This window comes from Chryseobacterium sp. SN22 (assembly GCF_008329705.1).
Lineage (GTDB): Bacteria > Bacteroidota > Bacteroidia > Flavobacteriales > Weeksellaceae > Chryseobacterium.
Window position 1 is genome coordinate 113016 of sequence record NZ_VTSX01000009.1, and the last position, 46887, is coordinate 159902.

40 protein-coding genes and 1 riboswitch (1 of these 41 cut by a window edge) are annotated in these 46887 nt (G+C 40.4%); of the genes, 27 read left to right on the top strand and 13 right to left on the bottom strand.

Annotated features, from left to right (window positions below):
* Positions 1 to 395, bottom strand: the 5' portion of a protein-coding gene (locus tag FY557_RS07905; protein WP_149246721.1) for a hypothetical protein. 40 nt of this gene lie to the left of the window's left edge; only the first 395 of its 435 coding nucleotides appear in the window; its start codon is at positions 393 to 395; its stop codon lies off the left edge, out of view.
* A 656-nt stretch (positions 396 to 1051) separates the two neighbouring features.
* Between FY557_RS07905 and eno the strand changes: the two genes are divergently transcribed.
* The 3 genes from eno to FY557_RS07920 all read left to right on the top strand — a co-directional run bounded on the left by eno (position 1052) and on the right by FY557_RS07920 (position 4280).
* Entirely contained in the window at positions 1052 to 2344 is a 1293-nt protein-coding gene (gene eno / locus FY557_RS07910; RefSeq protein WP_149246722.1) for a phosphopyruvate hydratase, read from the top strand.
* Between the two features lie 86 nt (positions 2345 to 2430).
* Positions 2431 to 3717, top strand: coding sequence for a citrate synthase (locus tag FY557_RS07915; RefSeq protein WP_149246723.1), 1287 nt, complete (start codon positions 2431 to 2433; stop codon positions 3715 to 3717).
* 77 nt (positions 3718 to 3794) lie between these two features.
* On the top strand, positions 3795 to 4280 hold the full coding sequence (locus FY557_RS07920) for a hypothetical protein (protein ID WP_149246724.1): 486 nt from the start codon (positions 3795 to 3797) through the stop codon (positions 4278 to 4280).
* A gap of 18 nt (positions 4281 to 4298) precedes the next feature.
* Here FY557_RS07920 and FY557_RS20090 read toward each other — a convergent pair whose 3' ends face one another.
* Positions 4299 to 4460 carry a hypothetical protein gene (locus FY557_RS20090; protein ID WP_185151681.1) on the bottom strand — a complete coding sequence of 54 codons (162 nt, stop codon included), beginning with the start codon at positions 4458 to 4460 and terminating at the stop codon, positions 4299 to 4301.
* Positions 4461 to 4750: 290 nt separating this feature from the next.
* Here FY557_RS20090 and FY557_RS07925 point away from each other — a divergent pair, with 290 nt between their 5' ends.
* From FY557_RS07925 to FY557_RS07940, 5 genes are all read left to right on the top strand, one after another.
* Positions 4751 to 5665: a dimethylarginine dimethylaminohydrolase family protein gene (locus tag FY557_RS07925; RefSeq protein ID WP_149246725.1), complete on the top strand. Its 915-nt coding sequence runs from the start codon at positions 4751 to 4753 to the stop codon at positions 5663 to 5665.
* A 201-nt stretch (positions 5666 to 5866) separates the two neighbouring features.
* A complete protein-coding gene (locus FY557_RS20470) occupies positions 5867 to 5953 on the top strand; it encodes a four helix bundle protein (RefSeq protein ID WP_262713533.1) in 87 nt (28 codons plus the stop codon).
* Positions 5925 to 6161 carry a four helix bundle protein gene (locus tag FY557_RS07930; protein WP_262713532.1) on the top strand — a complete coding sequence of 79 codons (237 nt, stop codon included), beginning with the start codon at positions 5925 to 5927 and terminating at the stop codon, positions 6159 to 6161. Before FY557_RS20470 ends, FY557_RS07930 begins: the two co-directional genes overlap by 29 nt.
* Positions 6162 to 6507: 346 nt before the next feature.
* A complete protein-coding gene (gene ctlX, locus FY557_RS07935; RefSeq protein ID WP_149246726.1) occupies positions 6508 to 7431 on the top strand; it encodes a citrulline utilization hydrolase CtlX in 924 nt (307 codons plus the stop codon).
* A 755-nt stretch (positions 7432 to 8186) separates the two neighbouring features.
* Positions 8187 to 9944, top strand: coding sequence for a discoidin domain-containing protein (locus FY557_RS07940; protein ID WP_185151682.1), 1758 nt, complete (start codon positions 8187 to 8189; stop codon positions 9942 to 9944).
* A 190-nt stretch (positions 9945 to 10134) separates the two neighbouring features.
* On the opposite strand, the gene FY557_RS07945 is transcribed toward FY557_RS07940, so the two are convergent.
* From FY557_RS07945 to FY557_RS07975, 7 genes are all read right to left on the bottom strand, one after another.
* On the bottom strand, positions 10135 to 10986 hold the full coding sequence (locus FY557_RS07945) for an alpha/beta hydrolase (protein ID WP_149246727.1): 852 nt from the start codon (positions 10984 to 10986) through the stop codon (positions 10135 to 10137).
* 99 nt (positions 10987 to 11085) lie between these two features.
* Positions 11086 to 13371: a TonB-dependent receptor domain-containing protein gene (locus FY557_RS07950; protein ID WP_149246728.1), complete on the bottom strand. Its 2286-nt coding sequence runs from the start codon at positions 13369 to 13371 to the stop codon at positions 11086 to 11088.
* A gap of 564 nt (positions 13372 to 13935) precedes the next feature.
* Positions 13936 to 14274, bottom strand: a complete 339-nt coding sequence (locus FY557_RS07955) for a DUF3817 domain-containing protein (RefSeq protein ID WP_149246729.1) — start codon at positions 14272 to 14274, stop codon at positions 13936 to 13938.
* Positions 14275 to 14371: 97 nt separating this feature from the next.
* Positions 14372 to 14956 carry a nicotinate (nicotinamide) nucleotide adenylyltransferase gene (nadD, locus tag FY557_RS07960; protein WP_149246730.1) on the bottom strand — a complete coding sequence of 195 codons (585 nt, stop codon included), beginning with the start codon at positions 14954 to 14956 and terminating at the stop codon, positions 14372 to 14374.
* A gap of 35 nt (positions 14957 to 14991) precedes the next feature.
* Positions 14992 to 16704, bottom strand: coding sequence for a single-stranded-DNA-specific exonuclease RecJ (recJ, locus tag FY557_RS07965; protein WP_149246731.1), 1713 nt, complete (start codon positions 16702 to 16704; stop codon positions 14992 to 14994).
* 66 nt (positions 16705 to 16770) lie between these two features.
* A complete protein-coding gene (locus tag FY557_RS07970; RefSeq protein WP_149246732.1) occupies positions 16771 to 18144 on the bottom strand; it encodes an alpha-amylase family glycosyl hydrolase in 1374 nt (457 codons plus the stop codon).
* Between the two features lie 79 nt (positions 18145 to 18223).
* A complete protein-coding gene (locus tag FY557_RS07975) occupies positions 18224 to 19846 on the bottom strand; it encodes an ABC-F family ATP-binding cassette domain-containing protein (protein ID WP_149246733.1) in 1623 nt (540 codons plus the stop codon).
* Positions 19847 to 20039: 193 nt separating this feature from the next.
* Between FY557_RS07975 and smpB the strand changes: the two genes are divergently transcribed.
* From smpB to FY557_RS08000, 5 genes are all read left to right on the top strand, one after another.
* Positions 20040 to 20498 (top strand): SsrA-binding protein SmpB, encoded by a 459-nt coding sequence (gene smpB / locus FY557_RS07980; protein WP_149246734.1) that lies wholly within the window; start codon positions 20040 to 20042, stop codon positions 20496 to 20498.
* Between the two features lie 77 nt (positions 20499 to 20575).
* A complete protein-coding gene (locus FY557_RS07985) occupies positions 20576 to 22063 on the top strand; it encodes an OmpA family protein (protein ID WP_149246735.1) in 1488 nt (495 codons plus the stop codon).
* 94 nt (positions 22064 to 22157) lie between these two features.
* Positions 22158 to 22898 (top strand): YebC/PmpR family DNA-binding transcriptional regulator, encoded by a 741-nt coding sequence (locus FY557_RS07990; protein ID WP_149246736.1) that lies wholly within the window; start codon positions 22158 to 22160, stop codon positions 22896 to 22898.
* 57 nt (positions 22899 to 22955) lie between these two features.
* Positions 22956 to 23780, top strand: coding sequence for a UDP-2,3-diacylglucosamine diphosphatase (locus FY557_RS07995; RefSeq protein ID WP_149246737.1), 825 nt, complete (start codon positions 22956 to 22958; stop codon positions 23778 to 23780).
* A complete protein-coding gene (locus FY557_RS08000; protein WP_149246738.1) occupies positions 23777 to 24748 on the top strand; it encodes a glycosyltransferase family protein in 972 nt (323 codons plus the stop codon). Before FY557_RS07995 ends, FY557_RS08000 begins: the two co-directional genes overlap by 4 nt.
* Here the strand turns inward: FY557_RS08000 and FY557_RS08005 are convergent.
* Positions 24737 to 25027: a GNAT family N-acetyltransferase gene (locus FY557_RS08005; RefSeq protein WP_149246739.1), complete on the bottom strand. Its 291-nt coding sequence runs from the start codon at positions 25025 to 25027 to the stop codon at positions 24737 to 24739. The two genes, FY557_RS08000 and FY557_RS08005, sit on opposite strands and share 12 nt — an antisense overlap.
* Before the next feature lie 160 nt (positions 25028 to 25187).
* Positions 25188 to 25937 (bottom strand): RDD family protein, encoded by a 750-nt coding sequence (locus tag FY557_RS08010; RefSeq protein WP_149246740.1) that lies wholly within the window; start codon positions 25935 to 25937, stop codon positions 25188 to 25190.
* 27 nt (positions 25938 to 25964) lie between these two features.
* Between FY557_RS08010 and FY557_RS08015 the strand changes: the two genes are divergently transcribed.
* From FY557_RS08015 to FY557_RS08045, 7 genes are all read left to right on the top strand, one after another.
* The gene (locus tag FY557_RS08015; protein WP_149246741.1) at positions 25965 to 26948 is read left to right on the top strand and encodes a stage II sporulation protein M; all 984 of its coding nucleotides are present in this window, start codon (positions 25965 to 25967) and stop codon (positions 26946 to 26948) included.
* Positions 26935 to 27894, top strand: a complete 960-nt coding sequence (locus tag FY557_RS08020; RefSeq protein WP_228451728.1) for a DUF4013 domain-containing protein — start codon at positions 26935 to 26937, stop codon at positions 27892 to 27894. The genes FY557_RS08015 and FY557_RS08020 overlap by 14 nt, the downstream gene beginning before the upstream one ends.
* Entirely contained in the window at positions 27887 to 28687 is an 801-nt protein-coding gene (locus tag FY557_RS08025) for a DUF4129 domain-containing protein (RefSeq protein WP_149246743.1), read from the top strand. Before FY557_RS08020 ends, FY557_RS08025 begins: the two co-directional genes overlap by 8 nt.
* 12 nt (positions 28688 to 28699) lie before the next feature.
* Entirely contained in the window at positions 28700 to 29863 is a 1164-nt protein-coding gene (locus FY557_RS08030) for a hypothetical protein (RefSeq protein ID WP_149246744.1), read from the top strand.
* 137 nt (positions 29864 to 30000) lie between these two features.
* On the top strand, positions 30001 to 31032 hold the full coding sequence (locus FY557_RS08035; RefSeq protein WP_185151683.1) for an AAA family ATPase: 1032 nt from the start codon (positions 30001 to 30003) through the stop codon (positions 31030 to 31032).
* Between the two features lie 42 nt (positions 31033 to 31074).
* Positions 31075 to 32397, top strand: a complete 1323-nt coding sequence (locus tag FY557_RS08040; RefSeq protein ID WP_149246745.1) for a DUF58 domain-containing protein — start codon at positions 31075 to 31077, stop codon at positions 32395 to 32397.
* 30 nt (positions 32398 to 32427) lie between these two features.
* Positions 32428 to 32853: an OsmC family protein gene (locus tag FY557_RS08045; RefSeq protein WP_149246746.1), complete on the top strand. Its 426-nt coding sequence runs from the start codon at positions 32428 to 32430 to the stop codon at positions 32851 to 32853.
* 67 nt (positions 32854 to 32920) lie between these two features.
* On the opposite strand, the gene FY557_RS08050 is transcribed toward FY557_RS08045, so the two are convergent.
* Together FY557_RS08050 and FY557_RS08055 are read right to left on the bottom strand one after the other, a co-directional pair.
* The gene (locus tag FY557_RS08050; protein WP_149246747.1) at positions 32921 to 34612 is read right to left on the bottom strand and encodes a T9SS type A sorting domain-containing protein; all 1692 of its coding nucleotides are present in this window, start codon (positions 34610 to 34612) and stop codon (positions 32921 to 32923) included.
* 228 nt (positions 34613 to 34840) lie between these two features.
* Complete coding sequence (locus tag FY557_RS08055; RefSeq protein ID WP_149246748.1) at positions 34841 to 37453, bottom strand: MGH1-like glycoside hydrolase domain-containing protein; 2613 nt, start codon at positions 37451 to 37453, stop codon at positions 34841 to 34843.
* A 187-nt stretch (positions 37454 to 37640) separates the two neighbouring features.
* Positions 37641 to 37749: riboswitch (SAM riboswitch) on the top strand.
* 58 nt (positions 37750 to 37807) lie between these two features.
* Here FY557_RS08055 and FY557_RS20595 point away from each other — a divergent pair.
* The 7 genes from FY557_RS20595 to FY557_RS20315 form a co-directional block, all read left to right on the top strand.
* Positions 37808 to 38746, top strand: coding sequence for an alpha/beta fold hydrolase (locus tag FY557_RS20595; RefSeq protein WP_149246749.1), 939 nt, complete (start codon positions 37808 to 37810; stop codon positions 38744 to 38746).
* A 1-nt stretch (position 38747) separates the two neighbouring features.
* Positions 38748 to 40289: an ACT domain-containing protein gene (locus FY557_RS08065; protein WP_149246750.1), complete on the top strand. Its 1542-nt coding sequence runs from the start codon at positions 38748 to 38750 to the stop codon at positions 40287 to 40289.
* Between the two features lie 117 nt (positions 40290 to 40406).
* Positions 40407 to 41567 carry an O-succinylhomoserine sulfhydrylase gene (locus FY557_RS08070; protein WP_149246751.1) on the top strand — a complete coding sequence of 387 codons (1161 nt, stop codon included), beginning with the start codon at positions 40407 to 40409 and terminating at the stop codon, positions 41565 to 41567.
* Between the two features lie 70 nt (positions 41568 to 41637).
* Positions 41638 to 42648: a homocysteine S-methyltransferase family protein gene (locus FY557_RS08075; RefSeq protein WP_149246752.1), complete on the top strand. Its 1011-nt coding sequence runs from the start codon at positions 41638 to 41640 to the stop codon at positions 42646 to 42648.
* Between the two features lie 83 nt (positions 42649 to 42731).
* Positions 42732 to 43823 (top strand): fatty acid desaturase family protein, encoded by a 1092-nt coding sequence (locus tag FY557_RS08080; RefSeq protein ID WP_149246753.1) that lies wholly within the window; start codon positions 42732 to 42734, stop codon positions 43821 to 43823.
* Between the two features lie 7 nt (positions 43824 to 43830).
* Complete coding sequence (gene metH, locus FY557_RS08085; RefSeq protein WP_149246754.1) at positions 43831 to 46491, top strand: methionine synthase; 2661 nt, start codon at positions 43831 to 43833, stop codon at positions 46489 to 46491.
* A gap of 2 nt (positions 46492 to 46493) precedes the next feature.
* Positions 46494 to 46887, top strand: a 394-nt coding sequence (locus tag FY557_RS20315) for a hypothetical protein (protein WP_228451729.1), incomplete at its 3' end; no start/stop codon positions are given.

A 46887-nucleotide genomic window follows, 5' to 3' on the forward strand; every position in this document is an offset into this window, starting at 1 on the left:
TGGATAAGATGAATACTGTCTTGTGTTACTCTTGCCGTCATATCATCTTTCATATACGTTGTTTCATTACCGCTGGTTCCGGTTTTCTTCAGAATAAACGTTTTATTGTTGTTTCTTATCGAAAGCGTACTTTCTTTCGGCGTAGTTTCAAAGACTACTTTTACCAGAGTTCCGTCGGTTGCTTTATAGATGTTGCTGGTTTTCTCCGTCTTTTCGCCATTGACGTCCGTCATGGAAGATAATGTGCTTACCGAATCTATTTTACCGTTGTTATCCACCACTGAAGTTTCGGAATTTTCCGATTTGATGACTTCTTTATTGCCTCCTTCACTTTTTTTACAACTTACCATAGAGAGAAAAGCCCCAGAAACTGCGACTAAAATTACCTTTTTCATGACGTTATTTTTTATATAAGGGTTGTTAAATATTTTTTGGTGTAAAAGTATTTTTGCTAAATTTAATGAAAAACAAAAACTAAACCAACCCTTATGAACTCACACCTTCTAAACCTACATAAAGTAGGGAGTTGTCCCGCTCTTTTATGATTCTGGAATTTAAAGTATACATCAGGGAAGCTGCAACTATCGAGTAGGCATGCTACTGTGAGCAGAATCAAAATTCTTTTGAATTAGTAGAACTTTATTACTTTGGGCTATTTTTATTTCAAAATGTTTACAATCTACCTTTTTCTTCAGTAAGCTAAAAGATCTTGTGGCAATATTAGCCATGATGCTATTTATATGCCTGCCATACCTCCGGACAGTCTTCGGACAAATGGACAACCCCCTTAAACTGTCAGATGTCTTATGATGCGATAAAAAGAAGGTTTGTAGTAAGTATCAGAAGTAGCACAATTGTAAAGAAGGTGCTCTCGGAAGTTCAGCCGGATACGGTTAGAGATCGATAGTATAGTTTTCTTTCGCGTCTGTAGCGAGGAAAGTTTCTATTTATTAACTAAAATTTAACTCACAACAACCCTATAAAATACCCTTCATCTGTTCCCAGCCGTTAAAAATTGATTAAATTTGTCTGAACTATAAAAAAACAAACAATGAGTTACATTTCTTACATAGAAGCGAGACAAATTTTGGATTCAAGAGGGAATCCTACAGTAGAAGTAGATGTATTCACGGAAAGCGGTGCGATGGGTCGTGCGGCGGTACCTTCCGGAGCCTCTACAGGAGAACATGAAGCGGTGGAATTGCGTGACGGCGGTTCGGAATGGATGGGAAAAGGAGTTTCCAAGGCTGTAGAAAATGTAAGAGAGGTCATTGCCCCTGAACTGGTAGGCCTTCCGGTTTTCGATCAGAACCTGATCGACCAGATCATGATCGATCTTGACGGATCCAACAACAAAGGAAATCTTGGAGCCAACGCGATCCTTGGAGTTTCTTTGGCAGCCGCTAAAGCTGCCGCCGCTGATCTTAAAATGCCTTTATACAAATATGTGGGTGGCGTAAATGCCAACACTCTTCCTGTTCCGATGATGAACGTAATCAACGGGGGATCCCACTCTGATGCACCGATTGCTTTCCAGGAATTTATGGTTATGCCGGTAAAAGCAGATTCTTTCTCGCATGCTTTGAGAAAAGGAACGGAGATTTTCCACAACTTAAAAGCGATTCTTCATTCAAGAGGTTTATCAACCGCAGTAGGGGACGAAGGTGGTTTTGCACCGACTTTCTCAGGAACTGAAGATGCTTTGGATACCTTGCTTCAGGCCATCGAAAAAGCAGGATACAAGCCTGGTGATGATGTCATGATCGCATTGGACTGCGCGGCTTCAGAATTCTACAAAGACGGTGTTTATGACTACAGAAAATTCCAGACGCCGGACGCTGCCCAGTTTACCAGCAGTGAGCAGGTTTCTTACCTGGCTGAACTGGCAAATAAATATCCGATCATCTCTATCGAAGACGGGATGCAGGAGAATGACTGGGAAGGTTGGAAAATGTTAACCGATAAAATCGGAGACAGAGTACAGCTCGTTGGTGACGATTTATTTGTAACCAATGTTGAAAGATTATCAAGAGGAGTAAATGAAGGAATTGCCAATTCAATTCTGGTTAAAGTAAACCAAATCGGTTCTCTTTCTGAAACGATGGCTGCTGTACAGATGGCCCAGCACAACAAATTTACTTCCGTAATGTCTCACAGATCCGGTGAAACGGAAGATTCTACGATCGCTGATCTAGCAGTAGCCATGAACTGCGGACAGATCAAAACAGGGTCTGCTTCAAGATCAGACCGTATGGCCAAATACAACCAATTGTTGAGAATCGAGGAAGCTCTTGGTGAAACAGCGCTTTTCCCCGGCCTGGACGCTTTTAAAATTAAAAGATAATTAATCGAATTTATAAATTACGGCAAGCGAAATTTTTAGTTTGCCGTATTTTATAATAAATAGTATATTTAGAAAAAAAATAAATAATGTCAGACAACAAAGTAATATTGAATTACAACGGTAATTCGTATGAATATCCAATTGTGGATAGTACTATCGGAGACAGAGGAATCGATATTTCAAAATTAAGAGACCAGACCGGTCTAATTACGCTTGATTTAGGGTATAAGAATACCGGGGCTACACTTAGTGATATCACTTACTTAGACGGGGATAAAGGAGAATTGTTCTACAGAGGATATCCGATCGAGCAGATTGCAGACAAATCCAACTTTACCGAAGTAATGTACCTTTTACTACACGGTGACTTACCAACTCAGGATCAGTACACTTCTTTCGAATCAAACATTAAAAAATATAACTTCGTAGCAGAGGAGATGAAAAAAATCATTGATGCTTTTCCTCGTTCTGCGCACCCTATGGGCGTTCTGTCTTCTTTAACTTCTGCTTTAACGGCCTTTAATCCTAAGGCGGTTAACGTAAACTCTAAGGAAGAAATGGACCTTGCGGCAGAACTGATGATTGCCAAGTTCTCTCACCTTTGCGCATGGACGTACAGAAAAACCCAGGGATTGCCGCTTAACCACGGTGATAACAGCCTGAATTACGTAGAGAACTTCTACAAAATGACTTTCAGAATGCCGAACCAGGAATTCGAAATCGATCCTGTAGTCGTTCAGGCATTGGATAAATTATTGATCCTTCATGCAGATCACGAGCAGAACTGTTCTACTTCTACCGTAAGAATGGTAGGATCTGCACATACGGGTCTTTTCGCTTCTGTTTCAGCAGGGGTTTCCGCACTTTGGGGTCCGCTTCACGGTGGTGCCAACCAGGCGGTAATCGAAATGCTTGAACTGATCGAAAAAGACGGAGGGGATGTAAACAAATGGGTAGCCAAAGCTAAAGATAAGAACGATAACTTCCGTTTGATGGGCTTCGGACACAGAGTGTACAAAAACTTCGACCCGAGAGCTAAGATCATTAAAAAGGCAGCGGATGATATACTGAACGCGTTGGGTATTCAGGACAAAGCTTTGGATATCGCGATGCAGCTGGAGAGAGTAGCTTTGGAAGACGAGTACTTCGTAGAAAGAAAGCTATACCCGAACGTAGATTTCTATTCAGGAATTATCTACCGTGCATTGGGAATTCCTACGGAAATGTTCACCGTAATGTTTGCGTTGGGAAGACTTCCGGGATGGATCTCTCAGTGGAAAGAAATGAGAATGAAGGGAGACCCGATCGGAAGACCGAGACAGGTATACCAGGGCGCTCAGAAAAGAGACTACATCGATATGGTAAACAGATAATCAATATCTTAATATATGAAATCCCGGACTTATGTTCCGGGATTTTTTTATGTTGCCGAATTTTCTTAATTTAAAGTATGGAAAACCTGCAGCCCTATCCGGCAAAAAATACAATCCGCATTATCGTTGCCCTGTATATTCTTTACGGGCTTATCCTTATGATTGAAACCTTTGATTTCCTTGAAATGCTTCATACCAAACCTAAAGATCATCATCCAACGTATGACCTGGTAAATGTTATTTTTTACCAGATGGAAATGATCATCTGTTTTGTATGTGCATTCAGTTTTATCATTCTTATCTCTACGAAACAATCGGTTACCACATGGCTTTTTACAACAATCCTGCTTTTGCTTTTCAGAGCATCTAGCGTCTATTACCTTTATTTTTATGAAACCGAAGAACGATGGGTACCGTTTATCTATAAAGAAGCCAATGATTTCAGTACCTTATTCAGGAGAACTTTTGTTCCTGCACAGCTGATCCTTAATAGCATTGCAATAATTGCCCTGTCCAAAAATTATTTCCAAAACCGTAAAGTAACAAAAAATAACCTGCCGTAAATAGCAGGTTTAATTTGATTAAGGACATTGGCAGCGGTCGCAGGTCCAAATTGTACAGGCTCCTGTTTCAAAGTCCCACTCGCAACAGCGCCTTGCTGCAGAAGCCCCTCCGATAATTGCTTTTTGCTGATCTCTTCTGAGTTTTTGTGCATTTTTCAGCACAGGATTCTTTGTTTTCATACTGAATGGTTTTAATGATTGATGTTTAGTGATTTACCATATTTGGTATATCACTAAGGTATGAATTTTAATTTAACCATAATCAAAAAAAATCAAAAAAAGAACGGTTAAAAAATATCTGCTAAAACCTATTCATTCAGAGATAAAACGTACAGAAATTTAACCTGACAACAATAACAACCTGGCATCACGGGCAATGGTAGAATTATCTGTCTGTATGCCCTGAAAAAAGGCCTGAAAGTTTCCCAGATTCAGCCCTTTACTTATATTTGTAGCATTGCATAATCTTTATGAAACTAAATATAAAAAACGAGACAGGCAGGCTGAAGTCGGTGGTTTTAGGGCAACCCAATTCAATGGGTCCGGTGCCTGTGCTGTTGGACAGCTATGACGCAAAATCGTATCACTCAATTGAAAATAATCTATATCCGAAAGAGTCGGAAATCATCAGTGAAATGAACGCTTTTGAAGCGGTTTTGAAAAAGTATGATGTAGAAGTATTCCGGCCGGACATTATCGAAGATTACAACCAGGTTTTTGCCAGGGATGTGGCCTTTGTAATTGATGATAAAATGATCATCTCCAACGTCATTGCAGACCGTGCGGATGAGCAGGAAGCCTATAAAACCGTTTTTGAAAAAGTAGCTTGGAGGAAGATCATCAACCTTCCGGAGACTGCCCATATTGAAGGAGGAGATGTGATTGTATGGGACGATTTCCTGTTTATCGGAACCTGTTTCAGCGAAGACTACCGGAACTATAAAACAGCCAGGACCAACGAATACGCGATTGAAATCCTGAAAGAATATTTTCCAAAGAAAAGAATCATCGACCTGGAACTGAAGAAAAATGATAAGGTACCCTTTGAAGGCATTCTGCATCTGGACTGCACTTTCAACCCGATCAGTAAAGACAAATGTATCATCTACAAAGACGGATTTGTTGATGAAAGCGATTACCGCCTGATCATTGATATTTTCGGGGAAGAAAACTGTTTCCATGTAACGGCAGAGGAAATGTTTGAAATGAACCCGAATATTTTCTCAATCTCCCCGGAAATCGTTGTCTCAGATAAGACCTTCACCCGAATGAACAACCACTTGAGAAACGAATGGGGCATCACCGTAGAAGAAATTCCGTACCGCGAAATCTCAAAGATGGGAGGATTGCTGAGGTGTTCTACGATGCCGTTGGTGAGAGAGTAATCAGGTGATAGAGTGAGAGGGTAATAGGGTAAGAGTATTTCTGTTGTTACAGGATTAGTGAGAAGTTATTGATATTTTTTATTTTAGTTAAAAATACACAGATGTCAACAATTAAATTCACCAGGATCTGAAGGTTTATCAGAAATCTTTTGAGGCTGCCATAGAAATTTACAGGATTTTAAAAAAAAATTCCAAAGAAAAATTTACTCACTTACAGATCAGATCAGAAGATCTTCGATATCCGTTTCTGCCAACATTAGTGAAGCCTGGGGTAAAAGAAAAGTATGAGAAGTCTTTTATCACCAAACTCATAGATTCAGAAGGCGAAGCCCGAGAAACTCAGACATGGCTCCATTTTGCACCACCTTGTCAATATATTAACGAAGAACAATTTAAAATATCAAATAATTATTACTATCAAATAATTGGAATGCTGGTCAATATGATGAGTCAATCAAAAAACTGGTGTCCTTTAATAATAAAAACAATAAAATAAATTTCAATCAACAATAGAGGTTTTAGAGTAGAAGTGTTTTAGTATTGAAGAGTTTGAGAGTGTTGTGGAGTTAGAAAGTTAATTTAGAGTATTATTGATATTTTTCTGATTTCAGTTAAAATACAAATATGACGATAATTAAATTTTATCAGATTCTCATCGTATACAAACCCATAAAAAGTAAATTTGCACTAAAGCACTAAAGCACTAAAGCACTAAAGCACTAAAGCACTAAAGCACTAAAGCACTAAAGCACTAAAGCACTAAAGCACTAAAGCACTAAAGCACTAAAGCACTAAAGCACTAAAGCACTAAAACACTAAACCCATAACCCTCCTACCCGCATATGCAGACAACAGATACCGTACTCATGATAGAACCAATTGCATTTGGCTTTAATGAGGAAACCGCAAAAAACAATTATTTCCAGACCGAACAGAAGGGCTTCGACATCCAATTCAGGGCTTTGTCAGAATTTAAAATGTTCGTTGAAAAGCTGAGGAGTAAAGGCATCAATGTCATTACCATAAAAGATACTTTGGATCCGCATACACCGGATTCTATTTTCCCGAACAACTGGGTAAGCTTCCACCGGGACGGAAAAGTCGTACTGTACCCGATGTTCGCCTCCAACAGGAGGGTTGAAAGAAGAGAAGACATTATTGAAACGATAAAAAAACAAGGATTTGAAGTTGCTGAGATCGACGACTGGTCTTTACCCGAAACCCAGGGACACTTCCTGGAAGGGACTGGCAGTATGATTTTCGACCATGATAACAGAATCGCTTATGGCTCGGTTTCATTAAGGCTGGATGAAAACCTCTTCAGGGAATTCTGTGAAAAGTATGGTTTCACACCGGTGGTATTCCATTCTTTCCAGACTGTAGGCGAGGAAAGACTGCCAATCTACCACACCAACGTCATGATGTGTGTAGCTGACAAATTTGTTGTGATCTGCCTGGATTGCATCGATAATGAGCTGGAAAGAAGCAAAGTGATCGAAACCATTAAAAATTCAGGAAAAGAAATCATTGAAATTTCCGAAGAGCAGATGCAGCAGTTTGCCGGGAATATGCTTCAGGTACAGAACAAAGGCGGTGAAAAATTCCTGATCATGAGCGAAACCGCATACAAATCATTAAGTGAAGAACAGGTGGCAGCCATCGAAAAATACTGCGAAATCATCTACTCGGACCTGAATACCATCGAAGTAAACGGCGGAGGCAGTGCCCGCTGTATGCTGGCTGAGGTTTTCCTGCCGAAAAAATGAAAGTTTGAAAGAATATTTTAATAGCCAGGTTTATACCTGAACTGATAAAAATTCCGGAATCATGTCAGGATGTCGTCTGATTGGATCCGGAATTTTGATTTATAAACCAGGTATAAGCTTTTCTTTTGGTTATAATTTATGATTATAAACGAAACAAGGAAGAGATATTAGCAACTAATTTTTAAATGATCCTGCTTTTCGGAAAATTAGAACTAAGATTTAAAAATAAAGAAGAAAATAGAGCATGGTTTCACTTCTGTGGTGGGAAAAATCGGAAGGGATTATCTTACAGAAGGTGATACAATAAATGAAACGTATTATCTGTAAAAGAATTAGATTTAGAATCAGGTTTCAGCGTAAGTCACAGCTATATGATCCACAGATATTTGGATGATGAAAGATTTATAGGTGTTTTCTCTTTGAGAGTAAAGAGCTGAAAGCAATAGAGAAATTGAAAAACAAAATGGATTTATTCTGTATTCTAATGATTTCGATATTAGTGAGCTAGAAATAAATAAGCTTTTCTGGAAATCGGGCTTTTAATGATGTATCAATATTTAAATTATTTGATAATTAAAAAGACCAGTATTTCAATTGCTTCTTTACCAAACCGAATCCCTCGCCACCTGTGAGGGATTTACATTTTAAACCGTCATCCATAAAATTTCAGATCCTATTTTCTTGAATAACAAATTACAATCCTGACACCCATTAAAAAAACTTACCTATTTTTGTGAAATAAGAAACCATAGATTATGCAGAAGTATTTCCTGATGTTCCTGATGCTGTTTGGAGCGTTGAGCCTGAAAGCTCAGCAGAAGACATTTTGTAACCCGATCAATATCGATTACGGGTACACCCCGTTTGAGGTCTTTTCCAAACAGGGAAAACACCGGGCAACAGCCGATCCGGTGATCGTTAATTTTAAAAACAAGCTCTTTCTTTTTTCAACCAATCAGGAAGGGTACTGGTACAGTGACGATATGCTCGACTGGAAATTCGTGAAAAGGAAATTCCTGAGAGACAACAAATACATCCACGACCTGAACGCGCCGGCCGTCTGGGCGATGAAAGATACGCTGTATGTTTTCGGTTCTACCTGGGAACAGGATTTCCCGATCTGGAAAAGTACCAACCCGACCAAAGACGACTGGAAAATCGCCGTGGACACGCTAAAGGTAGGCGCATGGGACCCGGCTTTTCATTATGATGAAGACAAGAACAAACTGTACCTGTACTGGGGTTCCAGCAACGAATGGCCTTTGTTGGGTACGGAAGTGAAAACAAATACTTTGCAGTCGGAAGGTTTTGTAAAACCTATTTTAAGATTAAAACCCGAAGACCACGGCTGGGAACGGTTCGGGGAATACAACGACAACGTTTTCCTGCAACCTTTCGTAGAAGGAGCGTGGATGACAAAGCACAACGGGAAATACTACATGCAGTACGGGGCACCGGCTACTGAATTCAGCGGATATTCCGATGGGGTCTATGTCAGCAACAAGCCTTTGGAGGGTTTTGAATACCAACAGCACAATCCGTTTTCCTACAAGCCTGGAGGTTTTGCCAGGGGAGCGGGACACGGAGCGACTTTTGAGGATAACTATAAAAACTGGTGGCATATTTCCACGATTTTCATTTCCACGAAAAACAATTTCGAAAGAAGGCTCGGAATCTGGCCTGCAGGATTCGATAAGGATGATGTAATGTACTGCAACACGGCGTATGGTGATTATCCGACCTATCTTCCGCAATATGCCCAGGGGAAAGATTTTTCAAAAGGGCTGTTTGCCGGCTGGATGCTGTTGAATTATAACAAACCGGTTCAGGTGTCTTCGACGTTGGGCGGCTACCATTCCAACTATGCGGTGGATGAAGATATTAAAACCTACTGGAGTGCCAGAACAGGCGATAAAGGCGAATGGTTCCAGACCGATCTGGGAGAAGTTTCCACCGTCAATGCTATTCAGATCAACTATGCAGACCAGGATGCCGAATTTATGGGGAAAACGATGGGTAAAATGCATCAGTATAAAATCTACGGCTCCGATGACGGTAAAAAATGGAAGGTGATTGTGGATAAAAGCAAAAATACAAAGGATGTCCCGCACGATTACGTAGAACTGGAAAAACCGGCCCAGGCCAGGTTCCTGAAGATGGAAAACCTGAAAATGCCGACAGGAAAATTTGCCCTCAGCGGATTCAGGGTTTTCGGAAAAGGAGCGGGAGCCGTTCCGGGAAAAGTTCAGAATTTCGTCCCGCTGAGAGCAGACCCTAAAAAGTACGGCGAAAGAAGAAGCATCTGGATGAAATGGCAGCAGAATCCCGAAGCTGACGGATACGTGATCTATTGGGGAAAATCACCGGATAAGCTATACGGAAGCATTATGGTGTACGGTAAAAACGAATATTTCTTCACGGGAGCCGACCGCACCGATTCCTATTATTTCCGGATCGAAGCCTTCAATGCCAACGGGATTTCAGAAAAATCAGAAATTTTTAAATCAGAATAAAACAATCAGAATATTCTCATTAAACTAAATAAAATTCGTGATAAAAGGCTCTGTGTTCTTTGTTAAGTTTACGGCTTTGTAAGACTTAAAAACACTTAAGCTTTAAAAACACTTTGTGGTCTCTGTGTTAAAATAGTCTTAAGATCAAAAAGATTATCAAATAATAGACGCTTTGAAATTTTCAGAGCGTTTATTTTTTATCCACCTTTTTCAGGAAATCCTCAATCTTCCCAACTAAAAATGATGCATGAGGCGGCTGCTCCCATCCCACATGATTGCCGTTGAATTCATACGATTCATGATATACTTTGTTTTGGACTAATGCCGAATCCAGAATCTTCTTCTGAGAAACCGGGACCACGTGATCTGCCGTTCCGTAGTATGAAAGGGTAGGAGCTGAGGCTGGAGTGATCCAATGCACCGGGCTTCCGAAATCCATCAATGAAAGCTTACTCTCAACAATTTTCGGATTGATGAGGTGCTTTTCAACATAACTGTAATCGTCGTAATTTTTAAATCCCGGATCGTTCAGATCTGCCGGGCCGACAATATTCACCACCGCCTTTACTTTCTTTTCCCGGTCGTCATGATAGGCATAAAACATCGAAAGGTGGCCGCCGGCACTGTTGCCCAGAAGAATATATTTCGGTTTGGTATTTAGTTTCTTTTCAATAAAATTCATAGCGGTTCTTATATCATCGGTTTGGTCGGGAAGCGCAAAACGGATTGTAGAAGCCAGCCGGTATTCCAGATTAACGAAAACCCTATCGGGAAATTTCTTCATCAGGTCGAAAGTAAAGCTGGTAAGCTGCGATTTTCTTCCGCCGCGCCACCCTCCGCCGTGAATGATGATGAAAACATTGTTGGTGTCCCCGGTCTTTTCCGGAATGTAGAGATCCATTTTCTGGTCAGCATCCTGGCCATAGGCGATATTCTGTTCTGCTCTGAACGAAATGTTATTTCCCAGATCAACGGTTTTCTGCCGGCAGCCCGAAAGCATAATGATCATAACACTTAAAAAAAACAACAGACACTTTTTCATCAGATTTATTTTGAATTAATAATCTAAAAATAAAAAAACTCGCCGATTTCCCGGCGAGTTACTACAAAAATAATATATAAATATGAAGAAATGATTGGCTTATCGGGTCCTGTTTTTAATAGCATCCGAAGCACTTTTGATCTCTCGTACTTTCTTTACCTTTTTATTTCCGAAATTGTAGGTAAGGCTTACCGTGATATTTCTCCTGTACATATCGTTTTTAATGTAATTGTAGTTGCCGTTGCTCTGGTAATCTTCAATTTCCACAATATTGGTTCTCAGGACATCATTTACATTCACGGCAAAGGTCCAGTCATTCCAGTTTTTCTTGATGCTCAGGTCAAGACTCATTAAGTTCTTCAGAACTCCCAGTTCAATCTGCTGTTTGTCTACATAAAAGAAATTCACGCCCAAAAACCATGTTTTATTTTTATCGAGGCGCAGGGTATTGTTGCTATTAATAACCAGGCTGGTGGATTTTCTGTTGTTAATATACGTATCGAAAACCTGTCCTGTCGTAGGATCCGTGCTTAACGTTCCGTTGTTGATGTTATGCTGAACCCCTGCATTGAAATTCAACGTCAGATACTGTTTGAACAACGATTTCTGAATTCCCAACATGGCAGACATTTCCTGCTTGTCTCCGAAATTGGTCCGGATGTAGGCCAGTTTTACTCTTTTCATTCCTTTGTCATCAATATATTCTCTCTGTAAAGGTACCTGGGTAATCTGGTCTTTTTCATAGGTGTGGTTCAGAATAACAAAATAAGAATTTTTGTACATATAGGTCAGCTCCTGATTGTAATTTGAAGAAGCTTTTACAAACGGGTTATTCTGAGTATAATTGTCTTCAGTGATAATATTCCTTACCGGATTCAGTTCCCAGAAGCTCGGTCTTCCCATCCTGCTGGAAAATGAATAGGAAATATTATTCTTATCATTAATGGCATAATTAAAGCTCAGATAAGGCAGGAAATTATTGTAATTTCTTTCAATCCTTTGGTGTTGTTGTTCAGGTACCGTATTCGTCGGGCTGTCTGCCGTTCCCAGGCTATTGGTAATTTCATATCGGGCACCCACTTTTCCGGAGAATTTATCGGAAAATTTCTTTTCAAAAGTGACGTAGGCCCCATAGATGTTTTCATCGTAGATAAAGTGATTGAAATCCGGGTTGGTCGTAATACCTGTCAGATTACCGGTGGCAATGTCGTAATCGTAAGCAGAATTATAGTTTTTGGTATCGTTGTCGGTTTTGGTTTTATTGAAATTACCTCCGACAGAAAGGGTAAAATCATTTTTAAACTTCTGGATATAATCTACGGTTCCGGAGAAGTTGTTGACAATTTGCGGAATATTCTGGATGATTTTTCTGCCTGTTCTTGAAAAACCGGATGGGCTGCCCTTCACATCGGAATACATGGTGTTGTTATCCGAATACTGAAATCTTTTGTAAATAAGATAAGCCGCATTGGCATTGAATTTACTTCCAAGGGAATCAAGTTTTATTTCATAGTTTAAATTCACCGAATTGTTATAATTTCTCGCATCCTCTTTATTCTTAGTTTTGGTATAACTGGTTTCTAGGATCCCTTTGTCATTCGGCATGGTTAAGGTATTCAGTAAATCGATGGTGGAATTATAGCTTTTATTGGCCCATGAATTCCAGGAAAGGCCGAGGTTACTTTTTTCAGTCAGCTGATAATCGATATTCAGGTAACCTCCGAGATTTTTATTAGGGTCATCGATGTTTCCCACCGATTCGTTACGTACCTGTCCGATACCGTTTCTCAAAACATAAGACTGTGGATTGATATTCTCACCGCCGCTTAGATTAGCGTTAACTCCAAGCTTGTCTTTTCTGTAATTTACGGAGAAACTGGCGTTGCTGGCATTGTATTTATTCTGGGTGTTGGACATTCTCATATTCCCACTGGTTCCGTCGCTCATTTTTTTCTTTAACACAATGTTGACGATACCGTCTGAGGATTCTACCTGATATTCGCTTCCCGGAACCGTGATCACTTCTATTTTCTGGATGTTTTCGGCTGGCGTGTTTTTCAGGAACTGGGTAAGGGACTCCGCATCCATATTGCTTTTTCTGCCATTAATGTAAATGAGCACATTGTTTTTTCCTACAATTTTAAAAGTCTTGTCATCGGTGGTCGATAGCAGGGGAGTCTGCTTAAGAAGATCGAAAGTCGTATTGCCTTTCGCTACAGGAGAAGAGGCTACATCATATACAAAACGGTCGCTTTGCTTTTTAAAAACCTGTTTCGTAAGTGTTACTGCTTCTATGCTTTTTGTTTTTACGGTATCCTGTTTTTTTTCCTGGGCAAAAGTGAATCCACTGAAGAATATGGCGGCAATAAGAATCTGAGTTTTCATGACTTTATCTTTTTAAAGAGTTTAATAGCTTGTATTTGTTATTATTTAACATTGCAAAGATATATAATAAATTTAGTATCATGCAATACAAAGTACTTAAAAAGTTTTTAAATTAAATTTAATTATTTGATTTTCAATAACTAAAATTTAGATTGAATTTTTAACTTTATTAGTCTTATTACTCATTAGAACAATTCGCAACTTCATTCTGTTACATGACGGAATGAAATTTTCAGAAAAATAATGAGTCTATGGAAAATTTTTTAGGTTCGAGATAAGAAATGGGTTGCTTAATCTTTATGTATTTACATAAAATTAATAAAAGCTTTTTGCCATTTGTAATAAATTTATTATAAATCAGTTAATGCGGTCAAGAAACGGATTAGCTGAATCGCCATTTAAATACAGCTTATAGTAGGATAAACAACATCAATTTAATATTTGGGCACACTTGTTATGTGTCAATATTAAAACTTCCATCATCCGGCTTTCCTGTTCCAGTCTGTTAACTTTCAAGTAATGTTGAAAAAAGAAAGGACCGTGATGGTCCTTTGAGATATTTTTTCATTCCCGGTCGAAGCGGGCAAGCTTTTTATCAATCCAGATGGTCGCGAAAGGGAAGAATGCTGCAATTAAAGAGAAGACACTGTCCTCATCGTCCCAGGAAAATATTTTTCTTATGGCAGGCAGGAATACAAGATAAAGCGTAAAAAATAAACCGTGGATGCTGCCGATTGTACTGATATACACAATAGGGAAAATATCTTTAGGATTGGTCCGGATCCAGATCATTGCCGTAAAAAGGAAAAACCAGGAAACAGCTTCTGCCAGACAGATGTTTTTAAACCATTTGATCACTTTTTCCTGCGGATATTTTGAGAATAATTTTTCTAAGAAATTCATAATTGTTCAATTGACGGTTCTGTAGTAATCTCATAACCGGTATTCAGAAAACTTCCAGCTTCCATCTCCCTTCGTCCAGCCTGAAACATGAACAAATTTACTTATAAAAACTGCTTCCATCCAAATACTCAAAAACTTCCGGTGGCAGCATCGGCCTTACATTCTTTCCGGTTCGGATCATATTCCTGATTTCGGTGGCGGAAAGTTCGATGACCGGAGCTTTGATCAGGGAAATGTTTTCATGCTGCAGCAAATCGGGATCTTTTTTATCACCCTCAAAAATTCTCGGGTAAACGATGATGTGATGATTTTTGATTAAAGCATCTGCATTTTTCCATTTATGCAATCCTGCCAGGTTATCTTCACCCATGATTAAACTGAAAGAATAATCGGGATATTTTTCGTGAAGATAGGTAAGGGTATCAATGGTATAGCTCGGTTGCGGTAAAGAAAACTCAACATTGGAGGCCCGCATTTTCGGATAATTTTTTACCGCAAGCTGTACCATGTCCAGCCGGTTATGGTCTTTCAATAGGGATTTTTTTTCCTTAAAAGGATTCTGCGGGCTTACCACAAACCACAATTCGTCCATGTCCGAATGTTCCAGGATATAATTTGCTAAGATGAGATGCCCGATATGAATAGGGTTGAATGAACCGAAAAAAAGTCCGATCTTTTTCATTTTTAATTGATACGTTGAAGGATTAATAAAATGAATTAATCTCTGAATTTCACATCTTTGATATTCAGGTAATGTGTAACGTTTCCTTTCCAGTGGTTTTCTTCCAGCGTAAAGGCCAGATCAAAATATTTATTCCTGAAATCATCCGCAAACTGACCCAGCTTAAAACCTACACATTCAATATTTCTTCCGGTAGATTCCTGCCGGATGTAAAACTTAAGGTGGTTGTTGTCTTTCCCCATCGTTTTAATGTAACCCGAAACTTTCTGGTTGGTCAGCGTCAGGATCGGCTTCATATTGTGAGGCCCAAAAGGCGCCAGCTTCCTGTGGAAATTAATGAACTCGCGGTTGATTTCATCGATCTGGATTTCAGAATCGATTGTGATGCACGGCTCTTTCTGATGGTCTTTGATTTTCTCGGAAACCACCCTTTCGAATTTTTCCTTGAAAGCATCAAACTTCGCCTTCTCCATCGAAAGTCCTGCAGCCGCATGATGTCCTCCGAATTTCAGAAAATATTCCGAACACATATCCAGAGCCTCATGAACGTCAAAGTCTGAAACAGATCGTGCTGAAGCAACCATTTCCCCGTTATTGCCGTCGGTAAAAACCAGGGTCGGCTTATAATAGGTTTCGATCAGCCTTGAAGCCACAATTCCGATGACGCCTTTGTTCCATTCCGGATGGTAAACAATGGTGGTGTATTTTGTTTCCTGCTGGGATTCGATTACTTGGTTCAGGGCAGAAAGAGTGGAATTCATATCCAGTTCCCGTCTTTCATCGTTAAGGTTCATGATGTCGCTCACAATCTGGTGCGCATGCTTCAGATTGTCGGAAACCATAAGCTCAACGGCTGCTTTTCCGTGGGAAATTCTTCCGGCCGCATTAATCTTCGGGGCAATTTCAAAAACGATATTTGAAATTTCGAAATGAGAAAGTTTGTCTTCCGGAATCAATAACCGTAAACCTAAATTTCTCGTTTTACGCAGGGTTTTAAGTCCCATTTTAGCCAAAACCCGGTTTTCCCCTGTCATCGAAACGATATCGGCAGCAATGGAAATGGCAAGGAGATCGGTGAGTTCAAACAATTCCGCTTCGGGAAGCTTATAAATGGTATTTAGTCCCTGGCATAATTTAAATCCGACACCGCATCCTGAAAGTTCCTTAAAGGGATAGCGGCAGTCGCTTCTCTTGGGATCCAGTACGGCAACCGCAGTCGGTATTTCTTCGCCTGGCAAATGGTGGTCGCAGATAATAAAATCGATACCCAGATTTTGGGCATAATTGATCATATCGAGTGCTTTGATTCCGCAGTCCAATGCGATAATCAGGGAGAAACCGTTTTCTTTGGCGAAATCAATGCCTTCTGTCGAAATTCCGTAACCTTCGGAATTCCGGTCGGGAATATAATAATCTAAATATTTTTTCTGAACAATTTTGCTGAGGTACAGGTACATCAGAGCAACGGCAGTCGTGCCATCCACATCATAATCCCCGTACACCAGTATTTTTTCTCCGTTTTCGATGGCTGTTGCAATACGTTCTACCGCTTTCTGCATGTCTGCCATTAAAAACGGATTGTGGATGTCGGTAAGGTTCGGTTTAAAAAATTCTCGGGCCTTTTGATAATTGTCAATTCCTCTCAAAACGAGGAGTTTAGATTCAAAAGTACCAAAACCAAGTGACGAACTTAATCCATCCACAATTTCTTCATCGGGTTCGGGCTTGTAAATCCATTTTTGACTCATTTCACAAAAATAGGGAAAATTTTTTTAGGAACCGGGCAAAATTCAGCCAGCTTGGCGGGATAAAATTTATTTATTCTTTATAAAAACCCTGTAATCCCAGGCGCTGAGTTTCAGCGAGATTTTGTTCTGGGAAATAACCAGAGGACTTTCTGAAAACAATTCCTTATAGCTGCTTTTAATATATTTTGAATCCAGCGTTACATCCGCTTCCTGATCCGAAAAATTAATAACCGTGAGCACGGCATCCCCGTTTTTCTCGCGGTAAAATGACAGGATCTTATTCATGTTATCATTGGTCACCCGTTCCATTTCGCCGCCCCATTTTCCGTTCCACAATGCCTGGTTGTTATGTTTAAGGGTGAACAGTTTTTCATACATCAGGGCAAACTTATGGTCTCTCCATACGATCGGGTCTTTTTCAAAAAAAGCAAGGCTCCTGTCCAGGCCTGTTTCCTGACCGCTATACACCAAAGGCATTCCGTTGACGGTACTGCACAGGACCATGGCTGCTTCCAGCCCAGGTCCGAAATTGGAGAACTGGTTTCCCTCCCAGGAATTTTTGTCATGGTTATCCGTAAAGGTCATGCGGTAAGAATTAAAGGGGAAGCTGTTGACATCATGCGCCATATATTCAAAAAGGGCAGGTGCTCCTTTCTTTTCTATAGTCGCCTGCTTCAGTTTATCCCAAAGCGTCCAGGAATACGTCATGTCAAAAGATTTCTTATAAAGATCACGGGATTCCCATTCGGCAAGCATGAAAACCGGTTTTATCCTATCCAGTTCCGCCCTTGCGTTTTCCCAGAAATCTACCGGGATGAAGCCGGCAACATCACATCGGTATCCGTCGATATCTGTTTGGGAAATCCAGTATTTAAGCGCGTCGGTCATGTATTTCCTGAAATCCGGGTTGTTGTAATCAAAATCAATGACGTCATCCCAATCGTACCAGGGCGTCGGCTGAAATTTTCCTTCCCGTGTTTTGGTATACCAGTCCGGATGTTGCTTGGCTAAAGGATTGTCCCATGCCGAGTGGTTTCCGACCCAATCGATGATCACATGCATTCCTATGCTGTGGATTTTATCAACCAGACTTTTGAAATCAGCCAGAGACCCAAAATCAGGATTAATCCCTTTAAAATCTTTTACCGAATAATAGCTTCCGAGGGTTCCCTTTCTGTAAAGTTTCCCGATCGGATGGATGGGCATCAGCCAGATAATATCCACACCCATTTTCTTCAGTCGGGGAAGATGTTTTTCAAAGGCTTTGAAAGTACCTTCAGAAGTATACTGCCGGATATTCACTTCATAAATCGTCGCATTTTTTGTCCATTCCGGATGGTTAATTTCCACATAAGGCTTCGGCTGATACCGTGGATCCTTAGTTTGTCCGTAGGCAGACAGAAAAAACAATAGTATAATCAGCGAATATATTTTTTTCATGAGATCAGATATTTACCCTAAGATATAAATAAAAAAGCGTTTCGGAAGGAAACGCTTTTTGAATTCTGTTTAATGTATTTTATGAATACATTTTCTCTCTTAATTCTTTTACTTTTTTATCAGCAAGATATTCATCGTACGTCATTTCACGGTCAATGATTCCGTTCGGCGTCAGTTCGATGATTCGGTTACAGACTGTGGAAAGCATTTCGTGGTCATGAGAGGACAGCAGGATGTTTCCTTTAAAGTTGGACAAAGAGTTGTTCAATGTCGTAATACTTTCAAGGTCTAAATGGTTGGTGGGTTCATCAAGCAAAAGGATATTGGCTTTCTGAAGCATCATTCTGCTGAACATACATCTCATTTTCTCACCTCCGGAAAGTACCTTACATGATTTCAAAGCTTCATCACCGGAGAAAAGCATTCTCCCCAAAAATCCTCTTACGAATTCTTCGTGACGCTCTTCATCATTTTTCGTGAACTGTCTTAACCAATCTACCAAACTTAAATCTTCCTGGAAGAAATTGGTATTATCCAAAGGCATGTGCGATTGGGTTGTCGTAACTCCCCATGCAACCGTACCTTTATCTGCTTCAACATTTCCGGCAAGAATTTCGAAGAATTCAGTAATGGCTAATGAGTTTTTAGACAGAACCGCAACTTTATCCCCTTTTTTAAGATTTAAGTCGATGTTTGAGAATAACAATTCTCCGTCTTTGGTTTTTTCAAGACTTTTTACATCAAGGATCTGATCTCCCGCTTCTCTCTCCATTTCAAAGATAATCGCAGGATATCTTCTGGACGAAGGTTTAATATCATCAATGTTCAGTTTATCGATCATTTTCTTTCTTGCCGTAGCCTGTTTTGCTTTAGCAACGTTGGAACTGAATCGGGCGATGAAATCCTGAAGTTCCTTCTTCTTTTCTTCTGCTTTTTTATTAGCCTGTGCTCTTTGTCTTGTGGCTAATTGAGAAGCCTGATACCAGAAAGAGTAGTTACCGGTATAAAGGTTCAATTTCGCGTAATCCAAATCACCGATATGGGTACAAACGGTATCCAGGAAGTGACGGTCGTGAGATACAACGATTACAGTATTTTCATAATCCGCAAGGAAGTCTTCAAGCCACGAAATCGTGTCGATATCCAGGTCGTTGGTAGGCTCATCGAGAATCAGTACATCCGGGTTTCCGAAAAGAGCCTGCGCCAATAGAACTTTTACCTTGTCCTTGTTTTCAAGCTCGCTCATCATCTGCCAATGCATATCGTCTTTGATCCCAACATTGGAAAGCATGGTCTGTGCATCGGATTCGGCAGTCCATCCCCCCATTTCGTCATAGATCACGCCCAATTCCCCGGCTTTGATTCCGTCTTCATCAGAGAAGTCCTCTTTCGCATAAAGCGCGTCCATCTCTTCTTTTATCTCGAATAATTTCTTGTTACCTCTCAAAACCGCTTCAAGCACCGTATACTGGTCGTAAGCAAAGTGATCCTGCTCCAGAACCGACATTCTTTTTCCAGGCTCAAGCGATATATGTCCTGTCGTTGGATCCTGTTTTCCGGTCAATATTTTAAGGAAGGTAGACTTTCCTGCACCATTTGCTCCGATAATCCCGTAGCAGTTTCCTTTCGTAAACATAATGTTTACCTCGTCAAAAAGAACTCTTTTCCCGAATTGTAAAGATAAGTTAGATACTGTTAACATATAGTTTTGTAAATTTGGCGCAAAAATACGAAAAGAATTTGGGTATTTCGTAATAATGTAATTGTCAAGTTCTTAAATATTGGGATATTTTTTATATATTCCATCATAAATAACCTGATGGTGAGAAAGGCATAATACGGATTGGCCGGAAAAATGCATTCTTTGCATGTATTCTAAAATACAACAACTTAAAATGAAGATTGAAAAAACAGTAAATATATTCAACAGAAGAGCAAGATTTGAATACGAAATCCTTGAAGAATTTGAAGCGGGAATGGTTTTAACGGGCACGGAAATTAAATCTCTGCGCTCTTCAAAAGCTTCCATCACAGAATCCTTCTGCCAGTTTATTGATGGGGAATTATACATTATCAATATGATGATTGATGAATATAAATTGGGAACTTTTTATAATCATAAAACAAAAAGGGAACGGAAATTGCTCTTGCACAAAAAAGAATTGCAAAAACTTGAAAAAAAGTTAAAGGATGCAGGCAATACGATCATACCTTTAAAATTATATATCAATGACAGGGGGAAAGCAAAGGTCCTGATTGCGCTTGGTAGAGGGAAAAAACTCTTTGATAAAAGGGAAAGCATAAAAGATAGAGAAAATAAACGAAACCTCGACAGAATATTAAAGAAAAGTTAAAAATCAGCGTCAAAACTTTGTATATAAAGAAAAATTATATTTATTTTGCATTATCAATTATTTAATCATTTAATTCTATGAAAAATCTAAAATTAGGAATTTCAGCATTGGCACTTACTGTTGCTTCTACTGTGTTCGCTCAGACTACCAACAATCCGTGGTTGATCGGGGTTGGTGCTCATGCGGAAAATCACCTTGCACAGGCAGGAGACTTCAGTAATACATTCTCTGCTAGAAACTTGACAAAAACAATGTTCAATGTGAACAATTTCTCTATTACTCCACCATTGTCAAAACTTACCGTAGCTAGGAACATCGGTAAAGGTTTTGTTATTGACTGGCAGACTACCGTTGGTAATGTTGAGAATAAGAGATTCAATATGGGTAAAGAATTCATGTTGATGACAGGTCTTGGTTTCCAGGCTAAAGCAGCAGGGATTCTATGGAACGAAGAATCTTGGTTTGATCCATATTTAAGAGTTGGTGCCAACTATTTAAGACATGACTATACATCTCTAACTTTTCCAAGAAATGATGCTAACGGCGTTTATGTTCAGAATGGAGATAACGGTAACGAAAACGGTAAAGCAAATTTCTTTGCTCTTGCTACAGGTGCTGGTGCAAACTTCTGGTTAACAAAGAACTTTGGTTTAGGGATCCAGGGAGATTATGTATCTACTCCGGGTGATAAATCTACCGTAGCTAATTTCTGGCAAGCTTCTGCATCTCTTAACTTCAGATTCGGTAACAGAGACAGAGATAAGGATGGTATCTTAGATAAAGACGATTTATGTCCGGATACACCAGGTTTACCAGAATTCCAGGGATGTCCTGATACAGATGGTGACGGTGTTCCAGATAAAGACGATCAATGTCCAGATGTAGCTGGTCCGGTTGAAAACAACGGATGCCCTTGGCCAGATACTGACGGTGACGGTGTAATCGATAAAGATGATGCTTGTCCTACAGTTGCTGGTCCGGCTGAAAACAACGGATGTCCTTGGCCAGATACAGACGGTGACGGTATCCTTGATAAAGACGATGCTTGTCCTACCGTTCCAGGTCTTCCTGAATACAACGGATGTCCTAAGCCTAAAGCTGTTACAGCTAAAACTGTTGAAGAGAAATTAGGAAGTGTATTCTTTGATTTCAACAAAGCGACAATTAAAGCTGAGTCTAAGCCAGCTTTAGATGAAGCTGCTGACCTGATCAAAAAAGACGGAGGTAACTACTTACTAGAAGGTAGAACCGATGCTAAAGGATCTGAGGCTTACAACCTGAAATTATCTAGAGAAAGAGCTGCTGCGGTAGTTGCTGCTTTAGATGCAAGAGGTGTAGATGCTAACGCACTTAAATCTATCGGTGTTGGTAAAGCGAAAGCTACCGTACCTGCTACAGCTTCAGATGCTGAAAGACAAGTAGATAGAAAAGTTGTAGTAACAGCTATCGAAGATGCGGCTCAGTGGAATGCTCTTAAAAAGAGAGATTACGATGATCCGACTCCGGTAAAAGTTAAAAAAGCACCGGCTAAGAAAAAAGCGGCTGCTAAAAAAAGAAGAAAATAATTAAATTTTTCTGAATATAAATACCTCCAGTGTTCTGGGGGTATTTTTTTTTTGTTGACTTTTAATTAATTTTGTTGAAAATTAAAAATTTAAAATGGGAAGAGCATTTGAATATAGAAAAGCTTCTAAAATGGCCCGATGGGACAAAATGGCCAAGACTTTCTCCAAAATAGGTAAAGATATCGCATTAGCTGTGAAAGCTGGCGGTACAGATCCTGAATCCAATCCGGCATTGCGAAGATGCATCCAGAATGCGAAAGGAGCCAACATGCCAAAAGACAATGTGGAAAGGGCGATTAAAAAAGCAAGTGGTGCCGATGCGGAAAATTATGAAGAAATTACATACGAAGGCTATGGACAGGGCGGAGTGGCATTTTTTGTGGAATGTACTACGAACAATACTACCAGAACAGTAGCCAACGTAAGAGCAATTTTCAATAAGTTTGACGGTAACTTAGGTAAAAACGGTGAACTGGCTTTTATCTTCGACAGAAAAGGGATTTTTACCATCGATCTGGCGCAGATCAAAATGGATTGGGATGATTTCGAAATGGAAATGATCGATGGCGGAGCGGAAGATGTTGAAAAGGATGAAGAAGAAGTAATGATCACTACGGCATTTGAAGATTTCGGTTCGTTATCTCATAAATTGGACGAATTGGGTGTTGAAGCTAAAAGTGCCGAACTTCAGAGGATTCCTAACAATACCAAAGAGGTAAACGAAGAACAGTTCAAGGCAAACATGAAGATGCTGGAACGTTTTGAAGACGATGATGATGTACAGAATGTATATCACAATATGGAAATCACCGAAGAGCTGATGGAAACGTTATAAAAAATAATATAGCATTCATATACAGTTAATTTTCAAGTAGTTTCTTTGCATAAAACTATGAAAAGAAACGTTGAATTGGTTGTGATATCGGATGTTCATTTGGGAACTTATGGATGTAAGGCTAAAGAATTACTAAGGTATCTTAATTCTATTCAGCCTAGAATTTTAGTGCTGAACGGCGATATTATTGATATCTGGCAGTTCAAAAAGTCTTACTTCCCTAAACCTCATCTGAAAGTGATCAAGAAGATCCTTTCACTGGCTACAAAAAATACCGATGTTTTCTACATCACCGGAAATCACGACGAGATGTTCCGGAAGTTTACCGACTTCGAATTGGGTAAACTCAAAGTCTGCAATAAAATCTGCCTGAATGTTAATAATAAAAAAACCTGGATCTTCCATGGGGATGTTTTTGACGCGTCCGTACAGCATTCAAAATGGATCGCCAAACTTGGAGGAAAAGGCTACGACCTGCTGATTGTTATCAACAATATGGTAAACTGGTTTCTGGAAAAAATGGGCCGGGAAAAATACTCGTTTTCAAAAAAAATCAAAAATAATGTAAAGAAGGCGGTAAAATACATCGGGGATTTTGAACTTACTGCTTCGGAACTGGCGATTGATAACCATTATGATTACGTTGTCTGTGGCCACATTCATCAGCCTCAGATCCGTAGAGTCGTTAATAAAAAAGGTTCATGTGTTTATATGAATTCAGGAGACTGGATCGAAAATCTTTCTGCATTGGAATACCATGACAACGAATGGAAAATTTTTTATTATGATGAGCACAAGCATTTGCTGAAAGATGATATTGAGGAAATTAAAGACATTGACAATACGGAGCTTTTAAAAATCGTAACCAATTTTGCCAAATGAAAATCCTCTATTCTTTCCAGGGAACCGGCAACGGGCATGTCGCAAGGGCACAGGAAATCGTTCCGATCTTAAAAAAGTATGCGTCAGTTGATACTTTAATTAGTGGCCATCAATCGCAATTAAAGGCAGGTTTTGATGTCAATTTTCAATACAAAGGGGTTTCCCTGCTCTATAACAAAACTGGCGGGTTATCTTACCGCAAAACTTTTACCGATAATAATTTTCTGGAAGCCATTAAGAATATACAGGAAATCGAGCTTTCAAAATATGATTTAATTATTAATGATTATGAACCGCTGACAGGTTGGGCATGTGCCTTAAAAAAGCTGCCCATGATTGAGCTGAGTCATCAGGTTTCCATGCTGTTTAAAGAAACGCCAAAGCCTGAAAAAAAGGACTTCTTCGGAGAACTGGTGCTTAAATATTACGTTCCCAGCAAAAAAAGGATCGGCTTTCATTTCGAAAATTACCATCCACAGATCAAAAAACCTGTCATCAGACATAAAATCAGAAATCTTTGTCCTGAAAAAAAAGGATTTTACCTAGTTTACCTGCCGAGTTTCTCAGATGAAAATATTATTAAGATTTTAAAACAGATTCCCGTTGAATGGAAGGTTTTTTCCAAGTATTCCCATTTGCAGTTCAGAGAAAGTAATGTTGAAATTTTTCCGATTGATGAACTCCGGTATTTAAAAGCTTTTGAAAATTGTGAAGGAATTCTCTGCAATGCGGGTTTTGAAAGTCCTGCCGAAGCGCTTTTTATGGATAAAAAATTATTTGTCATTCCTATTCACAATCAATATGAACAGGAATGCAATGCCTGCGCATTGGACAAAATGGGGATATCGAATTCTAAAGTCCTGAAGCTTGAAGAGATACAGGCTTGGATAAACTCAAATCAGCACCTTAAAGTGGATTATCCCGATGATATTGAAGAAATCCTTACCAAAGAAGTTTTAACGTTCTAAAAACACATCTTCTACATCATTCATTCTTCTCATGACCGCTCTTGCATACGAACAGTGCGGATAAACTTTCCAGTTGTTTTCGCGGGCAAATTTAATGGCTTCTTCCACCAGGTATTTCCCCATTCCCCGACCTTCAAATTCCCGGTGGACCAGAACAAATGAGATGACCAGGCGGTTATCCTGTGGAAATAGAGTATAGGTCAGCCTTCCGACTTCCTTGGTTTCATTATTCAGCGTAATCAATCCGCCGTTTCCTGATTTGTTATTCTCGAACTGCATAATTAAATTTTTAATCTGAAAAATGCAAAAACCACACCGTACGGATTTAGGTGAATGGTTAGTAGTGAATTAGCCTTGCCGTTAGTTTTAAATTTTTAGATTTGAAATATATTAAACAATGAAATTTATAAGAGCATCAAAATTCACACTTCACCTGAACTTAGCTGTCCTTTCCCGTATAATAATTATAATCCTTGATCACCACGCCGATGAATTGCCTTTCTGTCATTTTAGCAGCGTCCACTTCAAGCTTCAGGATGCTTTTGATCTTGTCGGAAAGCCGGCTGATGATCTGCCGGTCGTCTACCCGGATGGCTTTCAGGTAATTGTCTTTGATGATCCGCATATCGTTATCGCTCAGGGCAATCACCTGCGGGAAAGTAGGAATATAGTCTTCTTTGATATTTTCCAGAATCGTATGGGAAATATTAATGCTGTTTTTCAGTGAAATCACTGCGGTACCGGTAGCGATATCGCCCAGCCGCTGGTTGTTTTTAGAAACGATCATGGCAATCAGTCCTACCACTCCCATAAACGTCGTATCGATAATCCGGAATACCCAGCGGATCATATAATCCCCGAATCCCGCCTGATAGCCATCAATTTTTACCACGCGGATCTTCATTATTTTCTTACCGGGCGTCTGACCTTCCATCAGGCTTTCCAGAACCAGGGGATAAATGAAGGTCGGAAAAAGAAGGATAACATACACTGCCCGTACAGACCAGGGATCAAGGCCGTTCAGCAGGCTGCCCAAATCCAGAATATTAAAGAAAATGTAAAAAACAGCAATGGTATAAGCTACCTTCATCAAAAGGTCCAGAATAAATGCAATCATCCGGTCTCCGACGCTGGCCGTATTGAAATTAATATTTACATTTTGTGAGGTATTAATGGCGATTTGAGACATAATTTTTATTATTTTAGCCTTACAATTATGAGAGAAGTTTATTTCATTAAACAAAATAAAGAAAAATGGTTGGGAATCGAACAGGTTATCCAGGGGAAAATCAAAAAAAATCCCGATGACCTCTCTTCGTTGTACATCAACCTGGTCAATGATCTTTCTTTTGCACAGACCTATTACCCGAAAAGTAACACGACCGTCTATCTCAATCACCTTTCAGCCCAGATTTTCCAGAAGATCTATAAAACGAAAAGGGTAGAAGAGAACAGGCTGGTTTATTTCTTTAAAACAGAAGTTCCTCTGTTGGTTTACCAGTACAGGCGGTACCTTGGATATGCATTTCTCTTTTTCACATTGTTTACATTAATCGGAATACTCTCGGCCGTTTATGATAAAGATTTTGCCAAAATTATTTTAGGGGAAGACTACGTGAATCAGACCATCGAAAATATCAAAAGCGGAAATGCCGTCGGGGTTTACCAGAGCGGCTCCACCTGGGGCAGTACGATCGGAATTATTTTCAACAACATCGGGGTTGGTGCCAAGCTGTATATTTACGGTGTGACCGGAGGAATAGGGACTTTATATGCATTGCTCTCCAATAGCGTCATGCTGGGTTCCTTTCAGTATTTTTTCTATGATTACGGGGCTTTAGGAGACAGTGCACGGGGAATTTGGCTTCACGGCGTATTCGAGATTTTTGCCATGGTGGTGGAAGCCATGTGCGGTCTGATCCTGGGAACATCTATTTTATTTCCGAGAACATATTCCCGCTTCAGCTCTTTCAAAAACGGATTCAGGGATTCATTTAAAATATTTTTAAGCACCGTTCCTTTTACGATCTGTGCAGGCATTATCGAAGGATATGTGACCCGGCATGCATTGACTATGCCTTTGTTTCTGAATGTAATCATCATCTTCGGCTCACTGGCCGTAATCGGATTTTATTATTTTGTGTATCCATCCATAGTCTATAAAAAAAACAATAACCAGATTCATCATGCAGTTCTATAAAAAAAGAGATTTCGGAACTTTTATCAGTGACAGTTTCACCTTCTTCAAATTATACGGAAAAAATTACTTCAAAAATTTCATCCTTCTGAACGGATTGCTGCTGATTCTGATGGTGATCGTTATGGTCTTTGGATTCAGGGAATTTTTCGGTGTCCTTTTCGGGTCCAATATCAGTGGACAGAGCTATTACCTGGAACAATATTTATCAGATAATGTCGGACTGTTTGTTATTTTGGGAATTTTTTTATTTATCCTTTCAACAGCGCTGATAACGATCAATCTTCTTTTTCCTGTTTTTTATATGAAGAGGGTTGCGGAAGGAAACATCCTTATAAAAACAGATGATATTTTAAGTGATTTTAAAACCCACATCAGGAAAGTATTTAAACTTTATCTGGGGCTAATCTTGTTGGTAATGCCGGCTGCAACCGTTCTTTTCGGGATTTCCTATATCTTGATTCTCATTATCATCGGTCTTGCTTTAATGCTTTTTGTCGTTCCCAACCTTTTTAATACCGTAACTTTCCTCTGTTACGATTATTTTAACGGAAACCGAGGTTTCTTCGAGAGCCTGAGCTACGCCATCCGTTCACAGTTTTCCTATCCGAACGGGCGGGAAAGTTCGCCATACTGGAAATACTGGGGATCTACCCTGATCATGGGGCTGCTGTTTTATATTGTGAGCAGTATTTTTACGGCTGTGCCGATGATTATTTACTTCGCAAAACTCACGACTACAGCTCCGGACGGAAATTTTGAGCAGAATCCTCTGGACGGAAGTTTCGGGATATTATTTTTCTTCATGTATGGTATTTCGTCCCTGGTTTCTACTTTGCTGATGAATGTTTTATATGTAAATTCAGGGTTGATGTACTATGACAGCCGGACAGACCTTCACCAGAAAATGGAACTTGCAGAAATAGAAACCATCGGAAGTAATGAATAAGCTGATCGTTTTCTTACTGATTTTTTTATCCGCTGTACGCTTATCTGCTCAGACGGAAAATGATCCGCCTGCTCCGGCAGCGGAAGTCTATTTAGATTCCATCAATACCGGGCATTACCGGAATATGTACCGTGCGGATTCCATCCTTAAGAAAAATCCGGTCAGTGAAAATACAGTCTATCCTAAAAGTTTTAAACCCAATATCTCTTCGCGGTACAAAGGGAAGGATTTTGATTATACAACGGTAAAGCCCCGCATGTCTTTCTGGGAAAAATTAATGAATAAGATCGGCCGGTTGATGGAGACCATCTTCGGGCAAACTATTTTCACAAGAAGCGGAAGCATAGCGGGTATTCTGATTCGTTTTTTTGCTATCTTGCTGATTGGGTTCCTCCTATATTTCATTATTAAATATTTAATCGCGAACGGCGGGGTTTCATTCTTCGGAAAGAAAAACCGTAAGTTGGACATCAGGGATGAAGAACTTCATGAAAACATCCATGAGATCAACTTCCCCGAAAGCATCCTGAAGCTCGAGAAGTCGGGCGATTTCCGTTCGGCGGTGCGGTACCAGTTTCTGTATACCCTGAAAAAACTGAGCGATAAAAAACTCATCACCTGGAATCCAGAAAAAACAAACAAGGATTATCTGGCAGAGCTGAAAGCTCCCCACCTGAAAAACCAGTTTTATGATCTTGCCTATATTTTCGATTATGTATGGTATGGGGAATTCATCATTGATGAAACAAGCTATCTGAAATTCAAGAACCAATACCAGTCATTTAAACCGTAATTAAACCTGATCATGAACAAAACTTTCAAAATATATGCTGTAATCTTCATCGTGGTGATGATTATTCTGGCGTTGTTTGAGGTCAATAAAACGGAAAGCACAGACTGGCGGAAAAACTTCAAAACCTACCAGAAATCACCGTTCGGTCTCTTTGTCTTTAACAATGAAGCCAGGGATCTGTTTAAAAATAAAATAACAAAGAGCGACCAGACCCCTTACGACTATTACAATCAGAACAAAACGAAAAAGCCGCATAACATTCTGATTATTGAGCATGAAGTAGACGGCGAATCGTGGAACAGGGTTTTTGAGGAGGTTGCCAAAGGCTCGGACGCGATGTTGATCGTCAGTGATATTCCGAAAGAAATTTCCGACAGCATCGGATATTACGACTCTAAAATCTCTTTTGAAGACGAAAATGTATTGAAGCTTACGGATAAAAAATACCAAAACGATTTTATCCAGCTTGATAAATTTCCATCCGGGAGAGGATTCACTTTCATCCGGCCGGGAACAGAAGTCCTCGGGAAAACCGTTGAAAAAAACAATGCCGACCAGGCGAATTTCATCAAGGTAAATTATGGTAAAGGCCATTTTTACGTACATTGTGAACCAATTTTTATCACCAATTTTTATCTGTTGAGAAAAGGGAGTGTAAGATATGCACAGGCTGTTTTTTCCTATCTGGACAACAGAGAGACGGTGTGGTTTGATGAAAGCAACACCATAGAATCACGGTTTTTCCTGCGGTTTATCCTTTCAAATCCTGCGTTAAAATATGCATGGTGGGTGCTTCTGGGTGGCCTGGCACTTTTTATTTTCTTCAATACCAAAAGAAAACAACGCATCGTACCTATGATAGAGCCGCTGAAAAATACTTCGGTGGATTTTGTAAAAAGCATCGGCAATTTATATCTGCAGGAAGGCGATTTTCATGATATGATGGCTAAGAAAGGACAGTATTTCCTGAATAAAGTAAGAATGGACCTTCTGATCGATACCCAGAACCTCGATGCGGAATTTGCCAAAAAACTTCACCTGAAAACCGGGACGCCCATGGAAACAATTGATGAAGCCATCGTCCTGATCAGGAAAGCGCAGGATCCATACGCACTGGTAATGAAAGAAGACCTTGCCAGAATGAATAAGCTGCTTGACGAAATAATTAAAATATAACAACATGATAATGTAGCAATATAACAGTTTAATAACGTAACAATAGAAAAGAGTAATAGTTTAGAATAACTGCTAAACCGGTATACCGGTCCATTGGTAAATTATTATATTAAAAACTGCATTGAAAATTATAAAATATGGAAAACTTAGATAACCCGAATACGGAGCCTCAGAGCTCTATTAATCTTGATAAAAAAGAAGATCAGTTTCAATCGCGGATTGATATGATCGAGCTTCGTACGAGTCTTGAAAAAGTAAAATCCGAAATTGCCCAGGTTATTGTCGGGCAGGAAAGTATGATTGAACATCTTTTAGCTGCACTTTTATCGAATGGACACGTTCTGATCGAAGGGGTACCGGGGGTAGCTAAAACCATTACGGCAAAGCTATTGGCTAAAACCATCGATGTCGGGTTCAGCAGGATCCAGTTTACGCCGGATCTCATGCCTTCCGATATTTTGGGAACTTCTGTATTCAGTGTGAAAAACTCTGAGTTTGAATTTAAAAAGGGCCCTATTTTCTCCAGTTTCATTCTGATTGATGAGATCAACAGGTCGCCGGCCAAAACCCAGGCTGCCCTATTTGAGGTAATGGAAGAAAGGCAGATTACCATGGACGGTATAAGATACATTATGGAAGAACCTTTCCTGGTAGTGGCTACCCAAAACCCAATTGAGCATGAAGGAACCTACAGGCTTCCGGAAGCACAGCTGGATCGTTTTTTATTTAAAATCAATGTCGGCTATCCGAACCTTGATCAGGAAATTGCCATCATCAGGAACCAGCACGAAAGCAAACAGGAAGATAAGACTGATGTAGTCCGGAAAGTAATTACCGCGCAGCAGCTGAAGACTTACCAGCATCTGGTAAAAGAAATCATTGTGGAAGCGCAGCTGATTGAATATATTGCGAAAATTATCATCAACACCCGGGAAAACCAGTTCCTTTATCTGGGGGCTTCTCCGCGAGCCAGTTTGGCGCTGTTGACGGCTTCCAAAGCATTTGCCGCATTACGGGGAAGAGATTTCGTGACACCGGAAGACATTAAGGAAGCCAGCTACGCCGTATTGAGGCATCGGGTAATCGTTTCGCCGGAGCGTGAAATGGAAGGCCTGACGGCCGATGAAATTATCAGGCAGATTTTGGAAGGGATAGAAATCCCGAGATAGAACCCTGCTGCAGGTTTTGCAGCTTAGATAAACATATAGTCAATGAAGAACTTATACATTAATACACGCTTTTTCTTCGCACTCATCACAGTGGGGATACTGTATGTTTTTGCCTTCTTCTTGCCATGGGTTATGGTTGTGGCTCATATCGTTCTGCTGCTCTGCTTTCTGGCGGCAATGGTCGACGGACTTCTTATCTTCAATCAGAAAAAAGGAATTTCAGCCCAGAGAATCCTTCCGGAAAAATTGTCGAACGGCGATGAAAATCCGGTGAAAATTGATATTAAAAACGATTACGGCTTTACGATTCATATCAATGTCATTGATGAAATACCATTTCAGTTTCAGAAAAGGGATTTCTTAATTGAAAAAAAGATTGAACCGGGAAAAAATACTTTTTTCCAGTACATCCTGGAACCTAAAGAAAGAGGGGAATACAACTTTGGAAGTCTGCATATTTATGTTTCTTCACCTTTGGGTTTGGTTTCAAAACGGTTCAGCTTTCAGAAAGATGCGAATCTGCCCGCCTATCCGTCATTTATCCATTTAAGGAAATATGAACTGATGGCTTTACAAAGTGAATTTCTGCTTGGTGGAATGAAGAAAATAAGGAAACTGGGTCACACCATGGAATTCGAGCAGATCAAAGACTATGTGCCGGGTGATGATATCCGGACCATCAACTGGAAAGCAACTTCCAAGACAACCCGTTTGATGGTTAATCAGTTTCAGGACGAAAAAGCCCAGCGTATTTTTATGCTGATTGATAAAGGCCGGACCATGAAAATGCCGTTTAACGGATTGAGCCTGCTGGACTATTCGATTAATGCAACAATGGCTTTATCCCATATCATTCTTAAAAAAGGCGACCGTGCCGGGATGATGACCTTTTCAAAAAAAACGGAGAATAAAATAGCGGCGGAAAATAAATCGGGACAGCTGAGAAAAATTTCGGACGCCCTTTACAATATTAAAACGGATTTTTTTGAAAGCGATTTTAACAGGCTGTATCAGGATGTAAAGTATTCTCTGAACCAGAGGAGCCTGGTTTTGCTGTTTACCAATTTTGAAACCCTGGACGGCCTTAACCGCCAGCTGAAATACCTTCGCGGAATCGCCAAAAACCATTTGCTGGTAGTCATATTTTTTAAAAACTCAGAACTGCAGACCCTGATTCATAAAAATCCCGAAAGCACACAGGAAATCTATGATGAGATTATCGCAGAAAAATTCGAGTTTGAAAAGAAGCTGATTATTCAGGAACTCAGGAAATACGGAATTTACTCAGTGTACACCCTTCCGGAAAACCTGAATGTGGATGTAATCAATAAATACCTGGAAATCAAAGCCCGGGGTATTTTGTAATTTTGAAGAAGCAATAAGCAATAAACAATAATGAAAATAACACTGAACCGAATCAACGACGATTTTTTATTTGAATGTACCAATGGCCAGGGAAATTCAATCTTACTGGATAATACCACACAGCCCGGAGCAAAAGGTGTTTCCCCGATGGAAAGCGTATTGATGGCCGTAGCCGGATGCAGCGGAATTGACGTAGTGGCTATCCTGAAAAAGCAGCGGCAGGAAATTACGGGATTCCAGGCTGAAGTAGAAGGCGAAAGGATTCCTGTGGATGACGCAAAACCCTTTAAATCCATTAAAGTAAAATTTCTTCTGGAAGGAAACGTCGATCCTAAAAAAGCATACAAAGCAGCACAGCTGTCTTTCGAAAAATACTGTTCCGTCTCCAAAACGCTGGAACCGAACGTAGAAATCGGTTATGAGGTCTTCGTAAACGGAGAAATGGCAGAAGCATAAAACTCAGATTAAAAAAAACCGGTCAGATATTATTCTGACCGGTTTTTTTGTATGGATATGTAAACTATTATTTTTTAATCGTCTTCATGCTCTTTACAGAACCGTCTTTCATGGTTAAGGTAAGAATATACATCCCTGATTTAGCACCACCTAAGAATAGCTCAGAAGAAGGATTTTCGAATGTTTTTACTACAACCCCTGAAGGATCGGTTACCACCGCTTTTTTCACGTTTTCCGCTTTTTCAAGGTAAAGGATGTCAGCAAACGGATTCGGATACGCAATCCTTTCGTTCCCTTTGGTGCTTACTTCATTGGTGGCTAAAGCCGAAGCAGGCTGCAAAGTTACGGTTACCGTATAAGTTCCGTTGTCTACTTTGTTATAATCCGCGTTACAATCTGATCCACCATACGTTCTCCATGCTCTAAGTTCATAGTTTACGGTTCCTGTAAGATCGTTAGCTATAGTAAGACCTGTTCTGCTATAAGAATAGGTTCCTGTAGATGAGCCCGATCCTGCGCTTAAAGCAGCTTCAGTATTTCCGTTAGTAGTACATACCAGCAAACTTCTTTGCTCAGCCATCCAGCCGTTACCTGCAGTAGTCATATTGTAAGTAACGTCTGTGGATTGCACTTTGTATCCTGAAGGGATCGTAATAGATAAAGTCCCCGGACAGTTCGTCGTTGATGTAGTGCTTACGGATGATGAACTTTCATACTTGGTATTAATATCTCCGGCAGTATAAGTAGCAGAAATCTGTCCCGGCGTAAATTGTGTCATTCTCCAGAAACTTTGTGAAGAGCCGCCACAGTTGGAACGTACCCAGAAATAATACGTTTGTCCTGTAGTAAGGGAATTCCCTAAATTTACCGAAGTTCCTGAAGTTACCGAACCTGTTGGTGTTGTTGCCGCAGTCGGAGGAGTGGAAGAGGTACTGTAATAGTACTGGTATCCTGAAGCCGGAGCACCGCTCGCCGGAGCTGTCCAGCTGAGCGTAGCCCCTGTCATAGTGGTGGTTGCCATTATATTGGTAGGACTTCCACAAGGGTTGAACGCATTAGCTGAAAAACCAAAGATGTTGGGAATTCCTCCTGTTCCGGTTTTGGTAACCGTTACGCTTTTCACGACCTTCGATTGATTGGTAGCGTCGATGGTCAAAGGAAGCTGGTATAATCTTGGATTCGTTCCGGACCCGGACTCAAGATTATCATTGGTCTTGTTTATTCTGCCGATTCCCTGGATGGCGTAACTGCTACCGCCATACCAGTCGGAAATAGCAACGCCGGTAAAGGTTTGTGACGTGTTATCCGTAAAATTCACAGTCGCATCTACTGTACAGTCTCCGCTTCCGCCTGTTGCCAGCATATATACCACACTTGCAGAAAGAGGATTTGAAAACTGTAATGTTCCGTTATCACCTGCATTCTGTAATCTTAAAGAGTTATTGGCACTGTATGATCCCAATTGATAGGTTAGTCCGGAAGTAGAGGCAACCGCAGAGCTAATAATGCCATTAACCGGAAGGCCGTAGGTAAGTGTCGTGCTGCTCGCTGTTAACTGGAAGTCACGTGAAATAAATGCATAATTTACTCCATCTACATCACTATTAGTAGAAGAAGCAGACGGACCAACCCCATTGGCAATGACATCGGCATTAAAACCGCTTTGAACTGTAAATGATTGATAATCCTGTGCATACAGATGATTTGTGAAGATGCCGGCTACCATCAATCCGGTAAAAGTAAGTAATTTTCCTTTCATAAAGAATTTTATTTTTTTGTAGCGCTAATATAGGGATTTGGTGATAAAAATGTAGCATACATTCATATTTAATGTTAATTTTCAATTAAATTGGATAAGATAGTATTGAAATTATTATTTTATATAGATGTTGACTATGGAATCCCTATTTAATCATTTATACCATTAATAGATGTAAAAATAAGCCTTCCGGAAACAGAAGGCTTATTTTATGTAAATAGACTATAATTAGTTTTGTCTAGGCTTCAGTAGCTTCGCTACCGTTGCCGTCCAGCCGGTCTGATGGGATGCACCTACCCCCCGGCCGTTATCTCCATGGAAATACTCGAAAAAGGTAATATAATCTTTAAAATTTTCATCATAATTAAATTTGGCATTTCCGCCATTAAAGGGTCTTTGTCCTACGTCATCTTTCAGAAAGATGGAACAGAGCCTGTTGCTGACATCTTGAGCCACTTCATCAAGGTTTTTCATTTCTCCGCTGCCGGTAGGCAGTTCAACCTTTAGGCTGTTGCCGTAATAAAAATGGAATCGCTGCAGGCTTTCTACGATAAGGAAGTTGATGGGAAACCAGATCGGGCCCCGCCAGTTGCTGTTTCCGCCAAACATCCGGCTGTCGCTTTCCGCAGGGGTGTAATACACGATATTTTCCGTTCCGTGCACCGAAAATTTAAACGGGTTTTCCTCATAAACCTTAGACATGGCACGGATTCCGTAACGGCTCAGAAACTCCTTTTCATCAAGCATCCGCGATAAAACTTTAGTCAGACGTGTTTTACGGAGAATGCTCATCAGGTGCTTTCTACCCTGGCCTTCTTCTTCCCAGTGGGATACCAGTTTTGTCAGTTCCGGTTTGTTTTTCAGCACCCAGTCCATCCTTTCCACGAAATTCGGCATATTATCAAGGAGGTGATGGTCAATAATTTCCACGGCAAACATCGGGATCAGCCCTACGATACTTCGCAGCCTGAGCGAGGTACTTTCGCCGTTTCCAAGTTGAAGAACATCATAGAAAAAGCCGTCTTCTTCGTTCCACAGGCCTTCGGTGCCGTCACCCAGGTTTTCCATGGCTTCGGCAATATAAAGATAATGCTCGAAAAATTTAATAGCCATATCTTCATATACCTGGTAATACTGGGCGAGTTCCATAGCCATCCGCATCATATTCAGCGCGTACATTGCCATCCAGCTGGTACCGTCTGCCTGCTCAAGATGCTGCCCGTCTTTCAGGATCATATTCCGGTCAAAAGCACCGATGTTATCGAGCCCGAGAAAACCTCCGCCGAAAATATTTTTGCCGTTTTTATCTTTCCGGTTTACCCACCACGTAAAATTCAGAAGGAGCTTCTGGAAAACTTTTTCCAGAAAGAGAAGGTCGGGTTTGCCGTTCTGTTTTTCATCAATTTTAAAAACCCGGAAGCACGACCAGGCGTGTACCGGCGGATTGACATCGCTGAGGTTCCACTCGTAGGCCGGAAGCTGTCCGTTCGGATGCATATACCATTCCTTCGTCAGCAAAAGAAGCTGCCCTTTTGCAAACTCTGCATCAATCAGCGCAAACGGGACACAATGGAAAGCCAGGTCCCAGGTGGCATACCACGGATATTCCCATTTATCCGGCATCGAAATGATGTCTTTATTATGAAGGTGGTTCCACTCTGTATTTCTTACATAATGGTTAAAATCACGGGGAGCCACAAAATTAGGGTCACCCTTCAGCCATTTTCCTACATTGTAGTGGTAAAACTGCTTGTTCCAGAGAAGTCCGGCAAATGCCTGGCGCTGTACATTTCTTTCATCGCTGTCTGTGACGTCGCTCTGAATTTCATCATAAAATTCCTGGGCTTCAGCAATCCTTGTATTGAAAATGTCATCAAAATCATTAAACGGCTCATCCAAATCATTGGGCGACAATCTGAAATCAAAAACTTTGGATCCTCTGCTACCAATGGTCTCATCAACTAGAAAAGAAGCTTTTGATCCTCTTTTTTCAGGATTTACCGTATTGCTTCCATAGATAATATAGTCGTTGATCCCGTCTTTAAAGTACGTACTGCCAGGGTAGGGTGTTCCGTAAAGTTTTGGGTTGTTCGTCTCATTTTCACAGAAAACACTTTCTGCACGCATGTTCCTCGAATAAAACTTTTTAATTCCAATGCTGTCATGATTGATATTGATGCAGCCTTCATGGGAAGCGTTCGTCTGCCCCTTGTATGTATTATAGCCCCATTTCCAGTTATTTCTAAACCAGACAGTCGGAACTACTAAGATCGGAGCATCTGTCTCACTTCTGTTGCATACCGTAACACGGACTAAAAAATCATTATGGTCCGCCTTAGCATATTCAATGAAAATATCGAAATATTCATCCTTATCGAAAATACCGGTATCGAAAATTTCATATTCAGGCTGCTTCTTACTCCGTCTTGCATTTTCAGAACGGATATCATCATACGGAAATTCGTTGATGGGATATTTATACACCATTTTCATGTAACTGTGCGTAGGCGTATTGTCCAGATAATAGAATATTTCCTTAATATCTTCCCCATGATTTCCCTGAGGATTGCTGAGCCCGAAGAAACGTTCTTTTACGATCTTGTCTTTCTTGTTCCAGAATGAAAGGGCAAAACAGAAAATTTGCTTGACGTCGGAAATTCCGGCGATGCCCTCTTCGCCCCAGCGGTAGGCATAGCTTTCTGCGGAATTATGATTGGCAAAATTCCATGCATCGCCGTTAGGGCTGTAATCTTCACGTACATTTCCCCATTGCCGGTTGCTTACATAAGGTCCCCAGTGTTTCCAGTTGCTGTCCTGTAATCTTTGTTTTTCTGCAATCATATTTTTCAACAGTTTCCTTACGAAGTTAGTTTTTTTTGAAAAAAATTCCAACCCTTATCATTTAAAATATCCTTAATATTTCTCTGGAGCCTTCTGCTGATGCGTCTTTTCATGTTAAATTAAATTTTTATAAATATTTAAAAGAAAAGTTCTATCTTTGCACCATTCGTTCATTCAAATATTGAAAATGTTATCAAGAAAGGTTGAGGGATTAGACCCTGCGAAACCTTAGCAACCCTTTGTGAAAGCAAAGAAGGTGCTACGTTCTACCAAAATTATTTTTGGACAGATAACTTACTGAAGTTCTTTTCAGCCATTTCCTGTGGCATTTTCAATGGTATTAAAATAATAGAATTGAAAACAGAACTAAACTATATTAACTTTTCGTATCAAACCGGTTCCGGTAAGGAATACAATATCCCGTTAAGCTATCAGCTTTTCGGGAAAGACCTGTTTTCCGCGCCCGTTATCATGGTAAACCATGCACTGACCGGAAACTCTGAAGTTGCCGGAGAAAAAGGCTGGTGGAAAAAATTAATTGGCGAAAATCAGGTGATCGATACGAACCGCTATACGGTGTTGTGTTTTAATATTCCCGGAAACGGTTATGATGATTTTTTTATTGATTCGTATAAAGATTTCACTACGGCTGACATTGCCGGCATCTTTCTTAAAGGCCTGGAACTTTTAAATATTAAAAAGCTGCATGTTCTTATCGGAGGTTCCCTGGGAGGCGGGATCGGCTGGGAAATGCTGGCTAAGAATCCCGGTCTGGCCGGAATTTTTATTCCCATTGCCTGCGATTTCAAAACCCATGACTGGCTCCATGCCCAATGCCTGGTTCAGAAGTTTTTACTGAATCAGGAAGAGGAACCGCTGCAGAAAGCCAGGATTCATGCTATGCTGTGCTACCGGACACCGGAATCATTAAATGGGAGATTTAAAAACAGATACAGTAAGGAAAAACAACGGTTAGAGTCAGAAGATTGGCTTGTTTATCATGGTAATGCATTAAACGAAAGATTTAGTTTAATGTCCTATAAGTTGATGAATCACTTGCTGATGAATATCAATGCCGATGAATTGAAGTTAAAAAGCATTACGTCCAGAATATATATTATTTCAGTAGATACTGATCTTTTCTTTCCGGCGGCCGAAATGCGAATGTGTTATCAGAAACTGAAAGAAAGGAAAGCCGATGTTTTCTATCACGAAATACAATCAATTCATGGACACGATGCCTTTTTAATGGAATACGAACAATTGAATACGATCATAAAAAATATTTTGTAAGATGAAGAATAATGCAAACGAAATAAAATTTTTGAAAAACAGGTCCATCATCAAATTTGAAGGAGAAGATTTCCTGGGGGAGATTGGAATCGACGGGCGGATCTTTAAGGCGCTGACTTTAGCGCGAATCAGTGTAGGGGTGATTTCCCAGCAGGCTATCGAAAACGGACTTTCCATCCTGGTTCAGGAAAGCGACTCTGAAAAGGCAGTAAATTGCCTGATTGACGAATTTGAAGCGGAAAGAAAATCGGGGAAAGTTTCCCAGATCTACAGCATCAATAATGTATCGGTACTGGGCTTTGTTGCTGAAGATTTCAATAAAATACTGGCGGAACTGGCAAGAAACAATGTATTCCCGTTGCTTCTGAACCAGATTGCCGCGGAAAAACGGGTGAACATTGTGGTAACCTCTTCCCAGGATGAAAAAGCAAAAAATATCATCGAATCTGAAATCTCCAAAAAACCGAAAACGGTACATCTGGCCATCATCGGTCATGGAAACGTCGGGAAAACCCTGATACAACAAGTCCTGGAATCGTCGGAAGAAATCAGAAAAAGAAAAAAAATTGACCTGAAAGTAGTAGCGGTAGCCAATTCTAAAAAGATCGCCTTTAATAAAAGAGGCTTTGACAATCGCTGGATTGATGAGGTAAAAACAGCGGAACATCCTTCGAATGTTCAGGAACTGATACGATTTTCAAAAGAAAACCAACTGCAAAACTTAATCGTAGTCGATAATACAGCGAGTAAAGATTTTGTCCACAACTACCATGCATTGGCGGAAAACGGGTTTGACTTGGTTTCATCGAATAAAATATTCAACACCCTTCCGATTGAGGAATACCGTAAACTAAGATATACGTTGAACAAAAATAACAGGCGTTACCTTTACGAGACCAATGTGGGTGCCGGTTTGCCTTTAATTGATACCATAAAGCTTCTTCATCTTTCAGGAGAAAACATTACACGGATCAAAGGGGTTTTTTCAGGAACTTTGAGTTATGTATTCAATAATTTTTCCTTAAGAGACGAAAAATTTTCCACCATTATCAATGAAGCATTGGAAAAAGGATATACCGAACCGGATCCGAGGGAAGACTTATCAGGAAATGACGTGGCCAGGAAGCTGCTGATCCTGGCCAGGGAACTCGACCTGATTAATGAATTCAGTGACATTAAAATCCAGAATCTTGTTCCTGAAAACCTGCTGGATATTTCAAAACCGGAATTCCTTTCCAGACTGGATGAACTGGATGAAGAATATCAGAAAGTTAAAGACAATCAGGAGCCGGGACATGTACTGAGATATGTTGGTGATCTTCACGGAGATCTGCAGAAAGATAAAGGCGAACTGGATGTGAATCTGATCTCTGTTCCTGCAGGTTCCGCTTTAGGCCAGCTGAAAGGCTCGGATTCCATTTTTGAGATTTATACCGAAAGCTATGGTGAAAACCCGATCGTGATCATGGGGGCCGGAGCCGGAGCTAAAGTAACTGCAAGAGGTGTGTTTGGAGATATTTTAAGAGTAAGTGAAACAAAATAAATGTAACAATATAACAGTGGAACGGTTTACCGATAACAATGCCCATAGGCATGCCAATGCTGCCAACACATCATTGTTATATTGCTAAACTGCTACATTGGCAAACTAAAATAGAGTATGGAAAATTTTGAAACTTTTGCCATAAGAACCCAGACGGAGAGAACCCAGTTTGATGAGCATTCTACGCCGCTTTTCGTAACCTCAAGCTTTATGTTTGAAGATGCGGAAGATATGCGGGCGAGCTTTGCCGAAGAAAAACCGAAGAATTTATACAGCCGTTTCTCAAACCCGAATGTAACGGAATTCACCGATAAAATCGTAAAAATGGAAGGTGCAGAAGCCGGGTATGCTTTTGCTACGGGAATGGCGGCCATTTATTCCACTTTTGCCACCTTGCTGAATGCGGGCGATCATATCGTAAGCTGCCAGTCGGTTTTCGGTTCTACCCATACCCTGTTCACGAAGTATTTCCCGAAATGGAATATTGAAACCACTTATTTCAAAGCGGAAAATGCGGAAAATGTAGAACAGTACATTCAGCCGAATACGAAAATTTTATATCTGGAAACGCCAACCAATCCGGCGATTGAAGTATTGGATCTGGAATTTTTCGGACAGATTGCCAGGAAACACAACCTTGTCTTTATTGTGGACAACTGCTTCGCAACCCCTTATCTGCAGCAGCCCATCAAATACGGTGCTGATATCGTAGTCCACTCTGCTACCAAACTGATTGACGGACAGGGCCGTGTTTTAGGAGGGGTAGCGGTCGGCAGGGAAGACCTGATCCGTGAAATTTATCTTTTCGCAAGAAATACGGGGCCGGCCATGTCGCCTTTCAACGCCTGGGTGCTATCCAAAAGCCTGGAAACATTGGCCGTCCGTGTTGAAAAACATTGCGAGAACGCTTTGAAAGTAGCTGAATTTTTAGAAAGCCATCCGAATGTGGAGCTGGTAAAGTATCCGTTCCTCAAATCTCACCCGAGCTATGAAACAGCCAAAAAGCAGATGAAGCTGGGCGGGAATATCGTCGCTTTTGAAATTAAAGGCGGTATTGAAGGCGGAAGAAACTTTTTAAACAATATTAAAATGTGTTCGCTCTCTGCCAATTTGGGAGACACCAGAACCATTGTTACGCATCCTGCCTCAACCACCCATTCCAAACTGAGTGATGAGGAGAGAAACGAGGTCGGCATTACTGCAGGATTGGTTCGCTGCTCCGTCGGTTTGGAACATGTGGATGATATTATTGCGGATTTGAAACAGGCATTGGATTAATTCAATAGGAACAGGCTTCAGCCTGTTTGATTATAAAAAGAAATAAGTAGGCTTTAGCCTAAACATAAAAATGAAAAACTCACAACAACTATACAAGGCATTATCCGAAAGGATTTTAATTCTCGACGGAGCAATGGGAACTATGTTGCAGCGGTACAAATTTGAGGAAGAAGACTACCGGGGCGAGCGTTTCAAAAACTGGGAACATCCGGTAAAAGGAAACAATGATTTGTTATCTCTTACCCAGCCCCACGCGATCGAAGAGGTCCACAAAAAGTACCTGGAGGCAGGAGCCGATATTATCGAAACCAACACCTTTTCGGGAACAACGATTGCAATGGCTGATTATTACATGGAAGACCTGGTGTATGACTTAAACTATGAATCGGCGAAAATTGCGAGAAAAGCCTGTGATGAATACACGGCTAAAAATCCGGATAAACCGAGATTTGTTGCCGGATCCATCGGACCGACCAACAGAACGGCCAGCTTAAGTCCGGATGTAAACGATCCGGGGTACAGAGCCATCACCTTTGAAGAACTCAGAGTGGCTTACAAACAGCAATGTGAGGCCTTATTGGACGGAGGTTCTGATATTCTATTGGTGGAGACCATTTTCGATACCCTGAATGCTAAAGCGGCACTATTTGCAATTGACGAAATCCAGGATGAAAGGGAAATCAAAATCCCGATTATGGTTTCCGGAACCATTACGGATGCTTCCGGAAGGACCCTGAGCGGACAGACAGCGGAAGCTTTTTTAATCTCCGTTTCCCATTTGAACCTGCTGAGTGTAGGCTTTAACTGTGCGTTGGGAGCCAATCAGCTGACACCGTATCTGGAAACGCTGGCGCACAATTCGGAATTCTATGTTTCAGCGTATCCGAATGCGGGGTTGCCGAATGCTTTTGGGAAATATGATGAGACACCGGAAGATATGGCAAGTCAGATCAGGGAATATGCTGAAAAGGGCCTGATTAACATTATCGGAGGTTGCTGCGGGACCACACCTGAGCACATTAAAGCGATTGCCGATTTAGTGGCTCAATATCCGCCGAGAAAAGTGAAAGAAATTGTCTGAAATTAATTGATTTTTGATGAATTAAGAACAGAAGGGAACAGTTTTTACTGTTGTATTTAGATGATCATAAAAAATCAAATATAATGGAAAAACCTATTTACTTAAAAGATTCAGAAGATGCAAAATTGTTTAATGAACTAAGGAAGAAAGTGAACCGGAGAGTAGAAGCCATTCCTGAAAACCGCGATATTTATATTCAGATCAAAGCAGTCATTCTGCCTTTGGTCTATTTCGGTTTATATGTATTTGCCCTATTTAATGCGGATAAACCGTGGGTATACATTTCAGGTTTTGTGCTGATGGGAATTTCTTTGGTTTTGATTTATTTAAACCTCATTCATGAAGCGGCACACAATAATATTTTTAAAAGCAAAAGGCTCAACAGTCTGGTGCTGCAGATCTTTGATTTTGTAGGAGCCAATTCATACATCTGGAAGAAAAGGCACATTGCCAGCCATCATGCTTATCCCAATGTAGACGGTTGGGATACCGACATTGAGCAAAGCGGGTTGCTCCTGATTGTTCCATGGATTAAAGCGAAAGGCATTCAAAAATACCAGCACCGGTTTTTCTTTCTGGTCTATCCTCTGTATTTATTCAATTGGATGTTTATCAGGGACTTCAGGGATTTTTTTGATGATGAAAGAGTAATTCTTAAAACCCAGGGTGCTATTCCGGTAAAAGAAAAAGTGAAAATGGTGGCTTACAAGCTGTTTTATTTTTTCTATCAGATTGCGGTGCCTGTATTGTTCTTTAAAGTTTCAATAGGACTGGCTTTAGGTGCCTGGTTTTTACAGGTGATTGCCGCGAGTATTTTTGCCTTGTTTGTCCTGTTGCCGCTGCATCCGCTTCCAGATAATGCTTTCCCAAAACTGGATGAAAAAAACGGGCTTCCATTCAGCTGGATCCGTCATCAACTGGAAGTTACTAATGACTTAAAAGAAAACAACTGGTTTGTCAGGAATGTGTTGGGAAATTTCAACTTTCATGTGGCCCATCATCTGTTCCCGAATTACAGTTATGCTTATTATAATGAAATTACCGAGGAAATCGAAGAATTTTCCAGAGAACATAATCTGGGCTACAAACGGTTTCCGATTGTTACGGCTTTGGGCAAACATGTCGATTTGCTGAAGCAGAATGCGAACAACGCATACTATATTTTAGAAGAATAATAAATTGATGAAATATTTAAGATTATCAGGGCTGGAGCCTTTGATTATTACACCGGAAAGTAATTTTATCAATGTTGGGGAAAGAACCAATGTTGCCGGGTCTAAAAAATTTTTAAGATTAATAAAAGAAGAAAAATTCGGGGAAGCACTCGATATTGCCCGCCACCAGGTAGAGGGTGGGGCACAGATTCTGGACGTCAATTTTGATGACGGACTGATTGACGGAAAAGCTTCAATGGTTAAGTTCCTGAATTTAATAGCTTCCGAACCGGATATAGCCCGGATCCCATTGATGATCGATTCTTCAAAATGGGAAATTCTTGAAGCGGGTTTGCAGGTGGCGCAGGGAAAATGTGTAGTTAATTCCATCAGTTTAAAAGGAGGAGAAGAAGAATTTATAAAGCAGGCCAAAGCGATTAAGAGATATGGGGCAGCAGTGATTGTTATGGCGTTTGATGAAGTTGGGCAGGCCGATACGTATGAACGTAGAATTGAAATTTCAAAACGGTCCTATGATATTCTGGTCAATCGTTTAAATTTCCCTGCTGAAGATATTATTTTCGATTTAAATATATTTCCTGTGGCGACAGGAATGGACGAACACCGCCGGAATGCCATCGATTTTATAGAAGCAACAAGATGGGTCCGCCAAAACCTTCCGTATGCATCGGTAAGCGGGGGAGTGTCCAATGTTTCTTTTTCCTTCAGGGGAAATGATACCGTAAGGGAAGCTATGCATTCGGTATTTCTTTACCATGCCATCCAAGCAGGTATGAATATGGGAATTGTAAATCCTGCGATGCTCGAAGTGTATGATGAAATTAATAAAGAACTTCTTGAGCTGGTAGAAGACGTTATTCTTGATAAGAGGGAAGATGCAACCGAGCGCCTTCTGGATTATTCCGAAAAACACAAGTCTGTCAAAAAAGAAAAAGTCGAAGAGCTGGAATGGCGTACAAAACCTTTACAGGAAAGAATCACCCATTCTCTGGTCAAAGGGATTGACCGCTTCATCGAAGAAGACGTGGAAGAAGCCAGACAGCAGGCGGCAAAGCCTTTACATGTGATCGAAATAAATCTGATGACAGGAATGGGGGTTGTCGGTGATCTTTTCGGAAGCGGTAAAATGTTCCTTCCGCAGGTGGTAAAATCCGCAAGGGTAATGAAAAAAGCCGTGGCCTATTTACAGCCGTTTATTGAAGCGGAAAAAGACGGATCAAAGCCGGCGAATGGAAAAATCCTGATGGCAACGGTGAAGGGAGATGTTCATGACATCGGAAAAAATATTGTAAGCGTTGTACTGGGATGTAACAATTATGAAATTGTCGATCTGGGAGTAATGGTTCCGGCTGAAAAAATTATTCAGGCTGCTATTGACCATCAGGTTGATGTTATAGGATTAAGCGGACTGATTACGCCAAGTCTTGATGAAATGGTGTACATCGCTTCGGAACTGGAAAGACAGAACCTCAATTTTCCTCTTCTGATCGGAGGGGCAACGACTTCAAAAGCCCATACCGCTGTAAAAATAGACTTGAAATATAAAAACGCCGTTGTTCACGTAAACGATGCTTCCAGAGCGGTAAACGTGGTCAGCTCATTACTGGGCGACCGGAACAAAGAATATGTTGAAGACTTAAAAAATGACTATTCTGAATTCCGGGAAAAATTCCTGAACCGACAGGTGGAAAAAGATTATGTTTCTATCGGGGAAGCAAGAGAAAATAAATTTAAAATCGATTGGAAAAACGAAGAAATATTTACTCCGAACCAATTGGGAATTCAGGTTTTTGAAAACCAGGATTTACGGGAGTTGCTGCCATTTGTCGACTGGTCCCCGTTTTTCAGAAGCTGGGATCTGCACGGCAAATACCCGAACATCCTTGAAGATGAGGTGGTCGGAGCGCAGGCAAAAGAACTGTTCAAAGATGCCCAGGTGATTTTAAAACGGATCTTAGATGAGAAATTACTGACAGCAAAAGCGGTTTTTGGGATTTTTAAAGCCAATTCCACTGAAACGGACGATATTCTCATCTTTGACGAAAACCATGAGCAGCAGGTGAAATTCATCACACTAAGACAGCAGGCGCAGCGTTCCAAAGGAAAAGACCACCTGGCTTTAAGTGATTTTATCGCTCCCCAAAATTCCGGGAAAACGGATTATATGGGAGCTTTCTGTGTAACTACTGGTTTTGGAACGGATGAGTTGGCCGCAGAATATGAAAAAGCCAATGACGATTACAACGCCATTATGGTAAAAGCCCTGGCCGACCGTTTCGCAGAAGCCTACGCCGAATTTTTACACAAAAAAGTCAGAACCGAATACTGGGGCTACGCCAATCAGGAAAGCTTAACCAATGAAGAGCTGATTGCCGAAAAGTATAAAGGAATCCGTCCCGCTCCGGGTTATCCGGCTTGTCCTGACCACCTGGAAAAACATGCCATCTGGGATCTCTTAAAAGTGGAAGAAAATATCGGGGTCTATCTCACGGAAAGTTTGGCAATGTTCCCCACTGCTTCAGTTTCCGGATATTATTTTGGAAGCCCGCACGCCAAATATTTCGGACTTGGGAAAATCGCGGAAGACCAGCTGAAGGATTACTCTGTAAGAAAGGAGATTTCCTTACAAGAAGCGAGAAAATGGTTGAATCCTAATTTAGCAGATTAAACATGAAAATACTAAACTCAAAACTATTTGTAAATATATTTAACATCATTAGTCTTTTTGCCTTACTGTTTTTATTCTATAAAAACATTCCTTTTATTTCTGGAAAATCATTTGACGAGTTTATTTTTAATTCGGATTACTTTATAAATTATACTTCCGGCTTTATAAAAAGAGGACTCGATGGACAGATTATTTATATGATAACATTAATGACAGGTTTCTCTCCTGTTAATATCCTACGCTTTATTTATGTTTCATTTTTTATTATTTTATCACTAATTGTCTTGAATATACTTTTGAAATCAAAAATACCATTCTACTTTATTTTTTCACCGTTTCTTTTCCTGTTTTCATTTGTTTATTTTCCACTATTTCATATAGCTAAAGATATGGAAG

What these genes read in the sequence shown, in the direction of transcription:
- recJ (WP_149246731.1), bottom strand. Translation starts at nt 16,704, where the DNA reads ATGAGTCAAAAATGGATTTACAAGCCCGAACCCGATGAAGAAATTGTG.
- FY557_RS08025 (WP_149246743.1), top strand. Translation starts at nt 27,887, where the DNA reads ATGAATAAGCTGATCGTTTTCTTACTGATTTTTTTATCCGCTGTACGC.
- FY557_RS08035 (WP_185151683.1), top strand. Translation starts at nt 30,001, where the DNA reads ATGGAAAACTTAGATAACCCGAATACGGAGCCTCAGAGCTCTATTAAT.
- FY557_RS08000 (WP_149246738.1), top strand. Translation starts at nt 23,777, where the DNA reads ATGAAAATCCTCTATTCTTTCCAGGGAACCGGCAACGGGCATGTCGCA.
- FY557_RS08045 (WP_149246746.1), top strand. Translation starts at nt 32,428, where the DNA reads ATGAAAATAACACTGAACCGAATCAACGACGATTTTTTATTTGAATGT.
- FY557_RS07975 (WP_149246733.1), bottom strand. Translation starts at nt 19,846, where the DNA reads ATGTTAACAGTATCTAACTTATCTTTACAATTCGGGAAAAGAGTTCTT.
- FY557_RS07985 (WP_149246735.1), top strand. Translation starts at nt 20,576, where the DNA reads ATGAAAAATCTAAAATTAGGAATTTCAGCATTGGCACTTACTGTTGCT.
- FY557_RS07945 (WP_149246727.1), bottom strand. Translation starts at nt 10,986, where the DNA reads ATGAAAAAGTGTCTGTTGTTTTTTTTAAGTGTTATGATCATTATGCTT.
- FY557_RS08055 (WP_149246748.1), bottom strand. Translation starts at nt 37,453, where the DNA reads ATGATTGCAGAAAAACAAAGATTACAGGACAGCAACTGGAAACACTGG.
- FY557_RS07925 (WP_149246725.1), top strand. Translation starts at nt 4,751, where the DNA reads ATGAAACTAAATATAAAAAACGAGACAGGCAGGCTGAAGTCGGTGGTT.
- FY557_RS08030 (WP_149246744.1), top strand. Translation starts at nt 28,700, where the DNA reads ATGAACAAAACTTTCAAAATATATGCTGTAATCTTCATCGTGGTGATG.
- FY557_RS07940 (WP_185151682.1), top strand. Translation starts at nt 8,187, where the DNA reads ATGCAGAAGTATTTCCTGATGTTCCTGATGCTGTTTGGAGCGTTGAGC.
- eno (WP_149246722.1), top strand. Translation starts at nt 1,052, where the DNA reads ATGAGTTACATTTCTTACATAGAAGCGAGACAAATTTTGGATTCAAGA.
- FY557_RS07955 (WP_149246729.1), bottom strand. Translation starts at nt 14,274, where the DNA reads ATGAATTTCTTAGAAAAATTATTCTCAAAATATCCGCAGGAAAAAGTG.
- ctlX (WP_149246726.1), top strand. Translation starts at nt 6,508, where the DNA reads ATGCAGACAACAGATACCGTACTCATGATAGAACCAATTGCATTTGGC.
- FY557_RS08050 (WP_149246747.1), bottom strand. Translation starts at nt 34,612, where the DNA reads ATGAAAGGAAAATTACTTACTTTTACCGGATTGATGGTAGCCGGCATC.
- FY557_RS08080 (WP_149246753.1), top strand. Translation starts at nt 42,732, where the DNA reads ATGGAAAAACCTATTTACTTAAAAGATTCAGAAGATGCAAAATTGTTT.
- FY557_RS07920 (WP_149246724.1), top strand. Translation starts at nt 3,795, where the DNA reads ATGGAAAACCTGCAGCCCTATCCGGCAAAAAATACAATCCGCATTATC.
- FY557_RS08015 (WP_149246741.1), top strand. Translation starts at nt 25,965, where the DNA reads ATGAGAGAAGTTTATTTCATTAAACAAAATAAAGAAAAATGGTTGGGA.
- FY557_RS07990 (WP_149246736.1), top strand. Translation starts at nt 22,158, where the DNA reads ATGGGAAGAGCATTTGAATATAGAAAAGCTTCTAAAATGGCCCGATGG.
- FY557_RS08075 (WP_149246752.1), top strand. Translation starts at nt 41,638, where the DNA reads ATGAAAAACTCACAACAACTATACAAGGCATTATCCGAAAGGATTTTA.
- FY557_RS07970 (WP_149246732.1), bottom strand. Translation starts at nt 18,144, where the DNA reads ATGAAAAAAATATATTCGCTGATTATACTATTGTTTTTTCTGTCTGCC.
- smpB (WP_149246734.1), top strand. Translation starts at nt 20,040, where the DNA reads ATGAAGATTGAAAAAACAGTAAATATATTCAACAGAAGAGCAAGATTT.
- FY557_RS20090 (WP_185151681.1), bottom strand. Translation starts at nt 4,460, where the DNA reads ATGAAAACAAAGAATCCTGTGCTGAAAAATGCACAAAAACTCAGAAGA.
- FY557_RS07950 (WP_149246728.1), bottom strand. Translation starts at nt 13,371, where the DNA reads ATGAAAACTCAGATTCTTATTGCCGCCATATTCTTCAGTGGATTCACT.
- FY557_RS07915 (WP_149246723.1), top strand. Translation starts at nt 2,431, where the DNA reads ATGTCAGACAACAAAGTAATATTGAATTACAACGGTAATTCGTATGAA.
- FY557_RS08010 (WP_149246740.1), bottom strand. Translation starts at nt 25,937, where the DNA reads ATGTCTCAAATCGCCATTAATACCTCACAAAATGTAAATATTAATTTC.
- FY557_RS08020 (WP_228451728.1), top strand. Translation starts at nt 26,935, where the DNA reads ATGCAGTTCTATAAAAAAAGAGATTTCGGAACTTTTATCAGTGACAGT.
- FY557_RS08070 (WP_149246751.1), top strand. Translation starts at nt 40,407, where the DNA reads ATGGAAAATTTTGAAACTTTTGCCATAAGAACCCAGACGGAGAGAACC.
- nadD (WP_149246730.1), bottom strand. Translation starts at nt 14,956, where the DNA reads ATGAAAAAGATCGGACTTTTTTTCGGTTCATTCAACCCTATTCATATC.
- FY557_RS08040 (WP_149246745.1), top strand. Translation starts at nt 31,075, where the DNA reads ATGAAGAACTTATACATTAATACACGCTTTTTCTTCGCACTCATCACA.
- FY557_RS07995 (WP_149246737.1), top strand. Translation starts at nt 22,956, where the DNA reads ATGAAAAGAAACGTTGAATTGGTTGTGATATCGGATGTTCATTTGGGA.
- FY557_RS08065 (WP_149246750.1), top strand. Translation starts at nt 38,748, where the DNA reads ATGAAGAATAATGCAAACGAAATAAAATTTTTGAAAAACAGGTCCATC.
- FY557_RS08005 (WP_149246739.1), bottom strand. Translation starts at nt 25,027, where the DNA reads ATGCAGTTCGAGAATAACAAATCAGGAAACGGCGGATTGATTACGCTG.
- metH (WP_149246754.1), top strand. Translation starts at nt 43,831, where the DNA reads ATGAAATATTTAAGATTATCAGGGCTGGAGCCTTTGATTATTACACCG.